This window comes from Pseudomonas sp. NS1(2017), assembly GCF_002269425.1.
GTDB lineage: Bacteria > Pseudomonadota > Gammaproteobacteria > Pseudomonadales > Pseudomonadaceae > Aquipseudomonas > Aquipseudomonas reactans.
Map to the genome: position 1 here is coordinate 6651751 of NZ_CP022960.1, position 50766 is coordinate 6702516.

At 61.1% G+C, this 50766-nt stretch carries 44 protein-coding genes and 1 pseudogene (1 of these 45 only partly in view); 26 read left to right on the forward strand and 19 right to left on the reverse strand.

All coding sequences use genetic code 11. The annotated features are described in order from the left end of the window. On the reverse strand, window positions 1-841 hold the 5' portion of the coding sequence (locus CI807_RS30990) for an iron-sulfur-binding ferredoxin reductase (RefSeq protein ID WP_095017457.1). It extends 92 nt beyond the left edge of the window; the window shows 841 of its 933 coding nt (coding positions 1-841); the start codon lies at window positions 839-841; the stop codon falls past the left edge of the window. Between the two features lie 311 nt (window positions 842-1152). Between CI807_RS30990 and CI807_RS31000 the strand changes: the two genes are divergently transcribed. From CI807_RS31000 to CI807_RS31020, 5 genes are all read left to right on the forward strand, one after another. Then, window positions 1153-2676: a fumarate hydratase gene (locus CI807_RS31000; RefSeq protein WP_016971118.1), complete on the forward strand. Its 1524-nt coding sequence runs from the start codon at window positions 1153-1155 to the stop codon at window positions 2674-2676. Between the two features lie 305 nt (window positions 2677-2981). Then, the gene (locus tag CI807_RS31005) at window positions 2982-4748 is read left to right on the forward strand and encodes an ATP-binding protein (RefSeq protein ID WP_095017645.1); all 1767 of its coding nucleotides are present in this window, start codon (window positions 2982-2984) and stop codon (window positions 4746-4748) included. Then, window positions 4742-6076: a sigma-54 dependent transcriptional regulator gene (locus CI807_RS31010; RefSeq protein ID WP_095017458.1), complete on the forward strand. Its 1335-nt coding sequence runs from the start codon at window positions 4742-4744 to the stop codon at window positions 6074-6076. Before CI807_RS31005 ends, CI807_RS31010 begins: the two co-directional genes overlap by 7 nt. 166 nt (window positions 6077-6242) lie before the next feature. After that, the gene (locus CI807_RS31015; RefSeq protein WP_095017459.1) at window positions 6243-7562 is read left to right on the forward strand and encodes an MFS transporter; all 1320 of its coding nucleotides are present in this window, start codon (window positions 6243-6245) and stop codon (window positions 7560-7562) included. A gap of 127 nt (window positions 7563-7689) precedes the next feature. Continuing rightward, a complete protein-coding gene (locus CI807_RS31020; RefSeq protein WP_095017460.1) occupies window positions 7690-8310 on the forward strand; it encodes a flavin reductase family protein in 621 nt (206 codons plus the stop codon). Window positions 8311-8409: 99 nt separating this feature from the next. On the opposite strand, the gene CI807_RS31025 is transcribed toward CI807_RS31020, so the two are convergent. Both CI807_RS31025 and CI807_RS31030 read right to left on the reverse strand, forming a co-directional pair. Next, entirely contained in the window at window positions 8410-8655 is a 246-nt protein-coding gene (locus CI807_RS31025; RefSeq protein ID WP_095017461.1) for a hypothetical protein, read from the reverse strand. A gap of 42 nt (window positions 8656-8697) precedes the next feature. Beyond that, on the reverse strand, window positions 8698-9039 hold the full coding sequence (locus CI807_RS31030; protein ID WP_016975490.1) for an antibiotic biosynthesis monooxygenase family protein: 342 nt from the start codon (window positions 9037-9039) through the stop codon (window positions 8698-8700). A gap of 328 nt (window positions 9040-9367) precedes the next feature. On the opposite strand from CI807_RS31030, the gene CI807_RS31035 reads away from it, so the two are divergent. After that, entirely contained in the window at window positions 9368-10297 is a 930-nt protein-coding gene (locus tag CI807_RS31035; RefSeq protein WP_095017462.1) for an AraC family transcriptional regulator, read from the forward strand. Here the strand turns inward: CI807_RS31035 and CI807_RS31040 are convergent. The 4 genes from CI807_RS31040 to edd form a co-directional block, all read right to left on the reverse strand. Continuing rightward, window positions 10294-11721, reverse strand: coding sequence for an ATP-binding protein (locus tag CI807_RS31040; protein ID WP_177409651.1), 1428 nt, complete (start codon window positions 11719-11721; stop codon window positions 10294-10296). The two genes, CI807_RS31035 and CI807_RS31040, sit on opposite strands and share 4 nt — an antisense overlap. Window positions 11722-11752: 31 nt before the next feature. After that, window positions 11753-12487, reverse strand: coding sequence for a response regulator (locus CI807_RS31045; RefSeq protein WP_058423302.1), 735 nt, complete (start codon window positions 12485-12487; stop codon window positions 11753-11755). A 123-nt stretch (window positions 12488-12610) separates the two neighbouring features. Beyond that, window positions 12611-13570: a glucokinase gene (locus CI807_RS31050; RefSeq protein WP_095017464.1), complete on the reverse strand. Its 960-nt coding sequence runs from the start codon at window positions 13568-13570 to the stop codon at window positions 12611-12613. Next, a complete protein-coding gene (gene edd / locus CI807_RS31055; protein WP_028617778.1) occupies window positions 13567-15393 on the reverse strand; it encodes a phosphogluconate dehydratase in 1827 nt (608 codons plus the stop codon). Before edd ends, CI807_RS31050 begins: the two co-directional genes overlap by 4 nt. 221 nt (window positions 15394-15614) lie before the next feature. Here edd and gap point away from each other — a divergent pair, with 221 nt between their 5' ends. From gap to CI807_RS32250, 8 genes and pseudogenes are all read left to right on the forward strand, one after another. Further along, a complete protein-coding gene (gene gap, locus CI807_RS31060; RefSeq protein WP_016975496.1) occupies window positions 15615-16616 on the forward strand; it encodes a type I glyceraldehyde-3-phosphate dehydrogenase in 1002 nt (333 codons plus the stop codon). 185 nt (window positions 16617-16801) lie between these two features. After that, the gene (locus CI807_RS31065) at window positions 16802-17320 is read left to right on the forward strand and encodes an RNA polymerase sigma factor (protein ID WP_016975497.1); all 519 of its coding nucleotides are present in this window, start codon (window positions 16802-16804) and stop codon (window positions 17318-17320) included. 74 nt (window positions 17321-17394) lie between these two features. After that, window positions 17395-18363 carry a FecR domain-containing protein gene (locus CI807_RS31070; protein WP_095017465.1) on the forward strand — a complete coding sequence of 323 codons (969 nt, stop codon included), beginning with the start codon at window positions 17395-17397 and terminating at the stop codon, window positions 18361-18363. Between the two features lie 115 nt (window positions 18364-18478). Further along, the gene (locus tag CI807_RS31075) at window positions 18479-21043 is read left to right on the forward strand and encodes a TonB-dependent receptor (RefSeq protein WP_095017466.1); all 2565 of its coding nucleotides are present in this window, start codon (window positions 18479-18481) and stop codon (window positions 21041-21043) included. Between the two features lie 150 nt (window positions 21044-21193). Beyond that, window positions 21194-21802, forward strand: coding sequence for a biliverdin-producing heme oxygenase (locus tag CI807_RS31080; RefSeq protein ID WP_028617783.1), 609 nt, complete (start codon window positions 21194-21196; stop codon window positions 21800-21802). A gap of 116 nt (window positions 21803-21918) precedes the next feature. Continuing rightward, window positions 21919-22320: a YbaN family protein gene (locus CI807_RS31085; RefSeq protein WP_095017467.1), complete on the forward strand. Its 402-nt coding sequence runs from the start codon at window positions 21919-21921 to the stop codon at window positions 22318-22320. 280 nt (window positions 22321-22600) lie between these two features. Then, window positions 22601-23740: pseudogene (locus CI807_RS32245) on the forward strand (HAMP domain-containing protein); the annotation flags it as partial. A 102-nt stretch (window positions 23741-23842) separates the two neighbouring features. Further along, the gene (locus tag CI807_RS32250) at window positions 23843-24598 is read left to right on the forward strand and encodes a methyl-accepting chemotaxis protein (RefSeq protein WP_371858027.1); all 756 of its coding nucleotides are present in this window, start codon (window positions 23843-23845) and stop codon (window positions 24596-24598) included. Here CI807_RS32250 and CI807_RS31095 read toward each other — a convergent pair. Further along, window positions 24595-25158, reverse strand: a complete 564-nt coding sequence (locus CI807_RS31095; RefSeq protein WP_095017469.1) for an NAD(P)H nitroreductase — start codon at window positions 25156-25158, stop codon at window positions 24595-24597. The genes CI807_RS32250 and CI807_RS31095 overlap by 4 nt on opposite strands. Window positions 25159-25298: 140 nt before the next feature. On the opposite strand from CI807_RS31095, the gene CI807_RS31100 reads away from it, so the two are divergent. The 5 genes from CI807_RS31100 (at window position 25299) to CI807_RS31120 (ending at window position 33199) form a co-directional block, all read left to right on the forward strand. Beyond that, entirely contained in the window at window positions 25299-26726 is a 1428-nt protein-coding gene (locus CI807_RS31100) for a di-heme oxidoredictase family protein (protein WP_095017470.1), read from the forward strand. A 31-nt stretch (window positions 26727-26757) separates the two neighbouring features. Then, a complete protein-coding gene (locus CI807_RS31105; RefSeq protein ID WP_016975505.1) occupies window positions 26758-27822 on the forward strand; it encodes an imelysin family protein in 1065 nt (354 codons plus the stop codon). 2 nt (window positions 27823-27824) lie between these two features. Next, window positions 27825-28922 (forward strand): DUF1513 domain-containing protein, encoded by a 1098-nt coding sequence (locus tag CI807_RS31110; RefSeq protein WP_095017646.1) that lies wholly within the window; start codon window positions 27825-27827, stop codon window positions 28920-28922. A 116-nt stretch (window positions 28923-29038) separates the two neighbouring features. Further along, complete coding sequence (locus tag CI807_RS31115) at window positions 29039-30169, forward strand: efflux RND transporter periplasmic adaptor subunit (protein ID WP_095017471.1); 1131 nt, start codon at window positions 29039-29041, stop codon at window positions 30167-30169. 3 nt (window positions 30170-30172) lie between these two features. Beyond that, the gene (locus tag CI807_RS31120) at window positions 30173-33199 is read left to right on the forward strand and encodes a multidrug efflux RND transporter permease subunit (protein ID WP_095017472.1); all 3027 of its coding nucleotides are present in this window, start codon (window positions 30173-30175) and stop codon (window positions 33197-33199) included. A 60-nt stretch (window positions 33200-33259) separates the two neighbouring features. On the opposite strand, the gene CI807_RS31125 is transcribed toward CI807_RS31120, so the two are convergent. The 5 genes from CI807_RS31125 to colR all read right to left on the reverse strand — a co-directional run bounded on the left by CI807_RS31125 (window position 33260) and on the right by colR (window position 37030). Next, the gene (locus CI807_RS31125; protein ID WP_028617789.1) at window positions 33260-33487 is read right to left on the reverse strand and encodes a hypothetical protein; all 228 of its coding nucleotides are present in this window, start codon (window positions 33485-33487) and stop codon (window positions 33260-33262) included. After that, window positions 33484-34203 carry a lipopolysaccharide kinase InaA family protein gene (locus CI807_RS31130; protein ID WP_095017473.1) on the reverse strand — a complete coding sequence of 240 codons (720 nt, stop codon included), beginning with the start codon at window positions 34201-34203 and terminating at the stop codon, window positions 33484-33486. Before CI807_RS31130 ends, CI807_RS31125 begins: the two co-directional genes overlap by 4 nt. Before the next feature lie 4 nt (window positions 34204-34207). Beyond that, window positions 34208-34888, reverse strand: coding sequence for a class I SAM-dependent methyltransferase (locus CI807_RS31135; protein ID WP_016975509.1), 681 nt, complete (start codon window positions 34886-34888; stop codon window positions 34208-34210). Between the two features lie 188 nt (window positions 34889-35076). Then, window positions 35077-36357: a HAMP domain-containing sensor histidine kinase gene (locus CI807_RS31140; protein WP_095017474.1), complete on the reverse strand. Its 1281-nt coding sequence runs from the start codon at window positions 36355-36357 to the stop codon at window positions 35077-35079. Continuing rightward, window positions 36347-37030 (reverse strand): two-component system response regulator ColR, encoded by a 684-nt coding sequence (colR, locus tag CI807_RS31145; RefSeq protein WP_016975511.1) that lies wholly within the window; start codon window positions 37028-37030, stop codon window positions 36347-36349. The genes CI807_RS31140 and colR overlap by 11 nt, the downstream gene beginning before the upstream one ends. A 252-nt stretch (window positions 37031-37282) precedes the next feature. Between colR and CI807_RS31150 the strand changes: the two genes are divergently transcribed. The 3 genes from CI807_RS31150 to CI807_RS31385 all read left to right on the forward strand — a co-directional run bounded on the left by CI807_RS31150 (window position 37283) and on the right by CI807_RS31385 (window position 39631). Further along, a complete protein-coding gene (locus CI807_RS31150) occupies window positions 37283-37981 on the forward strand; it encodes a response regulator transcription factor (RefSeq protein WP_095017475.1) in 699 nt (232 codons plus the stop codon). Continuing rightward, window positions 37971-39269: a sensor histidine kinase KdpD gene (locus CI807_RS31155; RefSeq protein ID WP_095017476.1), complete on the forward strand. Its 1299-nt coding sequence runs from the start codon at window positions 37971-37973 to the stop codon at window positions 39267-39269. Before CI807_RS31150 ends, CI807_RS31155 begins: the two co-directional genes overlap by 11 nt. A 119-nt stretch (window positions 39270-39388) precedes the next feature. Continuing rightward, window positions 39389-39631 carry a hypothetical protein gene (locus CI807_RS31385; RefSeq protein WP_157742090.1) on the forward strand — a complete coding sequence of 81 codons (243 nt, stop codon included), beginning with the start codon at window positions 39389-39391 and terminating at the stop codon, window positions 39629-39631. A gap of 75 nt (window positions 39632-39706) precedes the next feature. Here the strand turns inward: CI807_RS31385 and groL are convergent, their stop codons facing one another. The 5 genes from groL to CI807_RS31180 form a co-directional block, all read right to left on the reverse strand. Continuing rightward, entirely contained in the window at window positions 39707-41353 is a 1647-nt protein-coding gene (groL, locus tag CI807_RS31160; protein WP_016975515.1) for a chaperonin GroEL, read from the reverse strand. A gap of 50 nt (window positions 41354-41403) precedes the next feature. Next, a complete protein-coding gene (gene groES, locus CI807_RS31165; protein ID WP_095017477.1) occupies window positions 41404-41700 on the reverse strand; it encodes a co-chaperone GroES in 297 nt (98 codons plus the stop codon). A gap of 247 nt (window positions 41701-41947) precedes the next feature. Further along, a complete protein-coding gene (locus tag CI807_RS31170; RefSeq protein ID WP_016975517.1) occupies window positions 41948-42424 on the reverse strand; it encodes an FxsA family protein in 477 nt (158 codons plus the stop codon). A 66-nt stretch (window positions 42425-42490) separates the two neighbouring features. Next, window positions 42491-43222 carry a HugZ family protein gene (locus tag CI807_RS31175; RefSeq protein WP_095017478.1) on the reverse strand — a complete coding sequence of 244 codons (732 nt, stop codon included), beginning with the start codon at window positions 43220-43222 and terminating at the stop codon, window positions 42491-42493. A gap of 106 nt (window positions 43223-43328) precedes the next feature. Further along, window positions 43329-44336 carry a DUF481 domain-containing protein gene (locus tag CI807_RS31180; RefSeq protein ID WP_095017479.1) on the reverse strand — a complete coding sequence of 336 codons (1008 nt, stop codon included), beginning with the start codon at window positions 44334-44336 and terminating at the stop codon, window positions 43329-43331. A 145-nt stretch (window positions 44337-44481) separates the two neighbouring features. On the opposite strand from CI807_RS31180, the gene CI807_RS31185 reads away from it, so the two are divergent. From CI807_RS31185 to CI807_RS31200, 4 genes are all read left to right on the forward strand, one after another. Further along, window positions 44482-44844 carry an MGMT family protein gene (locus CI807_RS31185; RefSeq protein WP_095017480.1) on the forward strand — a complete coding sequence of 121 codons (363 nt, stop codon included), beginning with the start codon at window positions 44482-44484 and terminating at the stop codon, window positions 44842-44844. Window positions 44845-44887: 43 nt separating this feature from the next. Continuing rightward, entirely contained in the window at window positions 44888-46429 is a 1542-nt protein-coding gene (locus CI807_RS31190; RefSeq protein ID WP_095017481.1) for an AmpG family muropeptide MFS transporter, read from the forward strand. Window positions 46430-46605: 176 nt separating this feature from the next. After that, window positions 46606-48321: a proline--tRNA ligase gene (locus tag CI807_RS31195; protein ID WP_033898568.1), complete on the forward strand. Its 1716-nt coding sequence runs from the start codon at window positions 46606-46608 to the stop codon at window positions 48319-48321. A gap of 20 nt (window positions 48322-48341) precedes the next feature. After that, on the forward strand, window positions 48342-49295 hold the full coding sequence (locus tag CI807_RS31200; RefSeq protein WP_095017482.1) for a hypothetical protein: 954 nt from the start codon (window positions 48342-48344) through the stop codon (window positions 49293-49295). Window positions 49296-49394: 99 nt separating this feature from the next. On the opposite strand, the gene dinB is transcribed toward CI807_RS31200, so the two are convergent. Then, entirely contained in the window at window positions 49395-50459 is a 1065-nt protein-coding gene (dinB, locus tag CI807_RS31205; protein ID WP_095017483.1) for a DNA polymerase IV, read from the reverse strand. Window positions 50460-50766 lie beyond the last annotated feature (307 nt).

Consider the following 50766-nt stretch of genomic DNA (forward strand, 5'->3'; position numbering starts at 1 on the left):
GGTGCCCGCAGAGTAAAGCCAGAGTTTGCCGCGAAACAAGCCGCAGTTGCGCCAATGCCTGGGTCGCCTGCGCCGCCGTCCACAGCTCCACCGTCACGTTGGGATGCTGGGTAGCCAGCTGCGCCAGGGGTTCAGCCAGGTAATGCCCCTCAGCATCATGAGCCAGGTGAATCACGCGGATGTCGCCCTGATGATCCTGGCGCAAGGCCTCACGCAACACGCCCCAAAGAGGGCCAAGGCCGGTGCCGGACGCCAGCAGCCACAGCGGTCGGCTTTGCCAGTCAGGATCGTATTGCAGCGCGCCGCCGCGCAGTTCGCCCAGGCGCAAACGGTCGCCCGGCTGCAACTGGCGGGCAAGATCACTGAATTCGCCAGGCAGACGGCAATCGAGGTGAAACTCCAGGAACGGGTCATCCTGGGGCAAGCTCGCCAGGGAATAGGGCCGCGCCACTTGTCCCGCCCACAACACCAGATGCTGCCCAGCCCGGTAGCGCAGGCCACGCTCGGGTTGCAGGCGCAGGCGTAGCACACTCGGGCTCAACCAATCGATGCCCACCACCTGGGCTGACAACCCATCACGCGTAGGATCAAAGGTTTCGACGCGCAGGTCCCCGCTCACCTGGCACTGGCACGCCAAGCGCCAGCCCTCCTGGCGTTGCGCCGGGCTCAAGGCCTCGGGTTGCTTGTCCTCGACCTCCCCTTGGCATCGCACCAGGCACGCATGGCAACTGCCGGCGCGGCAACTGTAAGGCACGGGCACACCTGCCTGGTTCAAGGCATCCAGCAGGTTGCTGCCGGTCGTTACCGACCAATGGCGTTCGCCGACATACAGTTCAGGCATATAACTTTCACCTGTAGGAGCGAGCTTGCTCGCGAAGATCGCTAACGATAACGCGGGGTGCCTGACGAAACCCATCAAATTCAAGTTTTTCGCGAGCAAGCTCGCTCCTACAACCCAATCGAGCCAGGCATTCATGACCATAGTCGGGTGTATCGGCCACCGAGCCGGGTTATACTGCCGCGCCTTTTTAGCGTCGCGCCAACAATACTTGCTCTTCTTGGCGACGCGCCTTGGAAAGGTGGGCTCAGCCGACCGATGCACTTCACTGAGCCCACCTTTATTGAATGTTCCCTTATAGAGGAGCGCGACTCATGACCGTGATCAAGCAAGACGACCTGATTCAGAGCGTTGCCGACGCCCTGCAATTCATTTCCTACTACCACCCCGTGGATTTCATCCAGGCCATGCACGAAGCCTACCTGCGCGAAGAATCGCCAGCGGCCCGTGACTCCATCGCCCAGATCCTGATCAACTCGCGCATGTGCGCCACCGGCCATCGCCCGATCTGCCAGGACACCGGTATCGTTACCGTGTTCGTGCGCGTGGGCATGGACGTGCGTTGGGATGGCGCCACCATGGGCCTGGACGACATGATCAACGAAGGCGTGCGTCGCGCCTACAACCTGCCGGAAAACGTCCTGCGTGCATCCATCCTCGCCGACCCGGCGGGCGCACGTAAAAACACCAAGGACAACACCCCTGCAGTCATCCACTACTCCATCGTCCCGGGCAACACCGTGGAAGTGGACGTGGCGGCCAAGGGCGGCGGTTCCGAGAACAAGTCGAAAATGGCCATGCTCAACCCGTCCGACTCGATCGTTGACTGGGTATTGAAGACCGTTCCGACCATGGGCGCTGGCTGGTGCCCACCGGGCATGCTCGGCATCGGCATCGGCGGCACCGCCGAGAAAGCCGCGGTGATGGCCAAGGAAGTGTTGATGGAGTCCATCGACATCCACGAGCTGAAAAAGCGCGGCCCGCAGAACCGTATCGAAGAGATGCGCCTGGAGCTGTTCGAGAAGGTCAACCAACTGGGCATCGGCGCCCAGGGCCTGGGTGGCCTGACCACCGTGCTCGACGTGAAGATCATGGACTACCCGACCCACGCAGCGTCCCTGCCGGTGTGCATGATCCCCAACTGCGCCGCCACCCGTCACGCGCACTTCGTGCTCGACGGTTCGGGCCCGGCGTCGCTGGAAGCGCCACCGCTGGACGCCTACCCGGAAATCGTCTGGGAAGCTGGCCCATCGGCCCGTCGCGTCAACCTCGACACCCTGACCCCGGAAGAAGTGCAGAGCTGGCAGCCGGGCGAAACCGTGTTGCTCAACGGCAAGATGCTCACCGGTCGCGACGCCGCGCACAAGCGCATGGTCGAGATGCTGAACAAGGGCGAAACCCTGCCGGTGGACCTCAAGGGTCGCTTCATCTACTACGTCGGTCCGGTTGATCCAGTGCGCGAAGAAGTGGTTGGCCCGGCTGGCCCGACCACCGCGACGCGGATGGACAAGTTCACCCGTCAGATCCTCGAGCAAACCGGCCTGCTGGGCATGATCGGCAAATCCGAGCGCGGCCCGACTGCGATCGAAGCGATCAAGGACCACAAGGCTGTGTACCTGATGGCCGTGGGCGGCGCTGCTTACCTGGTGGCGCAAGCCATCAAGAAGTCCCGCGTTGTCGCGTTCGCCGAGCTGGGTATGGAAGCGATCTACGAGTTCGACGTGAAAGACATGCCGGTCACCGTTGCTGTCGACAGCAAAGGCGAATCCGTGCATATCACCGGTCCTGCCATCTGGCAGAAAAAGATCAGTGAAAGCCTGGCGGTAGAAGTGCAGTAAGCGCTTCTCTGCTGGGGTAAAGGCGACTGCGGCTCCACGGCCCGGTCGCCTTTTTTATGGCTGGTGATGGGCTGTGACGAGCGGGCTTTTTGTGGCGAGCGGGCTTGCCCCGCGTTGGGCCGCGTAGCGGCCCCATTCAGGATTACCGCGATACCGAATTGTAAGGTTTTAGGGCCGCTACGCAGCCCAACGCGGGGCAAGCCCGCTCGCCACAACAGCCCCGCCCGCCACAAAAGTCCCGCTCACCACAAAACCCGATGGCGCATGGTATGGTGCACTCCCTTACCGTGCCTGCCCATCACCGTATGATCGTGATCCCTCGCCCCCTGCGCCTGACCTTCTATTCCCTGCTGATCATCGCCGGCGCGCTGCTGGCCGCCGCCTTGGCCACGCGCCATGCCGAACGCCAGGCCTTGGTGGACGACGCCGCCCGCGCCAATCAGCAGCTTGCGCTGTACGCCAACTCCCTGCACACCCTGATCGAACGCTACCGCGCCCTGCCCGCCGTGCTGGCGTTGGACTCGGAAATGATCAATGCCTTGAAGGGCCCGCTGGATACCGCGACCCAGGATCTGCTCAACCGCAAACTGGAGCGCATCAATGGCGCGGCGCAGTCCTCCACCCTGGAATTGATGGACCGCACCGGCCTGGCCGTGGCCGCCAGCAACTGGAACCTGCCCAGCAGTTATGTAGGTCACAACTACGCGTTTCGCCCCTATTTCAGCCAGACCTTGAGCCAGGGCACCGGGCGCTTCTACGCGGTGGGCGTGACCACCGGCATACCCGGTTACTTCCTTTCCAGCGCGGTGGTCGATGAACACGAGCAGTTCCTCGGCGCGATGGTGGTCAAGCTGGAGTTCCCCGAACTTGAACGTGAGTGGGCCCAAGGCAATGACCTGCTGCTGGTCAGTGATGCACGCGGCATCGTGTTCATCGCCAACCAACCCGGCTGGCGTTATCGCAACCTGCGGCCGTTGACGGCCAGCGACCTTGCCGAACTCAAGGCCACCCGCCAATACGACAAAAAACACCTGCAAGCGCTGGAAACCAGCACCCTGCAACGCTTCGACGAAAACAGCCACCTGATGCGCGTCAACGGCCCGGATGGCAGTGCCAACTACATCTGGGAATCCCTGCCGCTGAAGGCCGAAGGTTGGACCTTGCACCTGCTGCGCAAACCGCAGTTCGCGTTTGAAGATCAACGTAACGCTGGCCTGGCTGCCGCCGGCTCCTGGCTGGCGCTGGTGTTCCTGGTGCTGTTCCTGACCCAGCGCTGGCGCTTGGCCCGCTTGCGTCAGCGCAGTCGCGAAGAGCTTGAACAACTGGTGGAAGAACGCACCCAGGCGCTGCGCACCGCACAGGATGGCTTGGTGCAATCGGCCAAGCTCGCGGCGCTGGGACAGATGTCCGCCGCCCTCGCCCACGAAATCAATCAGCCACTCACCGCCCAACGCATGCAATTGGCCACATTGCGCCTGCTGCTGGATCACGGTCGTGTCAACGACGCCTACCAGGCCCTCACTCCACTGGACGACATGCTCACGCGCATGGCCGCCCTCACCGGCCACCTCAAGACCTTCGCGCGCAAAAGCCCCAGTGGTTTGCGTGAACGCCTGGACCTGGCCACCGTGGTCGACCAGTCGCTGCACTTGCTCGATGCGCGCCTGCGCGATGAATCCATCGGCGTGGTGCTCGACCTGACCCGCCCCGCCTGGGTGCGCGGCGATGCGATCCGCCTGGAACAGGTGCTGATCAACTTGCTGCGCAACGCCCTCGATGCCATGGCCGACAAGCCGCGCAAACGCCTGGAAATCCGCCTGCATGCCGACCAACAGCTGTGGCAACTGACCGTCAGCGACAGCGGCGGCGGGATTGCCGACGAGCACCTGAACAGTGTGTTCGACCCGTTCTTCACCACCAAGCCTGTGGGCGATGGCCTCGGCTTGGGGCTGGCGGTGTCCTACGCTATCGTGCACGAATTGGGTGGGCGCCTGATCGCGAGCAATCGCGGCGACGGCGCGGTATTTACCCTGACCCTGCCTATCGCGCTGGAGACGCCCGACCTATGTTGAACGCGGTGATTGTGGTCGATGACGAAGCCAGCATCCGCACGGCTGTCGAGCAGTGGCTGAGCCTCTCGGGGTTTGAGGTGCAATTGTTCAGCCGCGCCGAGGAATGCCTGGCGCAATTGCCCAAGGATTTCCCCGGCGTGATCCTCAGCGATGTGCGCATGCCCGGACTCAGCGGTCTCGAACTGCTGGCCGAAATACAGCGCCGCGATGCCGATTTACCGGTCATCCTGCTCACCGGCCACGGCGATGTGCCGATGGCGGTTGAGGCCATGCGCGACGGTGCCTACGACTTCCTCGAAAAACCCTTCAGCCCCGATGCCCTGCTCAACGGCCTGCGCCGTGCCCTGGACAAACGCGGGCTGATCCTGGAAAACCGTCGCCTGCATCAACAGGCCGATCATCGCGCACAGTTGGAATCCACCCTGCTCGGCGTGTCCCGGGGTTTGCAGACCTTGCGCCGCCAGGTGCTGGACCTGGCGAGCCTGCCGGTCAACGTGCTGATCCGTGGCGAGACCGGCAGCGGCAAGGAAATGGTCGCCCGTTGCCTGCATGATTTTGGCCCACGGTCGAAGAAACCCTTTGTCGCGCTCAATTGCGCCGCCATCCCCGAGCAGTTGTTTGAAGCCGAATTGTTCGGCCACGAAAGCGGCGCGTTTACCGGCGCTCAGGGCAAGCGCATCGGCAAACTGGAATATGCCCACGGTGGCACGCTGTTCCTCGATGAAATCGAAAGCATGCCGCTGGCCCAGCAGGTGAAACTGCTGCGCGTGTTGCAGGAACAGAAGCTTGAACGATTGGGCTCCAACCAAAGTATCCATGTGGACCTGCGCATCATCGCCGCGACCAAGCCGGACCTGCTGGAAGAGGCCCGCGCCGGACGCTTTCGCGAGGACCTGGCCTACCGCCTCAACGTCGCGCAACTGCGCCTGCCGCCTTTGCGTGAGCGCCGCGAAGATATCCCGCTGCTGTTCGACCACTTTGCGCAGAGTGCCGCCGAACGCCTGGGCCGCAGCGTTGAGCCCCTGAGCGGTGCGCAACTGGGGCGCTTGCTCAGCCACGACTGGCCGGGCAATGTGCGCGAACTGGCCAACGTCGCCGAACGCCAGGTACTCGGCCTTGGCGAGCCTGAACCGGAAGGCATCGAGGCTGGGCAATCCCTGGCCGCGCAGCAGGAGGCCTTCGAAGCCCACTGCCTGAAAGCCGCGTTGACCCGGCACAAGGGCGACATCAAGGCGGTGCTGGCCGAACTGCAACTACCACGGCGTACCTTCAACGAAAAGATGCAGCGCCACGGGTTGGTGCGGGACATGTTCCTGAAGGACGAATGAGCGGATTTCCGCTCACCACCTGAAAATCATCAGCGGCTTTCCGCTCAAAAAAAACCTGCAACGCCTCTATTCCGGGCCTTCATCCACCTGGCACAGCTCCTGCTATAGCTCGAGCCAGGCTGCGCACGCGCCGCTCCATAAAAACAACTAGATGAAGGATCCTTCAATGGATAACTCCAACGCCCTGCCTCTGGGGTCGGCGGCCGCGCCGACGAAAGAGCGCACTACCTCCAGCCGCATCAAATCGATTTTCAGTGGTTCCGTCGGCAATATGGTCGAGTGGTACGACTGGTACGTCTACGCCGCCTTCTCGTTGTACTTCGCCAAGACCTTCTTCCCGAAAGGCGACACCACCGCCCAACTGCTCAACACCGCCGCGATCTTCGCCGTGGGCTTCCTGATGCGTCCGATCGGTGGCTGGCTGATGGGCCTTTATGCCGACAAAGTCGGGCGTAAAAAAGCCCTGATGGCCTCGGTCTACCTGATGTGCTTCGGCTCGCTGCTGATTGCCCTGAGCCCGGGTTATGAAATCATCGGTATCGGTGCGCCGATCCTGTTGGTGTTTGCCCGTTTGCTGCAGGGGTTGTCAGTCGGCGGCGAATACGGCACCTCCGCCACTTACCTCAGCGAGATGGCCACCAAGGAACGCCGCGGTTTCTACTCCAGCTTCCAGTACGTGACCCTGATTTCCGGCCAGCTCATCGCGCTGGGCGTGCTGATCGTGCTGCAACAACTGCTGACCACCGAGCAACTGTATGCGTGGGGCTGGCGTATCCCGTTCGCCATCGGCGCGCTGTGTGCAGTCGTCGCGCTGTACCTGCGTCGTGGCATGGAAGAAACCGAGTCATTCACCAAGAAGGAAAAAGCCAAGGAAAGCGCGATGCGCACCTTGATGCGCCATCCCAAGGAACTGCTGACCGTGGTCGGCCTGACCATGGGCGGCACCCTGGCCTTCTACACCTACACCACCTATATGCAGAAATACCTGGTGAACACGGTCGGCATGAGCATTTCCGACTCCACCACCATCTCGGCGGCGACGCTGTTCCTGTTCATGTGCCTGCAACCCATCGTCGGCGGGCTGTCGGATAAAGTCGGGCGTCGCCCGATCCTGATCGCCTTCGGCATCCTTGGCACGCTGTTCACCGTGCCGATCCTTACCACCCTGCACACCATCCAGAGCTGGTGGGGCGCGTTCTTCCTGATCATGGCGGCGCTGATCATCGTCAGCGGCTACACCTCGATCAACGCCGTGGTGAAGGCTGAGCTGTTCCCTACTGAAATCCGCGCCCTGGGCGTAGGCCTGCCGTACGCCCTGACCGTATCGATCTTCGGCGGCACCGCTGAATACATCGCGCTGTGGTTCAAGAGCATCGGCATGGAAACCGGTTACTACTGGTATGTGACCGCGTGTATCGCGGTGTCTCTGGTGGTCTATGTGACCATGAAGGACACGCGCAAGCACTCGCGCATTACCACGGACTAACGTTTCACCTGCAATGCAAAAGGGGCTGTGTCGACAGATGACACAGCCCCTTTTTTTGTTTTGAAAACCACCAACTGTGCAGTGCACTATGACCGCCTCCCAGAACTGCGCACCAGGAACCCCGGCCATGTCCGACGATATCCATTTCTACGAACCCGCCAACGGCCACGGCCTGCCCCATGACCCGTTCAATGCCATCGTCGGTCCACGGCCGATCGGCTGGATTTCGTCCCACGACAGCGAAGGCCGCCTGAACCTGGCGCCCTACAGCTTCTTCAACGCGTTCAACTACATTCCGCCGATCATCGGGTTTTCCAGTGTCGGGCGCAAAGACAGCCTGAACAACATCGAACAGACTGGCGAGTTTGTGTGGAACCTGGCGACCCGCTCGCTGGCCGAGCAGATGAACCAGAGTTGCGCCCCAGTTTCACCCGAGGTGAATGAGTTCGAATTGTCCGGCCTGACGCCGGTGGCTTCGAAAATCGTGGGCGTGCCACGGGTGGGCGAGAGCCCGGTGTCGTTCGAGTGCAAGGTGACGCAAATCATCCAGCTTCAGCGCGCCGACAAGGCATTGGTACCTAGCTGGCTGGTGCTGGGCGAGGTGGTCGCGGTGCACATTGCCAAGTGGTTGCTCAAGGACGGCATCTACGACACCGCCGCCGCCGAGCCGATACTGCGCGGTGGCGGCCCGGCGGATTACTTCCAGTTGGGCCCCGAGGCCCTGTTCAAGATGCATCGACCGAAATAAACCCTGTAGGAGCGAGCTTGCTCGCGAAGGGCGTCAACAATAACGCGGGCTATCAGGCAATACGCGGTTCGCTTGGATTTTTCGCGAGCAAGCTCGCTCCTACAGGACGGCGGGTGCCCAGTTCAGCACGCCTTCTTCGTCGACATCGACCAATCGCTCAAGCTGCAGGGTGGCCGCATCGTCGGCGTCGGAGGCGGTGATGAACGTTTGTCCATCAAGGATCTTATGAAACCGGGGTGCGCTCATGCCATCCAGTGCCTTGACGGCGACGGCGGCGCTGTAGCCACCCTCCCCCGGTACTACGGCGGAAACGGCTTCGTGGTGGGCAAATTGTTTACGTGCCATGTTGCAGGTCCTGGCCAATGGAAAGTCGGCCATTCTAGACCTTCAGCCGGCGAGTTGCAGGTACTCACCGTAGGCGTGTGCAGCGGATGCGTCAGTAAAGGTCTGGAAGTCCATGCTGCGGACCACCATGTCGTTCAACAGCTCGGTAAAGATCATCAGGGCCGGGGAGTTGAAGTAGGCGCTCATCGCCTGCTCGCTGCTCCAGAAGCCCGAGACCAGCCATACATCGGGATCGACCTGGGAGTGCTGCAACGAGAATTGCAGGCAACCCTGAGCCTGACGGCCCGGTTCGATCAAACTGCTCAAGCGTGCACCGAGTTCGGTGCTGCACCCGGTGCGGGCGCGGATAAAGGCCATATGGCTCGCGGGAATGGGGGTGGACATGTTCGACTCTCCCGTTGAGAAGTGATGCTCGGCAAGCACTGTGAGGGCGTGTTGCCACAGGATCAAAGATAACGGCGCGAATGCGAACGCGGTTAGTCAATTCCTGTCGGCTTATTGCACAATCCTGCGAGAAGCGTAGAGAGGACGTCTGGCGCCGCCGTTTTATTCCAGGGGGCAACGCCTTGTTTCAGGGAGATGACAGGCCCCGCGATTGCCTGATTCACGATGCGTCGCAGGATCAGGCAAGGATTGTGCAGAATCGACGTAACACTTTTTGAAAAGCCGCCGCTAAGCTGAGCCCATCGAAGTAGCCAGTAGAGGACGCTCCATGTCGTCGCCCGAACATAAAGCCATCCCCCTCGATGCCGAGATGGAAAAACAGCGCGCCGAACTGGCCAGCATCGTGCACCGGCATACCTGGGAGGACGGCTCCTACGGCACCGCCATCACGACCCTGTACCTGAACCGCCACAACACGCCGCGTGACTTCATGCCGGTACTGGTGGAGCCCGCCCTGTGCATCCTGGCCAGCGGCAGCAAGGAAGTGCGCCTGGCTGACGAGATCTTTGCCTACGACCCACTCAATTACCTAGTGTTCTCGGTGGCGATGCCGGTGGCCGGGCGGATCATCGAGGCCACCCCGGAAGACCCGAACCTGTCGGTGCGCATCAATATCGATCCGGCACAACTGACGGCCTTGATCGCAGAAGCAGGCCCGATGGGCGTGCCGTCGCGTCCGACCTCCCGTGGCATGTACGTCGACCGCATCGACGGCCAACTGCTCGACGCCGTGCTGCGCCTGGCGCGCCTGCTGGACTCGCCCAAAGACATCGCCATGCTGGCGCCGCTGATCAACCGCGAAATTCTTTATCGCCTGCTGCGGGGTCCACAGGGTTATCGCCTGTATGAAATCGCCGTGGCCAACAGTCAGAGCCATCGGGTCAGCCAGGCGATCAAATGGTTGAACGGCAACTACGAGCAACCGCTGCGCATCGACGACCTGGCCAAGGAAGTGAACCTAAGCGTCTCGACCTTGCACCACCGCTTCAAGGCGATCACCGCCATGAGCCCGTTGCAGTACCAGAAGCAACTGCGCTTGCAGGAAGCGCGGCGGTTGATGATCGCCGAAGGGTTGGAAGCGTCGGCGGCCGGGTATCGCGTGGGGTATGAAAGCCCGTCGCAGTTCAGCCGCGAATACAGCCGGTTGTTTGGGGCGCCACCCCTCAGAGATTTGGCCCGGCTGCGCCAGAGTATTTAGTCGAGAGTGCGCGGCAGTTGCAGGGTCACCCGCAACCCACCCTCACGCAAATTTTGCAAACTCACTTCCCCGCCATGGCTATGGGCAATGTTGCGCGCAATCCCCAGCCCCAGCCCGTAGCCCTGTTGCTGCCCGGCCAAGCGGAAGTGCGGTTCGAAGACTTGCTCCAGGCGTTGCTCGGGCACACCGGGGCCTTCGTCATCCACATGCAGGATAAATTCCACGCCATCGTCTTCGATGTGCAGATGGGCGTTCTGCCCGTACTTCAATGCGTTGTCGATCAGGTTGCCGATGCAACGCTTGAGCGCCAGCGGCTTGCCCGGATACGTCGTCAACGCCCGCCCATGCTGGGTCACGCGCCCATTACCGTTCGGCGCCAGGTAAGGCTCCACCAGGCAGTCGAGCACATGGTTCAGGTCGACCGGTTCGATGTTTTCGTGGATGTCCGTATCTTTCACGCATTGCAGCGCGCCCTTCACCAACAATTCCAGCTCATCCAGGTCGCGGCCGAACTTGGTTTGCAGGTTCTCGTCTTCCAGCAATTCCACGCGCAGGCGCAGGCGGGTGATCGGTGTGCGCAAGTCGTGGGAAATCGCGCTGAACAACTGGCTGCGCTCGGTCAGGTAACGGCTGATGCGCTCGCGCATGGCATTGAACGCACGGCCCACTTCCACCACTTCGCTGCCGCCACCTTCGGCCACCGGCTCTACGTCGGCGCCCAGGGACATGTCCCTTGCCGCCCGCGCCAGGCGCTTGAGCGGCCGGCTCTGCCAGTGCACCAGCAAACCGATGAACAGCAGCAGGAAGCCGCTGGTCAGCACGATAAACCACACCTGCTGGGAAGGCAGGCCTTGCTCTTCAAGACTGGTGTAGGGCTCGGGCAATAGCGAGGCGATGTACAGCCATTCGCCGGGCGCGAGCTGGATTTGAGTGACCAGCACCGGCGGGTTTACCGGTTCCAGGGTCAACGCGTAGTGGGCCCATGAACGCGGCAATTCATCGAGTTTCAGGCCGGCATTGAAGATGCGCAGGTCTTCGGCGCTGACGAACTCCACCGAGATATGCACATCGGCGCCGAGGGTTTGTTTCAGCACTTCATCGACCGCTTCGAGCACCGCTTGTTTGCGCGGGGTCTGCGGCAGGATAGCCATGTCCAGCGGACGATCATTGAGGGTCACGACGAAACGCGTGCCGCCCATGCTGCGCAATTGATCGAGGACCAATGGGCGATAGGCCACTGGCAACGAACGGAAATAACTCACGCTGGCGGTCATCGAATGCGCCAGGCTGCGGGCGCTGGTGACCAGGCCTTCGAGCTGTGTGGCACGCAACTGCGAGACCCAGATCACGCTGGACAGCGCCTGGGCAAACAACACCGCCAGCAACGTCAGCAGCAGCATGCGCCCCAACAACGAACGTGGCACCGGGAAGCGGCGACGGCGCTCAGTCAGATGTTCAGTGGACATTGCCGGCAACCACGCTGGCTGCCAGTTGATAACCGCTGCCGCGCACAGTGCGGATCAGCCTCGGGGGTTTTTCGGTATCGCGCAAGCGTTGGCGCAAGCGGCTGACGGCCATGTCGACGATACGGTCCAGCGGCATCAGGTCACGGCCACGGGTAGCGTTGCCGATGGTGTCACGGTCGAGGATCTGTTGCGGATGATCGAGGAACAATTTGAGCAGGGCGAAATCGGCCCCGGAGAGGATCACTTCTTCGCCGTCTACATGAAATAGGCGGTGGCTGATCATATCCAGGCGCCATTCATCGAACACCAACACGTCGCCACCACTGCTGCGTTCCTGGCCAAACTGGCAGCGACGCAACAGGGCTTTGATGCGCGCCTGCAATTCGCGGGGGCTGAACGGCTTGCCGATGTAGTCGTCGGCGCCCAGCTCCAGGCCGATCACGCGGTCGGCCTCGTCGGAGCTGGCAGTGAGCATGATGATCGGCACCTGCGCCTGGCGCGGGTGCTGGCGGATCCAGCGGCAAAGGCTGAAGCCGTCTTCGTCCGGCAACATCACATCGAGGATGACCAGGTCGCACGGCGCCTCGTTCATCGCCTGGCGGAACCCCGCGCCATCCGGCACGCCACGCACCTGGAAACCGGCGCGACTGAGATAGGTCTGCAGCAATTCGCGGATTTCCTGGTCGTCGTCGACGAGGAGAATCGATTTACTGATTACGCTCACGGGGTCCTCCTTGTTGTTATGGCCAATCTGTAGGAGCGAGCGTGCTCGCGAAAATCCTGAAGCTGCTGCGTATCACCTGATGCGCTGCGTTATCGTTAACGTTCTTCGCGAGCAAGCTCGCTCCTACATGGCAAAGGCCTGTTCGAGCGCGACGCCAGCCCCGGTCAACCCGGAATACGGCGCGGTCACCAACCACACCGGAATACCCTTGAAGTAGTCGCTCATGCAGCCTTTGTCGGCGAAACTCTTGGCAAAGCCGCTGTTGATAAAGAAGTCGGCAAACCTCGGTATCACCCCGCCCACGATGTACACGCCACCGCGTCCCCCGGTGGTCAGCACATTGTTGCCGGCAACGCGGCCCAGCCAGATGCTGAACTGGTCCAATACTTCCATCGCCACCGGGTCGCCGGCCAGGCCTGCGGCCGTGATGGCCTCGGGGGTTTCCAGTACCGGCGTGTGGCCGTCGACCGCGCAAATAGCACGGTACAGACGCGGCAAGCCGCCACCGCTCAAGGCGGTTTCAGCGCTGACGTGGCCGATCTCAGTGTAGATGTGCTGCCACAGCTGGGTTTCACGCGGGCTGCTGAGGGGCAGGTCGACATGCCCGCCCTCCCCCGGCAACGCCGCAAAACGGCCAGCGCCGAGGTCCAGCAGTGTCCCGACACCCAAGCCAGTGCCAGGGCCAATCACCACCGCCGGGCGCAATGGCTCCGGCGTACCCTCGCAGACCACGCGGAATTCGTCGGGTTTGAGGCGGGTCATCCCCAAGGCCATGGCCGAGAAGTCATTGACCAGCAGCAATTCATCGACCTGCAACGTCTTGCAAAACGCAGTCTTGCTCAGGCGCCAGTGATTGTTGGTGAATTTAAATTCATCACCGCTCACCGGCCCGGCCACCGACAGGCACACCGCGCCGATGTCGCCGATTTGCAGGCCTTCCTCTTTGAGGTAAACCTTGATCGCGTCTTCAGGGCTGGAGTGATCCGCCGTGGCATGCACGCGGATCGAATGCAGTTCCTGATCGCGCCACAACGCAAAACGGGCGTTGGTGCCCCCGATATCACCGACCAGCGCAAGCTTCACTTAAGCGTCTCCAAGGCAGAGGTAAAGGCGCTGGCGCCCTGCTCTGCGGAGCTTGCGGCCAAGCGCATAAATGCAAACAGCTCGCGACCGGCCCCCACGTTATTGCCCAACAGGCCCGTGGCAGGCGCGCGCGCTGCAAATTCGTCGGCGTCCACCTTAAGCTCCAAGGTGCCCTTCACGCCATCCACGCGAATGATATCGCCATCGCGCACCCGCGCCAGTGGCCCGCCGCTCTGGGCTTCGGGGTTGACGTGAATCGCGGCGGGGATCTTACCCGACGCGCCGGACATACGCCCGTCTGTTACCAGTGCGACCTTGAAGCCACGGTCCTGCAACACGCCGAGGAACGGCGTCATCTTGTGCAATTCGGGCATGCCATTGGAGCGCGGGCCCTGGAAGCGCATGACGGCCACGAAGTCTTTTTCCAACTGACCGGCCTTGAACGCGTCGGCCAGGTCTTGCTGGTCCTGGAACACCACCGCTGGCGCTTCAACAATTTGATGTTCCGGCGCTACAGCAGACACCTTCATCACGCCACGACCGAGGTTGCCTTCCATCACACGCAAGCCACCTTCCGGCGAGAACGCACGGGCCACAGGACGCAGGATGCTTTCGTCGAGGCTTTCGATCGGGCCGTCGCGCCAGATCAGCTCGCCGTCGACCAGGAACGGTTCCTGGGTGTAGCGGCTCAGGCCTTTGCCAGCCACGGTGTTGACGTCCTCGTGAAGCAGGCCGGCTTCGAGCAGCTCGCGGATCAGGAACGACATGCCGCCCGCCGCCTGGAAGTGGTTGATGTCGGCCTTGCCGTTTGGATACACGTGGGACAGGGTCGGCACCACCTCGGAGAGGTCGGCCATGTCGTCCCAGGTGAGAATAATGCCCGCCGACATGGCGATTGCCGGCATGTGCAGGGTGTGGTTGGTCGAACCACCGGTGGCGTTGAGGGCGATGATGGAGTTGACGATGGATTTCTCGTCGACGATCTCGCCGATCGGCATGAAGCTGCCGTTGGCCTTGGTCAGGCGCGTGACCTGGTGCGCGGCTTCACGGGTCAGCGCATCGCGCAGCGGCGTGTACGGGTTGACGAACGAGGCACCCGGCAAGTGCAGGCCCATCACTTCCATCAGCAACTGGTTGGTGTTAGCGGTGCCGTAGAAGGTGCAGGTGCCGGGGCTGTGGTAGGACTTCATCTCCGATTCCAGCAGCTCTTCACGGGTGGCCTTGCCTTCGGCGTAGCGCTGGCGCACGTCGGCTTTCTGCTTGTTGGAGATACCCGATGGCATTGGCCCGCCAGGAACGAAGATCATCGGCAGGTGGCCGTAGCGCAGCGCGCCCATCATCAGGCCGGGGACGATCTTGTCGCAAATGCCCAGCATCAGCGCGGCATCGAACATGTTGTGGGACAGCGCTACCGCCGTGGACATGGCAATGACTTCACGGCTGAGCAGGCTCAGCTCCATGCCAGGCTCGCCCTGGGTCACGCCGTCGCACATCGCAGGGGTGCCGCCAGCGAACTGGCCGACCGAGCCGACTTCGCGCAGGGCCTTCTTGATCTGTTCAGGGAAATGTTCGTACGGCTGGTGCGCCGAGAGCATGTCGTTATATGACGAAACAATTGCCACGTTGGCGGCATTCATCATGCGCAGACTATTTTTATCTTCAGTGCCGCAACCGGCCACGCCGTGGGCGAAGTTGGCGCATTGCAGCTTGCCGCGCATCGGACCGTCGGTGGCTGCACCGCGAATGAGCGCAAGGTAAGCCTCGCGGGTGGCGCGGCTGCGGGCGATAAGCCGTTCGGTGACCTCAAGAACGCGGGGATGCATGTGTAGAACTCCAGGCTAACGGATGTGGCGACCTGAGTGTCTATGCTGATCAAACGCCCGCAACGCATGGGATGGCAGGGAGTCGTTTGGATCATCGGACCAGTTGATTCAGGTCACTCGTTGTAGATTGAACAAAATATTGCCACTAAAAAGGCTTGTTTTCTATTTTTATGCGAATAATCTTGTAATTCTTACAACAAATCGACGACAGGCACTTTCCAATGACTCTTCGTATCGCAATCAATGGTTTTGGCCGTATCGGCCGTAATGTCCTGCGCGCACTGTATACCCAAGGCTACCGCCAGGATTTGCAGATCGTCGCCATCAACGATCTGGGCGACAGTTCGATCAATGCCCACCTGCTCAAATACGACACCGTGCATGGCACTTTCGAAGCAGAGGTCGCCCACGATCAGGAAAGCCTGACCGTCAACGGTGACCGGATTGCCGTCAGTGCCATTCGCAACCCAGCCGACCTGCCGTGGGCTGCGCACAAGATCGACGTGGTGTTTGAATGCACCGGCCTGTTCACTGACCGGGACAAGGCGGCTGCCCATATTACCGCTGGCGCGCGCAAGGTGATCATTTCCGCACCGGCCAAGGGCGCGGACGCGACCGTGGTCTACGGCGTGAACCATGACATTCTGCGCCAATCCCACCAGATCATCTCCAACGCCTCGTGCACCACCAACTGCCTGGCGCCTGTGGCTCAGGTGCTGCACCGCGAGTTGGGCATCGAAAGTGGCCTGATGACCACGATCCACGCCTACACCAACGACCAGAACCTGACCGACGTCTACCACACCGACCCGTACCGCGCGCGTTCGGCCACCCAGAACATGATCCCGAGCAAGACCGGCGCCGCTGAAGCCGTCGGCCTGGTGCTGCCGGAACTGGCGGGCAAGCTGACCGGCATGGCGGTGCGTGTACCGGTGATCAACGTGTCGCTGGTGGACCTCACCGTGCAGTTGAAGAAAGAAGCCACTGCCGAACAGGTCAACGCGCTGCTCAAGGATGCCAGCCAGCATTCGAAGATTCTGGGTTACAACACCTTGCCGTTGGTTTCCAGCGACTTCAACCACAACCCGTTGTCGTCGATCTTCGATGCCAATCACACCAAAGTCAGCGGCAAGTTGCTGAAAGTGCTGGCTTGGTATGACAACGAGTGGGGCTTCTCCAACCGTATGCTGGATAACTGCCTGGCGCTCTGCAACGCCGAATAATCCCCGACCTCCTGTAGGAGCGAGCTTGCTCGCGAAAAAACGCAAAGACACCGCGTTAACCCAGGACGTCAGCGTTATCGTTGACGACCTTCGCGAGAAAGCTCGCTCCTACAGTTAAAAGTGCCACTTGCCATTTGCGTTGATGATAAGCATTATCATTAACTGCAAACCGGTCTGGTATCACTGTGAGCCAATCTCGCTTCAACCACGTCTTTCTCACCCAACGGGTGATTCTGCTTCGCACCTTGCAGCGGATGGTGAATAACCACAGCACCGCCGAGGACCTGTTGCAGGAAACCTACCTGCGCGTCACTCGGGCCCTGAGCGAGCGGCCGATCGATCACCTTGAACCTTTCGTGTATCAGACGGCGCGCAACCTGGCGCTGGATCACCTGCGTGCGCGCAGGATCCAGGCCCGCACGCTGCAGGAAGATGTTCCGCTGGATGTCCTGCAAAGCGTCGCTGCCCCCATCAGCACACCCGAAGATGCCACCCAGGCCGAGCAAATGCTTGAAGCCTTGAGCGTCAGCCTGGGCCAGTTGAGCGCCCGCCAACAGCAGATCTTCATCCTCAGTCGCCTGCATGGTTGCAGTTACCAGGAGATCGCCGATCAGTTGGAAGTGTCCTTGAGCACCGTGCAAAAGGAACTCAAATTGATTATGGCCATCTGCGTAGGTGTGGCCGAACGGCTGGATCGGCCTTAAGCTTCACCCGAAAGAAGCGTCGACCCAGGCTGTAGGAAAGTTGAATAGAACGTGGCGAAGACCCGAGGAACACCGTGACGGACCCGAATAAACTGCGCCCCCATGAGCTGGCTCATGAGGTGTTGCAAGACACGGCTATGGACCAAGCCCTCGACTGGCTGATCGCCTTGCAGTGCCCGCAACCCGGGCAGCAAGCCGAATTCGAAGCCTGGCTGGCCAGCGATCCCGCCCACATTCATGCCTTTGCCAAGGCCCAGGCCGCCTGGGGGGGCGCGCCGGTGCACAGTGCCGCCGTCGCACTGGCCGTACCGCGCAAGCCCAGCGCCTGGCGTCGGATCAAACCGCATTGGAAACCGCTGGCTACCGCCGCCGTGCTGCTGATCGGCCTGTTCAGCTTCAGCAACCTGCCGGTACGCCTGCAGGCCGACCACCTCACCGTGGTGGGCGAACGCCAGCGCCTGCAACTGGATGACGGCTCCAAGGTATTGCTGAACACCAACTCAGCGTTTTCCAGCAGCATCAAGGACCACCAGCGCATCGCCCGCCTGTACCAGGGCGAGGCGTTTTTCGAAATCGTGCCCAGCCACGGCCTACCCCTGGAAATCGACGCCGGCCCCGTACGCGCCAGCGTGCACGACACCGCCTTCGCCGTGCGTTACCTGAATGGCGAAGCCCAGGTGCAGGTGCAGCGCGGTGATGTGGACCTGAGCAACACCTTCGATGATGCCCGCGTGCGCCTGCGCGCCGGGGAAAGTATCCGCATCGGGCCCAAGGGTTTTGGCCAGCCGGCCAAGTTGGACGCCAACAAGGACTTGGCCTGGGTGCAAGGCCGGCTGATCTTCGAAAACTGCCCGATGAGCGAAGTGCTCGCCGAGCTGCGTCGCTATTACCCTGGTTGGATCGTCAACACCAATGACCAACTGGCCAGTGTCGCCGTTACCGGCAATTACCGCCTCGACCAGCCCCTGGACGTGGTGCGCTCCCTGGCCCACATCACCTCGGCCAAGCTGTCGGAATATCCAGCGCTGGTGATCTTGAACTAAATGAGAATTATTTTTACTCGATAGCTGCAGGTGGTACGTCTCGTCTTAGCCAATGCAACTGATTCCTATTTGTTTCAGTTCGCAACTATAAGATTCGTACCCCGGAGCGCTCTCGATGTCCTCTCGTTTCAACCGCCGGTCCTCTTCGCCCGTCCTGTCCTTGCTGACGGCCGCCATTCTGCTGGCCGGTGCGCCAGTAATGACCGCCACCGCCGCCGAACCTGCTGCACGCAACCACGGCAACTACAACTTCAGCATCGAGCAGCAGTCGCTGGTCTCGGCCCTCAACGCCTTTACCGCGGTGACCGGCTGGCAAGTCGGCCTGCCCGCAGAATTGGCCCAGGGTGTGTCGTCCCCTGGCGTGCGCGGCCCGTTGCCGCCGGAAAAAGCCCTGGACCGGCTGTTGGTGGGGACCAACCTGAGCTATCGAAAACTGGGCAATAACAACATCGTCCTGGAAAAACGCGCGGCAAGTGGCACCCTCAACCTGCAGCAGGTGACCATCAGCGCGACCCGCAATGAGCAGGACGTGAGCAGCGTGCCGAGCACCGTCAGCGTGCATGAACGCGAAGCGCTGGACCGCCAGAACGTGAATACCATCCGTGAACTGGTGCGTTATGAGCCCAACGTCTCGGTAGGCGGTGCCGGTGGCCGCTCGAGCAATTCGGGCTACAACATTCGTGGCATCGACGGCGACCGCATCCTCACCCAGGTGGATGGCGTGGAAGTGCCGGACAACTTCTTCAACGGTCCTTACGCCAAGACCCGTCGCAACTACGTCGACCCGGAAATCGTCAAGCGCGTCGAGATTCTGCGCGGCCCAGCCTCGGCCCTGTACGGCAGCAGCGCCATCGGCGGTGCGGTGAGTTACTTCACCCTCGACCCGGACGACATCATCAAACCCGGCCAAGACGTCGGCGCCCGCCTCAAGACCGGCTACAGCTCCGCCGATGAAAGCTGGCTGACCTCCGGCACCTTCGCCGGACGCGTGCAAGACTTCGACGGCTTGCTGCACCTGAGCCAGCGCAACGGCCATGAGATGGAATCCTATGATGGCAACAACGCCACGGGCCTGGCGCGTACCGGTGCCAACCCCGAGGATGCGCGCACAACCAATGTGCTGGCCAAACTGGGTTGGAATTATGGCGATGACAACCGACTTGGCCTGACTTACGAGAAGTTCAAGGACGATCGCGACGTCAACCTCAAAAATGCCGTGGGCGGCCCATTCACCGGCGGGCGTGGCTTCAACTTCTACCGGGCGCGGTCGGGCAACGACACCATCACCCGCGAGCGTTTCGGTATCGAAAACCGCTTTGCCCTGGACTCGCCGATTGCCGATCAGATCAAGACCAGCCTCAACTACCAGATCGCCAAGACCGACCAGACCACCGCCGAGATCTACCAGCCGTCGCGCCGTGTCTTGCGCACCCGCGAAACCCTTTACGAAGAAAAACAGTGGGTGTTCGACGCCCAGTTGGACAAGGCCTTCAGCCTGGGTGAAACCGATCACCAACTGACCTATGGCACCACCCTCAAGCAACAGAAAGTCACCGGCTCCCGTGAAGGCGCAGCCAGTTGCCTGGCTGTTGGTGGCGGTTGCACGGCCATCGGCGCGCCCAGTCCGATTGCCAGCGACAGTGTAAAGAAGGCCAGTGACTTCCCGGACCCGACCATCAACACCTACTCGTTGTTTGCACAGGACCAGATCACTTGGGACAAATGGACCTTCCTGCCCGCCGTGCGTTACGACTACACCCAACTCAAACCCAAGTTGACTGAAGAGTTCCTCAACACTGTCGACCCGACGCGGATCTACGCCCACAGTGACAAGGAAAAAACCTGGCACCGTGTGACGCCCAAATTCGGCCTGACCTACGCGCTGACCGATCACTACACCTGGTTTGGTCAATACGCTGAAGGCTTCCGCACACCGTCTGCCAAAGCCTTGTACGGCCGCTTTGAAAACCTGCAGCAGGGCTACACCGTCGAGCCCAACCCCGACCTCAAGCCGGAAAGCAGCAAGGGCTTGGAAACCGGGATTCGCGGCAATTTCGATTCCGGTTCGTTTGATATCGCCGTGTTCTACAACAAATACCGCGACTTCATCGACGAGGACGCCTCCGTCGCCGGCAGTACCTCACAGCAATTCGAAGCCAACAACATCAAGCACGCCACCATCAAGGGGATCGAAGCCAAAGGGCGCCTGAACCTCGATGCATTCGGCGCACCGCAAGGCCTGTACACCCAGGGTTCGGTTGGCTACACCTATGGCCGCAACGATGATAATGGCGAGGCGCTCAACAGCGTCAACCCGCTCAAGGGCGTATTCGGCTTGGGCTACGACCAGGACAACTACGGCGGCCTTTTGAGCTGGACCCTGGTGAAAAAGCAGAACCGCGTCGACAGCACCACTTTTCACGCGCCTGACGGCAGCACCACTGGCCCCTTCAAGACCCCAGGCTTTGGCATCGTCGACCTGACCGGTTTCTACAAAGTCACCAACGACGTAACCATCAATGGCGGCCTCTACAACCTCACCGACAAGAAGTACTGGAACTGGGACGACGTACGCAGCTACGACGGCGTCGGCGAAGCCGGCGTGACCTCCCCGGCCAACCTCGACCGACTGACCCAGCCGGGTCGCAACTTTGCGATCAACGTGATCTGGGACATTTGATCGCGACGTTTAATTGAAGCCCCCCACTCACTTCGTCGAAATTTCATCGACGAGGTGAGGATTTTTTACTGTGCCGCGTCTTCTTGTTCGTCTAGTTGATAACAGCTCTCTTTAGGGCCCCCAGGCGCTCCTCTTCTCAAGGACTTTTTCATGACCGCTTCTCCAACCGCAGAACGCCCAAGCCTACGCTCCCAGCGCCTGAACCAGATCACCAACGAGCCACATACCAAACTCGACGCCCTGGTCAAAGCCCACGCCCCGTTTGAAACCCAGGCCAACTTCGCGCGTTTCGTAGTGGCGCAGTACCTGTTCCAGTCGGAGCTGGTAGCGCTGTACAACGATGCCGAACTGATCAAGATCGTGCCGGACCTGGCCGCACGTTGCCGCGCCGAAGCCGCCAAGCTGGACCTGGGCGACCTCGACACCGAGGTGCCTGCACCGGTCGCTGGCGCCGTGAAGAACCCGAGCAAGGCCGAAGCCTTGGGCTGGCTGTTCGTATCCGAAGGCTCCAAACTGGGCGCTGCGTTCCTGATCAAGCGCGCCGTGGGCCTGGGCCTGAGCGAGACCTTCGGTGCCCGTCACCTGGGTGAGCCGGCCGGTGGTCGGGCTGAAGGCTGGAAAAGCTTCACGCGTACGCTCGATGCCCTGGAATTCAACGCTGAAGAAGAGGCTGCGGTGGAAAAAGGCGCAATCGACGCGTTTGTACGTTTCACCGTCTTGCTGGAACAAGCGTACGCTAGCGCCCCTGAACTGGCCTAACCCTCACCTCCCCCCGTAGGAGCCCGGCTTGCCGGCGATGGCGTTCGTGAAATCGCCATCGCCGGCAAGCCGGGCTCCTACAGGGGGTGAACCCCTTTCTCGTGCAAATCGCTCCCATGACCGGCAAACCCCAATCCACCTCGAAAATCGCCCGAATCCTCTTCGGCCTGCTGGCCTACGTCAGCCTGGGCATCGGGCTGGTGGCGATTGTCGTGCCGGGGTTGCCCACCACCGAATTCATCCTGCTGGCCGCGTGGGCCGCCACCAAAAGCTCACCGCGCCTGAGCGCCTGGCTGGAAAACCACCGGCTGTTCGGGCCGATCCTGTTCAATTGGCGCAACGGCAAGATCATCGCCCGCCGGGCCAAAATCAGCGCCACCGTGAGCATGCTGCTGTGCGCCTTCCTGATGCTGGTGATGCTCGACCACGGCTGGCCGATCTACCTGGCCATTGCTGGGATGAGCCTGGGCAATCTGTGGATCTGGTCACGTCCGGAGCGGCTTGTAGCGCCCGTATAACGTAGCATGTAGGGTTTTTCCTACCGCTCATCGCCTCTCTCTCATGAATTGAATCATGACGCCGATGTTTCAGACATAGCGCTGAATGGACTTGGCCTGCACTGCGTGCTTTCCAACAAGTCCATTCGTGAGTGAACCTATGTTCGACACCCTCTCCATTCGCTTGAAAATCGTGCTGCTGTCAGGCCTTTGCCTGTTGGGTGTGATCGCGCTGATCATCAGCATCAACCTCTACGAAACCGACCAGAACGACCATCTGATCAGCGATTCAAGCTCGCGAATGCTCACCAACAGCGTGCAGAACCTGCTGCAATCCAAAGCCGCCGAACAGGCCGTGCAGTTGCAGAAAACCTTTGGCGAGAACCTGTTGGTGGTGACGGCCCTCGCCGACCAGGTCAAGGACTTGCGCGCCCTGGCGGCCAAGCGCTCCCTGGAACCTGGCGCACTGCGGGAAGAACTCAACCAGAGCCTCAAGACCACCTTTGAGCGCAACAGCAAAGTGCTGGGTATCTGGCTGTCATTCGAGCCCAATGGACTGGATGGCAAGGACAGCGAATTCGTCGACGACAAGGCCCGCGTGTCCAACGAAAAAGGCCGTTTCTCCAGCTACTGGAGCCGCGCCGGCGGCGAAGGGCTGAACACCATCATGGTGGAAGAAGACCTGACCAAGACCACTCCCAACCTCAGCGGCACGCCCTACAACATCTGGTACACCTGCCCACGGGACACGCGCAAGGTTTGCCTGCTGGATCCCTACGCCGATGAAGTGGCCGGCAAGCAGATGCTGATGACCACCATTGCCTTGCCGCTGATCGTGGACGGCAAAGTCATCGGCGTGGTCGGTATCGACATCGCCCTCAACACCCTGCAAGCAGTGACGGACGCGGCGCAAAAAGAACTCTTCGACGGCGCGGCGCATCTGGAGATCCTGTCCAGTACCGGCCTGATCGCGGCGTATAGCGGCCAGCCGGACAAGGTCGGCAAAAACCTGATCGACATTATCGGCGCCGAAGGCAAGGAAATCGTGCAACTACTGGCCAGCGAGTCACCCATGATCCGCGAGCAGGACGACACCATCCGCGCCGTCTTCCCGGTCAAGCCGATTGCCGACGCAAAATCCTGGGGCGTGGTGATCAAGCTGCCCAAGAACGTGATGCTGGCCGACACCTTGAAACTGCAGGACGTGCTCGACAAAGCCCAGGCCGCCGGTACGCTCAAGGCCTTGCTGGTCGGCGCCGCCGCCGCGCTGCTAGGTTTGCTGCTGATCTGGCTGACCGCCACCGGCGTAACCCGTCCAATCAACAGCGTGGCCGCCATGCTCAAAGACATCGCCAGCGGCGATGGTGACCTCACCCAGCGCCTGGCCTACACCAAGAAGGATGAGCTCGGAGAATTGGTCAACTGGTTCAACCGCTTCCTCGACAAGCTGCAACCGACCATTGCCCAGATCAAGCAAAGCATCACCGAAGCCCGTGGCACCGCCGATCAGTCATCGGCCATCGCGCGCCAGACCAGCGAAGGCATGCAGGTGCAGTTCCGCGAAATCGACCAGGTGGCTACCGCGTCCAACGAGATGAGTGCCACTGCCCACGACGTCGCCAACAGCGCCTCCAATGCCGCCAGCGCGGCGCGGGGGGCGGATCAGTCGGCGCGCGAAGGCATGTCGATCATCGAACAGAGTACCCGCGACATCACCACCCTGGCCGAAGAAGTCAGCAAGGCCGTGGGCGAAGTCGAAGCCTTGGCGGTCAACAGCGAGCAGATCGGTTCGGTGCTGGAAGTGATCCGCAGCATTGCCGAGCAGACCAACCTGCTGGCGCTGAACGCCGCCATCGAAGCCGCGCGCGCCGGGGAAAGCGGCCGTGGCTTTGCGGTGGTGGCCGACGAAGTGCGCAACCTGGCCAAGCGCACCCAGGACTCCGTGGAGGAAATCCGCTTGGTGATCGAACGCATCCAGAGCGGCACCCGTGGCGTGGTGGCCACCATGCATTCAAGCCAGAGCCAGGCCCAGAGCAATGCCGAGCAGATCCATCAAGCGGTGCAGGCCTTGGGCAAGATCAGCGATGCGGTGACCGTGATCAGCGACATGAACCTGCAAATCGCCAGCGCCGCCGAACAACAGAGCGCCGTGGCCGAAGAGGTCAACCGCAACGTCTCGGCGATCCGTACCGTGACCGAAACCCTCACCGGCCAGGCCACCGAGTCGGCGGCCATCAGCAGCCAACTCAATGCGCTGGCTACTCAGCAGATGAAGTTGATGGATCAGTTCAGGGTTTAAACGCCGGTCCAGGTGCTGACAAACGCCGCCACGTCTTCTTTCGGCGCGGTACGCGGCGGGTTCTGCGGCGTGCCCAGGTAAAGGAAGCCAATCACTTCCTCGTCCGCCGTCAGCCCCAGGCCTTTGGCGACGTGGGCCGAGTAGGACAGTTCACCGGTGCGCCACACGGCGCCAATCCCCTGGGCATACGCCGCCAGCAGGATGCCGTGGGCCGCACAGGCGGCGGCCAGCAATTGCTCGGATTTCGGCACCTTGAAGTGTTCCTGCAAACGGGCAATCACCACCACCACCAACGGCGCGCGCAATGGGCCGTTCTGGGCCTTGTCGATGGCGGCTTGCGGCGCATCGGCGTCTTGCAGGCGCGCAGCCTCGGCCAACAGCGTGCCCATTTGCTCACGGGCAGCACCTTCAACGGTGAGGAAGCGCCAAGGGCGCAATTGCCCGTGGTCGGGCGCGCGCATGGCGGCGGCGAACAGCACGTCGCGCTGCTCCTGGGTCGGCGCCGGTTCCAGCAGACGCGGCACGGAAACACGGTTGAGCAAAGCGTCGAGAGCCTGCATTGGCCACCTCCAGAGAAAAATGTGCGGCCATTCTAGCGGGAATGCATCGCCCTCCACCAAACGATAATTGCTCTTATTCATTCGGCCCTGCCCTGTTAGACTTTGCGACCTTATTTTCAGCCTTCGCGTCAGGAAACTCGATGTTCCGTCCGCTTCTTTGCCTGTCCGCCGCATTGATGGCCCTGAGCCTGACGGCCTGCGATGACGCGCCACGTTTCACCAAGGCCGAGCCGGGTGAATCACGGGCGGGCGGTGCTGCGACGGTGAACAAGCGTGACCAGAACGCGTTTTCCCTGCCCTCGGCCAACCTGTCGCCCACCCGTCGGCTGGATTTCAGCGTCGGCAACAGCTTCTTTCGCAGCCCTTGGGTGATCGCGCCGTCCACCACTACCGCGCGTGACGGCCTGGGCCCGCTGTTCAACACCAATGCCTGCCAGAATTGCCATATAAAAGATGGCCGTGGGCACCCGCCGTTACCCGACGCACCGAATGCGGTGTCGATGCTGGTGCGCCTGTCGATTCCGGATGCAGCGCCCTATGCCAAGCTCATCGAACAGGTCGGTGTGGTGCCCGAGCCGGTCTACGGCGGGCAACTGCAGGACATGGCCGTGCCGGGCGTGGCTCCGGAAGGCAAGGTGCGGGTCGACTACACACCGGTCAACGTGACGTTCAAGGACGGCACGGTGGTCGAGTTGCGCAAGCCGGACCTGCAGATCACCCAGCTAGGCTACGGCCCGATGCATCCGGATACGCGTTTTTCCGCACGCATCGCCCCGCCCATGATCGGCCTGGGCCTGCTCGAAGCCATCAGCGACGCCGATATCCTGCGCAACACCGACCCGAAGACCGCCGACAAAGAAGCCATCGTCGGCCGCGCCAATTGGGTCTGGGACGACGCCCAGCAAAAAACCGTGCTCGGGCGTTTTGGCTGGAAGGCCGGGCAACCCAACCTCAATCAACAAAATGTTCACGCGTTTTCTGGTGATATGGGCCTCACCACCTCGTTGAGACCCTTCGATGACTGCACCGATGCCCAAGTCGCCTGCAAACAGGCCCCCAACGGCAATGGCCCCGATGGCGAGCCGGAAGTCAGCGACAACATCCTGCGCCTGGTGTTGTTCTATACCCGTAACCTCGCCGTGCCGGCGCGCCGTGGCGTCAACACGCCGCAGGTGCTGGCCGGCAAAAACCTGTTCTACCAGGCCGGATGCCAGGGTTGCCACAAACCCACGTTCACCACGGCGGCCAATGCCGCTGAACCTGAGCTGGCCAACCAAGTGATTCGTCCGTACAGCGATCTGCTGTTGCACGACATGGGCGAAGGCCTGGCCGACAACCGTAGCGAATTCAAAGCCAGTGGCCGCGATTGGCGCACGCCGCCCTTGTGGGGCATTGGCCTGACACAAACCGTGAGTGGTCACACCCAGTTCTTGCATGACGGCCGCGCCCGCAACCTGCTGGAAGCCGTGCTGTGGCACGGCGGTGAAGCACACGCGGCGCAGCAGCATGTGTTGTCCTTTAATGCCGAGCAGCGCGCTGCGTTGCTGGCGTTCCTGAATTCTTTATAAGCTTCGCCCCACTTACAGAAGGGAGCTCGACATGTTTCGTCCCAAGTTGTTGTTCACCAGCCTGGCCGCCCTCGCCCTCGGCGCCTGCTCGCCGCAAGACCCACAAGCGGTAACCTCGGCGGCCATTGCCAAGCAAGTGATCCTGCCGACCTACAGCCGTTGGGTCGAAGCCGACCGCCAACTGGCCGTCAGCGCCCTGGCCTATTGCCAAGGCAAAGAGAGCCTGGACACTGCCCGTGCCGACTTCCTGCATGCGCAAAAGGCCTGGGCCGAGCTGCAACCGCTGTTGATCGGCCCGCTGGCCGAAGGCAACCGTTCGTGGCAGGTGCAGTTCTGGCCAGACAAGAAGAACCTGGTCGGCCGCCAGGTCGAACAGTTGGTCGCCAGCCAGCCGCAGATCGATGGCGCCGCCCTGGCCAAGTCCAGCGTGGTGGTGCAAGGCCTGTCGGCCTACGAATACATCCTCTACGACGCCAAGACCGACATTGCCGACGACGCGCAAAAGGCCCGTTACTGCCCGCTGCTGGTGGCCATCGGCGACCGTCAGAAGGCCCTGGCCGAAGAAATCCTGGCCAGTTGGAACAGCACCGATGGCATGCTGGCGCAGATGACCAAGTTTCCGAACCAGCGCTACGCCGATTCCCACGAAGCCATTGCCGATCTGCTGCGCGTCCAAGTGACCGCACTGGACACCCTGAAGAAAAAACTCGGCACGCCGATGGGCCGCCAGACCAAGGGCATCCCGCAGCCCTTCCAGGCCGATGCATGGCGCAGCCAGTCGTCCCTGCAAAGCCTCGAAGCCAGCCTCGCCGCCGCCCAGACCGTATGGGTCGGCGTCGACAACAAAGGCCTGCGTGGCCTGCTGCCGTCCGAACAGAAGCCGTTGGCCGACAAGATCGACGCCGCCTATGCCGCGTCCCTCAAACTGTTCGCCAGCAACCAGCGCACCCTCAATGAACTGCTGGCCGACGACGCCGGGCGCCAGCAGCTCAACGATATCTACGACAGCCTCAACGTCGTCCACCGCCTCCACGAAGGCGAGTTGGCCAAGGCGCTGGGCATTCAACTGGGCTTTAACGCCAACGACGGTGACTGATGATGCTCAGGCGACAGGCTTTGGCGGTTGGCAGCGTGCTGCTCAGTGCACTCACTTTGGGCGGCTGGACGCTGTTCAAAGGGAAGGATAAAGGCCCGCTGCTGCTGTCGGCGCGGGATGATGCAGACGGCAAGCACTACGCCGTGGGCTATCGCCTGGACGGCAAGCCAGTGTTTGCCACCCAGGTCGGCCAACGCTGCCACGACATCATCAACCACCCTACGCTGCCGATCGCGCTGTTTGTCGCCCGTCGCCCGGGCACCGAGAGCTACCTGATCGACCTGCGTGATGGTGCGCTGCTGCAAACCATCACCTCCAAGGCCAATCGCCACTTCTATGGCCACGCGGTCATCCACAAAAGCGGCGATTGGCTGTACGGCACCGAGAACGACACGACCGACCCCGGCCGTGGCTTGCTCGGCGTTTACAAGTTCGAAGGTGAGCGGCTGGTGCATACCGGCGAGCTCTCTACCCACGGCATCGGCCCGCATCAGGTGTCGTGGATGCCCGACGGCGAAACCCTGGTGGTGGCCAATGGTGGCATCCGCACTGAAGCCGAAAGCCGCGTGGAGATGAACCTCAATGCCATGGAGCCGAGCCTGGTGCTGATGCACCGTGACGGCAGCCTGATCAGCAAGGAAACCCTCGGCCAGCAGATGAACAGCGTGCGGCATATGGGGATTGCCAGCGATGGCACCATCCTCACCGGGCAGCAGTTCATGGGGGCGTCACAGGAGCATTCCGAGTTGCTGGCGATCAAGCGACCGGGCCAGCCGTTCGTGGCGTTCCCGGTGGCGGATGAGCAGTTGCAGGCGATGGGGCACTACACCGCCAGCGTCGCGGTGCACAGCGAGTTGCGCCTGGTGGCGTTGACCGCCCCACGGGGCAACCGCTTTTTTATCTGGGACATGGACAGTGGCGAGCTGCGCCTGGATGGGCCGCTGCCCGACTGTGCTGGCGTTGGGGCCGTCGAGGATGGGTTTGTCGTGACCTCGGGCCAAGGCCGTTGCCGGTTCTACGATTGCCGCCAGAAACCGTTGGTAGCAAAACCCTTGGAGTTGCCCGCAGGGCTCTGGGATAACCATCTGCATCTGATCTGACGCGCCCCTCTGAACAGGGCCAGTCCTGGCCCTGTTCCCGGTGATAAACACCGCCTGGAATACCCACTACACTCCTACAAAAAATCGTCTGCCAACGTTGTCCAGGGAACCGGAATATGCTGCGCCGTCGCATGCTGTTCATGTTGGGTGTCGTCCTGTTAATCGTCCTGCTGCTGGGGGGCTATAAAGCCTTTTCCATCTATCAGCAGATCCAGGTCTTTTCCCAGCCAAAACCGGCGGTCAGCGTGGCGGTCGCGACGGTGGTCGAACAACCCTGGCAACAGCGCCTTCCAGCCGTCGGCTCACTCAAAGCCCTGCAAGGTGTGAACCTGAGCCTGGAGGTGGCCGGTACGGTCAAGGACGTGCAGTTCGAGTCCGGGCAGAACGTCAAGGCTGGCCAACCCCTGGTGCAACTCGACAGCGCAGTGGAAAGCGCGCTGCTGGAAACCGCCCAGGCGGACCTCGGCCTGGCGCAGTTGGACTACGGTCGCGGCAGCCAACTGGTGGGCAGCCAGGCGATCTCCAAAGGCGAGTTCGACCGCCTGTCCGCGCAACTGCAAAAGAACAAGGCCACGGTCAATCAGCTCAAGGCTTCACTGGCGAAGAAGCACATTGTCGCGCCGTTCAGCGGCACCATCGGCATTCGCCAAGTCGACGTGGGCGACTACCTGGCCAGCGGCACGGTGATCGCCACCTTGCAGGACCTCAGCAGCCTCTATGTCGACTTCTATATCCCCGAACACTCCGTGCCCAGAGTCGCCCTCGGGCAGGCAGTGCAGGTGGAAGTCTCGGCTTATCCCGGCGAGCAATTTCCGGGCAGCATCAGCGCGATCAACCCGAAAGTCGAAAACAGCACGCGCAATGTGTTGGTGCGCGCCACCTTGGCCAATCCGGATGGCAAGCTGCTGCCGGGCATGTTCACCAGCCTGAACGTGCTGCTGCCCAACCCGGCCCCGCAGATTGTGGTGCCGGAAAGCGCAATCACCTACACCCTCTACGGTAACTCGGTGTACGCCGTGGCCGAGAAAAAAACCGACGCCGGCGAGGTGGAAAAGGATGCTGATGGCAAGTCGCTGCTGATCGCCGAGCGACGTTTCGTCGAGACCGGCGAGCGACGCGGTGGCCTGGTGCTGGTGAGCAAGGGCCTCAAAGCCGGTGAGCAAGTGGTGAGCGCCGGCCAGCTCAAGCTGGACAACGGCACGCCCATCGCCATCAGCCCGGACAAAAACCTGCCGGCAGGGCACTAGGCCATGAGGTTCACAGATGCGTTTATCCGCCGTCCGGTGCTGGCCATGGTGGTCAGCCTGCTGATCGTGCTGCTGGGTTTCCAGGCCTACAGCAAGTTGCCGCTGCGCCAATACCCGAGCATGGAAAACGCCCTGATCACGGTGACCACCGCCTACCCCGGCGCGAATGCCGAGACCATTCAGGGCTACATCACCCAGCCGTTGCAGCAAAGTCTGGCCAGCGCAGAAGGCATCGACTACATGACCTCGGTGAGCCGCCAGAACTTCTCGGTGATCTCGATCTACGCGCGCATCGGCGCCAACAGCGACCGCCTGTTTACCGAATTGCTGGCCAAGGCCAACGAGGTCAAGAACAAGCTGCCGCAAGACGCCGAAGACCCGGTGCTGAGCAAAGAGGCCGCCGATGCTTCGGCGCTGATGTACATCAGCTTCTCCAGCGGGCAACTGAGCAACCCACAGATCACCGATTACCTGTCACGGGTGATCCAACCCAAGCTCGCCACCCTGCCCGGCATGGCCGAAGCGGAGATCCTCGGCAACCAGGTGTTCGCCATGCGCCTCTGGCTCGACCCGGTGAAACTGGCCGGTTTCGGCCTCAGTGCCAGCGACATCACCGACGCCGTGCGCCGCTACAACTTCCTCTCCGCTGCCGGTGAGCTGAAAGGCGAATTCATCGTCACCAGCATCAACGCCAACACCGACCTCAAGTCCGCTGAAGCCTTTGGCGCCATCACTGTGAAAACCGACGGCGACAGCCGAGTGCTGCTGCGGGACGTGGCCCGGGTGGAAATGGGCGCGGAAAACTACAACGCCATCAGCTCGTTTGGCGGCACGCCGTCGGTGTATATCGGCATCAAGGCCACGCCCAGCGCCAACCCGCTGGACGTGATCAAGGAAGTGCGCAAGATCATGCCGGAGCTGGAGTCCCAGCTGCCGCCCAACCTCAAGGCGGAAATTGCCTACGACGCCACGCTGTTTATCCAGGCGTCCATCAACGAGGTGGTCAAAACCCTGTTTGAAGCCGTGCTGATCGTGATCGTGGTGGTGTTCCTGTTCCTCGGTGCCCTGCGTTCGGTGGTGATCCCGGTGATCACCATCCCGCTGTCGATGATCGGCGTGCTGTTTTTCATGCAGTTGATGGGTTACTCGATCAACCTGCTGACCTTGCTGGCGATGGTGTTGGCCATCGGCCTGGTGGTGGATGACGCCATCGTGGTGGTGGAAAACATCCACCGGCACATCGAGGAAGGCAAGACGCCGCTGGATGCAGCGCTGGAAGGCGCACGGGAGATTGCCCTGCCGGTGGTGTCGATGACCATCACCCTGGCCGCGGTGTATGCGCCGATCGGTTTTCTCGAAGGACTCACCGGCGCGTTGTTCAAGGAATTCGCCCTGACCCTGGCCGGGGCGGTGATCATTTCCGGCATTGTCGCCCTGACCCTGTCACCCATGATGTGCGCGCTGCTGTTGCGCCATGATGAAAACCCTTCTGGACTGGCTCACCGCCTCGACCGGATTTTCGACGGACTCAAGCGTCGCTACCAACGCATGCTGCACGGCACCCTGAATACGCGGCCGGTGGTGATCGTATTTGCATTGATGGTGCTGTGCCTGATCCCGGTGTTCCTCAAGTTCACCCAGTCGCAACTGGCCCCCGACGAAGACCAGGGCATCATCTTCATGATGGCCAGCGCGCCGCAGCCGACCAACCTGGACTACCTCAACACCTACACCGACGAGTTCATCAACATATTCAAGGAGTTCCCGGAGTACTACTCGTCGTTCCAGATCAACGGCTTCAACGGCGTGCAATCGGGCATCGGCGGTTTCCTGCTCAAGCCGTGGAACGAGCGCCAGCGTACCCAGATGCAAATCTTGCCCGAGGTGCAAAAGCGCCTGGAGCAGATTCCCGGCCTGCAGGTGTTCGGCTTCAACCTGCCCTCCTTGCCCGGCACGGGCGAAGGGTTGCCGTTCGGTTTTGTGATCAACACCGCCAACGATTATGAGTCGTTGCTGGAAGTGGCCAATCGCGTGAAGAAACGTGCGATGGAGTCAGGCAAATTCGCCTTTGTCGACATCGACCTGGCGTTCGACAAACCCGAAGTGGTGGTGGACATCGACCGCGCCAAGGCGGCGCAGATGGGCGTGTCGATGCAGGACCTCGGCGGCACCCTGGCAACCTTGCTGGCGGAGGCGGAAATCAACCGTTTCACCCTGGATGGGCGCAGCTACAAGGTGATCGCCCAAGTCGAGCGCACCTACCGCGACAATCCAGAGTGGCTGAACAACTACTACGTGAAGAACGCCCAGGGCGAATTGTTGCCACTCTCGACCTTGATCAGCGTGACGGACCGCGCTCGGCCCCGGCAGTTGAACCAGTTCCAGCAACTCAATTCGGCGCTGATCTCGGGCTTTCCCATCGTCAGCATGGGCGAGGCCATCGACACCGTGCGCCAGATTGCCATTGAGGAAACCCCGCCCGGCTATGCGTTCGACTACAGCGGTGCCTCCCGGCAATTCATCCAGGAGGGCACGGCGCTGTGGGTCACCTTTGGCCTGGCCCTGGCGATCATCTTCCTGGTGCTGGCGGCGCAGTTCGAGAGCTTCCGCGACCCACTGGTGATCCTGGTGACGGTGCCGCTGTCGATCTGCGGAGCGCTGATTCCGCTGTTCCTCGGTTGGTCGAGCATGAACATCTACACCCAGGTCGGCCTGGTGACGCTGATCGGCCTGATCAGCAAACACGGGATCCTGATCGTCGAGTTCGCCAACCAACTGCGCAAGGACAAGGGCCTGACGCCACGGCAGGCGGTGGAGGAAGCTGCAGCGATACGACTACGGCCGGTACTGATGACCACTGCCGCGATGGTGTTCGGCATGGTGCCGCTGATTTTCGCGACGGGTGCCGGTGCAGTGAGCCGGTTTGATATCGGCATGGTGATTGCGACGGGAATGTCGATCGGCACGCTGTTTACGTTGTTTGTGCTGCCGTGCGTGTACACCTTGCTCGCCAAGCCGGACAAGGCCTGACACCCAGGCAAAAAAAAGGGCCTCGCATCGCAAGGCCCTTTCCTGGGGGGTTGAATCGTTTCAACTCTGTGGCCTCATCCCTTGAGACATGCCAAACATGAACAGCAACAACTCATGATCAGGCTTGGCCGCGGTGCTCGCCTTGGCGACGCGCGGCAACAGGCATTGCGCGCCACCCTGCGTTGCACTGAGCACCTGTGTGCGAGGCTGTTCCCACGCCGCCAGCGCCAAGGCTGCAACGCCCAACGCCCCGACCAGGAACAAACCTCGTGCTATTTCTAGCTTCATCTGGTTAAACCCTTGATAGCGCTGCCAAACGCCGTCTCGTAAAAGTAGCTGAGTTTCTTCCAGTCCGTATCGTTCCACGACGAATGGCGGCGCAGTTGCAGCATGTCGTGGGAAGCGGCCCGATAGGCGGTCAAACGTTGGCGGCATTTCTCGAAATCCAGCAGTGCCACCTCGACGTTGGCCGAGTCGCCCTGGCCGGTCACCCTTACAAAAATGTGCTTGATGTACAGGCAGCCATGCTGCCAACGCCCACGGTGCATGCGCGCCAAGGTGCCGGCAAGCTCCTTGAGCACGCGCTCATGCACTAACTCGCCGTACTGCTCGCGACCACCGGCGGCGTACCAGTTTTCGATTTCGTCGAAGCCGTCGAGGGCTGCGGTCACCAGCAGAGCCTGCCAGTGGTGCTCGGGGTCCCTGCGTGCCTCGCAAAAGACCATTTCCGGCACACGTACGTCCAACAGGCGCAGGCCCTTGATCGCATCTCGCTCACGCAATACCGTGGGGCGGCCAAAAGGATGCAGCCAACTGCGGTAGATGTGCCCGGTCTGGCGCTTGCTGTAGAGCAGGCGTCCATTGGCGGTCATCACGCGTTGCACACCACTCTCACCCCCGCGCCGGCGATTGGGCTCTTCGACCCACTCGCCTTGCTGGCGCCAGAAATAATCGAATCGTTCTTCGGGCTTTACATGACTGCCTGCTACGCACTCAACTGCCATCCTGTTACCTCTTGCGCAATACATACACTCGCCACATGGCGTAGAGCGGTATGAAGTCCAGGGATTCCTGAACACGAAAACCGGCTTCTTCGAATTCTGCTTCAACAGTAGCAGCCGGTAACACAAACCTGTTTTGGTAACCTTCCTGCTCACCTTTCTTGCGACGCTGGCTTTCGAGACGCTTGCGTTTCCAGGCTTTGAAATTGCCATCGACCCACAGCGAAACAATGACGCTGTCACGGGTAACGCGCTGAAACTCCCGCAATATCGCCAGTCGGTGCGCCGGATCACCAATGTGGTGCAACAGGCGCATACAGAAAATACTGTCGACCGAGTTGTCCGGCAGATCGATATCAAAGGCAGATGTCTGCAAGGGTCGTACCCGTTTCACCACATCGGCGGGCTGGGCGACCGTTGCCACCTTCAACATCGACGCCGAATTGTCGGCACCGATAATGACGCGGTTGGGCTTTTCCGCCAGCAGCGGCCAGAAACGCCCTGCGCCGCACGGCAGGTCCAATACCAGGCCAGGCTCACCGGCCATCGCCAGCGCGCCACGGGCCAATTGCTCGTCGCGTTTGTGGGACAACCGGCGCGCCAGATTGTCCTGATGCTTGAGCAAATATTCGTGGGCGTGTTCGTCGTCGTACTTTTCGGAAAATTCGAGCTTGATCGGGGTAGACATCGACGGATCTCCAGTTGCTGATGCCTACAACCTTAAGCAGCGCACTGTGATCAACAGGTCAACCCGTTGTGAAAATCTTGTCCTGTCCAACCCCATACATTTCAAGACTTTACAGACACAAGCAATGGCATGGGGCCATCTTCGCCGAATGACGGGGATCTCTGGCAGGATAGCGGCAGAGGGTGGAGTCAGGCGTTGACCTGACTCAATTGCACGTGAAAGCGGCAGCCGTTGGGCTCCATGGTGCTGAGGCTCACGGTCCAGCCCTGGTTTTCGCAGATGCGCTGGACCAGTGACAACCCCAGGCCCAGGCCGTCACCACGTTTCTCGCTGCCGCGCACGAACGGCTCGAACATCGCTTCGCGCTTGTCTTCGGGAATACCCACACCACTGTCCTCCACCACAAAGCCTGCGGGCTCCAGGGTCAGGCGGATAAACCCGTGTTCGGTGTAGTGCAGGGCGTTACGCAGCAGGTTGCCCATGACGGCGTGCAGGAAGGTGGTGTTGTACCGCGTGTCCAGGGGGTTGCCAGGCTGGTAGATCAGCTCCAGGCCTTTACGCTCGATGGGGTCACGCCAGATACCGAGCAAGTCATCCGCCACCTGCGCCAGGGTCACCTGGGGAGACATCGCCGCGTCATTGTGCTCGGCACGGGCCAGCATCAGGAAGGTTTGCACCAGCTCGCGCATTTCTTCACAAGCGCGGGCAATGCGTTGCACTTGATTGCGCCCACGTTGATCAATGGCCGGGTTTTCCAGCAGCAGTTCACAGGAACTGGCCAGCACCATCAACGGCGTGCGTAATTCGTGGCTGACGTCACTGGTAAACAATTGCTCACGGGACAACGCCTGACGCAGGCGCCCCAGGGTGGCATCGAACGCCACCGCCAGCTCACCCACTTCGTCGGCCGCATAGTCCGGTGCCAGCGGCGGCGCCAAACCCAGCAATTGGTCGCGGTGACGCACCTGGCGGGCGAGGCGCACGACCGGCGCCATCACTTTGCGTGCCAGCACCCAACCGAGGAATACCGCCAGCGCCAGGCTGAGTACGAAACCCACCAGCACCACGGCAAACAGCACGCGCTCGCGCTCTTCGAAATCACTCTGATCCTGCAGCAACACGTAGCGCCGGCCGTCGACCACTTCGACCATGGCGTGGTACGACAACGCTTCGCGGAAGACTTCATGGAAGCCGGGTTCGAGGTGACGCAGATCCTTGGGCAACTCAAAATCGCCAGGGCCACCGCTGAAGTAAAACAACTGGTCCGGCTCGGGGCGGTGCCGCCAGTCTTCGACTGTGTCCATCAGCAACAGGCGCTGCAGGTCGCCGCCCAAGCCTGCCGAGATCAGCTTCTCTTCCACCAGGTGCACCGTCGCGACGATACCCATGGCGAAGGCCCCCGCCACCAACGCACTCATCAACGCAAAGGCGATGATGATCCGCTGGGCAAGGCTTTGCTTAAACTCCATCTCTACCCTCAGCCAGGCGATAACCGACGCCGTGCACCGTTTGCAGCAACGGCTTGGCGAACGGTTTATCGATCACTTGGCGCAATTGGTGAACGTGGCTGCGCAGGCTGTCGCTGTCCGGGCAGTCGTCGCCCCACAGGGCTTCTTCAAGAATTTCGCGGCGCAGCACGTGCGGGCTCTTCTGCATCAACACCGCCAGCAGCTTCAGGCCGACCGGGTTGAGCTTGAGCAGGCGGCCTTCGCGGGTCACTTCCAGGGTGTCGAGGTCGTAATGCAGGTCGGCGACTTGCAGGGCGCGCCGACCGCCACCCTGGGCACGGCGCAGCACGGCTTCGATACGCGCGGCCAGTTCCGACAGGGCAAACGGTTTAAGCAGGTAGTCATCGGCGCCGGACTTGAAGCCCTGCAGCCGGTCATCCAATTGGTCGCGGGCGGTGAGCATGATCACCGGCGTGTCACGGCGCGCATCTTCGCGCAGGCGTTTGCACAGGGTGTAGCCATCGATGCCGGGCAGCATGATGTCGAGCACGATCAGGTCGTAATGCTCGGTGGCGGCCAGGTGCAGGCCCGACAAACCGTCCTGCGCACAGTCCACGGTATAGCCTTTTAGCCCCAGGTAATCCGCCAGGTTGGCCAGAATATCGCGGTTGTCTTCAACCAATAAAATTCGCATGGGCAGTGTCTCCGTACGCGGTAACGGCCGTGTTGGCTCGCGCAGCTTAAGGCCAAGTGTGGCTCAGGGATAGACCTGGAGGGCGCGGCGATTACGCTTTTCAACTGATTGGATCAACCAACGAGTTTTTCACTATAGCTTCACACACCGACGACAGGCCCCAGGCAAAAATGGCCGCCAAACGAACGCCCCTTGCCTGCCCTCCTGAAGGGCGTAACACTTGCGCCCATCCTCTGGCGACGACGCCCTTTCATGCCCGACACCCTGCTGCTGATCGAAGATGACCTCCCTCTGGCCGCGCTGACTGCCGAGTTCCTGCGCGCTGAAGGGTTTACCGTGGCGGTGGAACACCGCGGCGATCGCGCAGCCCAGCGTATCCGTGACGAACAGCCGGCGCTGCTGATCCTGGATGTGATGTTGCCGGGCATTGACGGCTTCACGCTGTGCCGACAGATTCGCGACCAGTACCCCGGCTTGATCCTGATGATGACGGCGCTGGACGAGAACGCCGAGCAATTGACCGGGTTCGACGTCGGCGCGGACGACTATGTGGTCAAGCCCGTCGACCCGCTGCTGTTGCTGGCCCGGATCCGCTCGTTGCTGCGCCGCCATCCACAAGCCCCCCGCGCCTATTACCAGTGGGGCACCTTTCGATTGGACCTCAACAACCACTTCGCCTGGCTCGATGAGGTGCCCTTGCAGTTTTCGGTGGCCGAGTTCGAGTTGCTCACGATCTTCGCCCGCCATTGCGGGGTGTTGCTGACCCGGGAAAAACTCCTGCAAAGCCTGCGTGGCCTGGAATACGACGGGATCAATCGCTCCGTGGACATGCGCGTCTCACGCCTGCGCAAGAAGCTGATGAGCCTGGACTGCCCGGTGACCATCCAGACCATCACGGCCCAGGGCTATCTGTTTGTCGAAATCCCGCGAGGCGCTCGGCATGCTCTCTAAAGTGCGGCCCTGGATGGCGATCGTGGCGGGCACCAGTTGGGGCGCATTGACGCTTTATTTGTTGTGGCTGTGCGCCAACGCCTCGGTGTTCGTCGGCGAGTACAGTTTTTTGCGCTTGATGGCCGGGCCGGGCTACTTGGTGGCGGAGCAGCTCAAGCCCTTGCCGGCCGAGCAGCGTGAAGCGCGCATGGAAGCGCTGCGTGCACGCTTCCAGTACCCGATCAGCCTGGTCACCCTGGATGAGATCGAGTTACCGCCCGAGGCGCTGATCATGCTCAAACACCAGCAACCGGCGCAAAACAGCGATGAAGACATTAGCTATTTCCCGCTCGACGACAAGACGTTGATTCAGTTCGGGCCCATGTGGGGAACAGCCGAGGTCAAGGACCTGCTGAAATTCCCGGTCTATGGGATCACCGCTTGCGTGGCCGGCCTGCCTCTGGGGCTGTGGATGTGGCTGGGTCTGCGCGCACGCCGTCAGCGTACCGCCGAGGTGGAAGCACTCAATGCCTGCCTGGGCACCCTCGCTCGCACGCCCAATGCAATGTTGCCCGCCATGGGCAAGGAATGGACGCCGCTGCTGCAAACCGTGCAACAACATGCGCAGGACATTACGGCGATGAGCGAACGTCACCGGGAAGTTTCCCAAGCCGTCTCCCACGAACTGCGCACGCCTCTGGCACGGATGCGTTTCGCCTTGACCCTGCTGGGCAAAAGTGACGATTTACCCACCCGTACCCGCTTGCAGGAACGCCTGCAAACCGATGTGGAAGAACTCGAAGCCCTGGTCCGCGCCAGCCTCGCCTTTGCCCGGATGGCCGGTGCGCCCACCGACCTGCAACATGAACCCATCCCTATCCGCGACTGGCTGCATCAGGAGTTCGCCTTGCTCGACGGACACCATCGCCGCCTGAGCCTGGACACTGAGCCTGCGGATCTGCAACTGATCGGCGACCGCGCCTTACTGCATTTGATCGTGCGCAACCTGTTGAGCAACGCCATCACCTATGCCAGCGACCAGGTGTGCGTCAGCGCCGCTCGCCAGGATGACCAGCATCTTGTGCTGCATGTGGACGACGACGGCCCCGGCATCCTCGCTGAAAACCGCGAAAAGGTATTCGAACCTTTCGTACGGCTGGCCATGGGCGGCGATGAGTCCGGCGGCTTCGGCCTCGGCCTGGCGCTGGCCAAGCGCGCGACCCAATGGCACCGAGGTGAGTTGTCCGTTACGCGCAGCCCTTTGGGCGGTGCGCGCCTGACCCTGATCCTGCCCCTGCGCCCCCAATAACCAGCGTGTTACAGCCTGTGACAATGAACCACCGGCATTCTGCGTAACCTCGCCACCTGATCCAGGAGAGCCCCTGCACCCTGGGTCCCATCCTTTGGATCCGGTTGGAGAGCCCGTTCATGCGTCCCCCCAAGAAGCATTTGCCCACGTTGATGCTGTCGCTGTGTATTGCCGCCAGTTCACTGCTGGCCTGCCACTGGGGGCGGCCCATACCCAGCACAACCGCACATGTGCCTACCGAAGAGCCTCTCGACAGTACGACTGCACCGTGGTCCGCTGCACGTGTGCTCTTTATCGGCCAACCCACACTGGCCCGCGGGATGACATTCAAGAAGCTGTTGCGTCGACGCGCGATTGGTTGAGTAACAGTCGCCCACAAAAAAGCCCCGCCTGCATCACTGCAGGCGGGGCTTTTCAGTTAGCCGGGTAGGGCTGGCTTACATCATGCCGCCCATGCCACCCATGCCGCCCATGTCTGGCATACCGCCGCCAGCCGAGCCTTCAGCCTTCGGCTTGTCAGCGATGGCCACTTCGGTGGTCAGCAGCAGACCAGCGATCGAAGCAGCTGCCTGCAACGCGGAACGGGTCACTTTGGTTGGGTCCAGGATACCCATCTCAACCATGTCGCCGTATTCGCTGGTGGCAGCGTTGTAACCGTAGTTACCTTTGCCGTTCTTCACTTCGTTGACCACAACACTTGGCTCATCGCCGCTGTTGGAAGCGATCTGGCGCAGTGGGGATTCAACGGCGCGACGCAGAACTGCGATACCGACGTTCTGGTCAGCATTGTCGCCTTTGAGGTCAACCAGAGCTTCCAGAGCACGGATCAGCGCAACGCCACCGCCAGGTACCACGCCTTCTTCAACGGCTGCACGGGTAGCGTGCAGGGCGTCTTCAACGCGGGCTTTCTTCTCTTTCATTTCAACTTCGGAACCCGCGCCAACCTTGATCACTGCTACGCCGCCGGACAGTTTGGCCAGGCGCTCTTGCAGTTTTTCACGGTCGTAGTCGGACGAAGTCTCGGCAACCTGGGCGCGGATCTGGGTGATGCGAGCCTGGATGTCCTGCTCTACGCCAGCACCGTCAACGATGATGGTGTTTTCTTTGGAGATGGTCACGCGCTTGGCACTGCCCAGGTTTTCCAGGGTGGCGCTTTCCAGGCTCAGGCCGATCTCTTCGGAGATAACGGTACCGCCAGTCAGAACAGCGATGTCCTGCAGCATGGCCTTGCGACGGTCGCCGAAGCCTGGAGCCTTGACGGCTGCAACCTTCACGATGCCACGCATGTTGTTCACTACCAGCGTCGCCAGGGCTTCGCCTTCAACGTCTTCGGAAACGATCAGCAGTGGGCGGCCGGCTTTGGCAACGGCTTCCAGCACTGGCAGCATTTCGCGGATGTTGGAGATCTTTTTGTCGACCAGCAGGATCAGCGGGCTTTCCAGCTCGGCAACCATGGTTTCTGGCTTGTTGACGAAGTACGGGGACAGGTAGCCGCGGTCGAACTGCATGCCTTCTACAACCGACAGCTCGTTTTCCAGGCCAGTGCCTTCCTCAACGGTGATCACGCCTTCTTTGCCGACTTTTTCCATGGCTTCGGCAATGATGTCGCCGATGGAGCTGTCGGAGTTGGCGGAGATGGTGCCTACCTGAGCGATAGCCTTGGTGTCAGCGCATGGCTTGGACAGGTTTTTCAGCTCGGCAACAACAGCGATGGTCGCCTTGTCGATGCCGCGCTTCAGGTCCATCGGGTTCATGCCGGCAGCGACGGCTTTCAGGCCTTCGTTGACGATCGACTGAGCCAGAACGGTAGCGGTGGTGGTGCCGTCGCCTGCGTCATCGTTGGCACGGGAGGCAACGTCTTTGACCAGCTGCGCGCCCATGTTTTCGAAACGGTCTTCCAGTTCGATTTCTTTGGCTACGGAAACGCCGTCCTTGGTGATGGTCGGAGCGCCGAAGCTCTTCTCGATGATCACGTTACGGCCTTTCGGGCCCAGGGTCGCTTTTACTGCGTCAGCCAGGATGTTGACACCGGTGAGCATTTTCTTGCGGGCGGAATCGCCGAATTTAACTTCTTTAGCAGCCATGATCGATAATCCTTAAATACTTTGGAGTAACGGGAAAATGAGCGGGGGAATTACGCTTCCAGTACGGCGAGAATCTCGTTCTCAGCCATGACCAGCAGGTCTTCGCCGTCAACTTTCACAGTGTTGCTGCCGGAGTAAGGGCCGAATACAACCTTGTCACCGACTTTAACGGCCAGAGCACGCACTTCACCGTTGTCCAGGGTTTTGCCTGGACCCGCAGCGACGATCACACCGTGGTTGGCTTTTTCAGCAGCCGAACCTGGCAGAACGATACCGCCAGCGGTTTTCTTTTCTTCTTCGCTACGACGGATTACGACGCGGTCGTGCAGAGGACGAAGCTTGCTCATTGTCGATCTCTCCTAATTGTGTTTTTCATCGGCCGGTGTCAATACCGGCGGGTTGTATTCCGGCTGAGCCGGTCGCGCCTCGCCAAGCAAGACGCGGAAGTCTGTCTGGTGTCGCCACCAGAAACCTTGCGGTGACCGTTACATAAGGGCGCATAAGCTTATTACAAGGGGCCGCGGCGTAAATTTTTTGCGTGTGCCGACGGCTGAAAGCAACACGGCACCCTGAGGTGCCGTGCCAATGAAGCGGTTATTTGCTGTCGCGATGTTCGAACTCGCCTTCGATCACATCACCTTCACGCCCCAACGGCTGGCGCGGGGCCGGACCGCCACGGGGTTGCAGGTCGTCGGCGAACGCACGCTGACGAATCGCGGCCTCTTCGGCACGCTGGCGCATCTTGCCGGCCAGCAGTTTGCGGGTGAACGGCAGCAGCATGACCAGGCCGACCACGTCGCTGATAAAACCCGGCAGGATCAACAGGCCGCCGGCCAAGGCCATCATCAGGCCTTCGAGCATGGTCTGGGCGGGCAGTTCGCCACGGTTCAGGCTTTCACGGGCACGCAACGCCGTGGCCAGGCCGGCGACGCGCAGCACCAGGACGCCGAGCATCGAGCCGAGAATGATCAGCAACAGGGCCGGGAAAAAGCCGATCGCACTGCTGACTTGAACGAATACGAACAGCTCCAACACCGGGAACAGCAGAAAGAGCAACAAAAAAGGGCGCATCAAATGGTTCCTCAACGCAAGAATGCCTTGCCAGTCCACCTTAGATGACGTCGCCGTTTCGTGAATTCAAGCGTCAGCGGCTTCTTTTTTCGGCCAGATCTCGGCATGAGCCAATGAAACCAAGGCTTCGCGTACTTGTGTCGGCGTGTTGCAAGACTCCGCAAACGGCAACCAATATAAGGATTGGCCTATACGCAAGTGCATGCCTTCGCTGTCGATGCCGGCCAACTGGGCAGGCTCGGAGGTCGGCAAACCGGTGAGGTCGACGTAATGGGCAATGGCCTTGGTGTGATCGCTGTTCATGTGTTCGATCATGCTGCGCTCGGCCTTGCCCGCAAACGGGTTGGCCAAGGTCAACTGATCGACCCAGTGAATCGCGCCAAAACCGCCGATGTAACGGTGACGCACTGGCTTGAGCACCCAGAAGTCAAAATCGTGGGCCTTGTGGTAGTTGGCTGAATCGGGGAAGTAGCGGTAATAACGCTCAGCGGCCGCCTCGATGGCAGCGCCCTCCTCCAGTTTTTCGGCTTCAGCCAGGTAGGTCAGGCGACCGACGGCCTGCACGTCATCCGCCTCGCGCTCACCCACCAGCAGCGAGCACTTGGGGTCTTTCTGCAGGTTGTGGGTGTGCTGGGCAATGCGGCTGATCAGGATCAGCGGGCGACCCTGCTCGTCGAGGCAATAGGGCACGACCGAACCAAAAGGGAAGCCGGGCATGGCTTTGGACAGTGTGGAGAGAGCCCCACGGTATTCCTTGAGCAACAGCTCTCGGGCGTTCTTGGCAACCTGTGCGCTCAACGTATGACTCCTCGGATAATCAGCCGCCCATGGCCTATGGGAATGAATCTCAACGCAAGGTAATCATTATCGGCAAAGGTTGCCAAGCAGGTTTTGTTCGGCCGTGTTACCAGGCCACGCCGAAGCCTGCGGTGTAGCGGGTCTTGCTCAGGCTGCTGTCGGAGTCGCCGCTGATGATGTCGCGCTCGGCCTTGAGGTTGAGGGACGCCCATTCGGTGACTTTGTAGCGCAGGCCCATTTCTGCATCCAACGAATACTCCGCCGGCCCGCCGATAGGCTTGCCCACTTCGCCGTTGGTGAAGAATTCGACGGTCTTGCCCACCAGGTAGCGGTTGTAGTTCCACTTCATGGCCAGGGAATAGAAGTTGTCCTTGCCGCCGTCGGCGTATTCGTAGTCGGTGCGGTTGACCAGCGAGCCCAGGGAGAACGCGCCCAGCTCATCGTCCCAGAACTGATAGCCCGGGCCGGTACCGACGGTGCGCTGACGGGACAAGTCTTCAACCTTGTCGCGCTTGTAGGTCAAGCGGCCCTGCCAGAACCAATGTTCGGTCAGGAAGCGGTCGAGGTCGTATTCCAGGGCCCAGTTGTCGGTGGTGGTGACATCGTCCTGGAACTCGCGGTTGTACTCGCCCTGCCCGGTGTGACGCCATTGACCATGGCGGGCGGTGGTCTTGAAATCGATGTCGTAGTCGTTGGTGTCTTTGTCGGCGCGTTTATAGTCCAGCGCCATGTCCACGTTGCCTTTCCACACCAGGTCTTCGACCACCGGCTTGGGCTTGATGATCTGCTGGATGCTGGCCAATTCGACGGTCTTGGGCGCCTCGCCGTTGGCCAGCACCACCTTGCCGTCATCCGCCGCTTTCAGGGACTTGGCCTTCTCGCCGGTGTAGGCGTCCTGCTTGACCAGCAGCTCCTGGTCGCTCTCCAGGGTTTTCACCTGTTTCCAGTCCACCGGGATGGCGCCTGCGTAATCGGTCTGGATCAGCAGCTTGCCACCGTCGAAGACCTTGATCTTGCCCGTCAGGCGGTCACCGTTCTTCAACCAGACGGTATCGGCGAGCAAGGGCGTGGAGGCGCTGAAAACAGCGAGGCACAGCAGGGTTCTGGACAACATAAGCGGATCGGGAGCTCAAGGTTGGCGAAAAAGGGCGATTATCGTGTTAGATAGCTAGGACTGACTCAAGGATTTATGTTGAGTTCAATTCTCACCAACACACTTACAGACCTTTCCTACAATTGTGCCGTCGGTATCAATGGATATGCCCACCGTGAATCAGCCCGCCGAAACCCCACAAAGCCCCGCCGAAATGCGCCGCACCGCGCTCTACCTGACCCTGGCCCAAGTGCCCGCAGGCTGCGTGGTGAGCTACGGCGAGCTGGCTCACTTGGCGGGCCTCGGCCGTGCGGCGCGCTGGGTGGGACGTACCCTGAGCCAGCTTCCCGGAGACACCAAGCTGCCCTGGCACCGCGTGCTGGGTGCCGGTGGTCGGATAAGTCTGCCGGTGGGCAGTGCCTCGGGTGACGAACAACGCGCGCGTTTGCGCGATGAAGGCGTCACTGTCCGCAACAATCGCGTGGATATTCAGCGCCATGGCTGGCGCCCGGTAGAGCACAGCGGTTAGAGTGCGCGCTTTGTTTCCGCAAATCTGAGGCAGACTCCAGCCCATGCCCCGTAAAACCTGGCGCGCCGCGCTCGCCGCCTATGCCAGCCCCTCGACGTTAGTCCTGTTGTTGCTCGGCTTTGCCGCCGGCCTGCCTTACATGTTGGTGTTCTCGACGCTTTCAGTGTGGTTGCGTGAAGCCGGTGTGGCGCGCGAGACCATTGGCTATGCGAGCCTGATCGGTTTGGCATATGCCTTTAAATGGGTGTGGTCGCCGCTGCTCGACCAATGGCGCCTGCCGCTGCTCGGCAAACTCGGACGCCGTCGTTCCTGGCTGGTGCTGGCCCAGTCGCTGGTGATCCTCGGATTGATCGGCATGGGTTTTTGCGACCCGCAGAAACACTTGTCCTGGCTGATCGCTATCGCCGTGATCGTCGCCTTCGCGTCCGCAACCCAAGACATCGCGGTCGACGCCTATCGCTTGGAAATCGCCGACGACAGCCGCCAGGCTGCTCTGGCCGCCAGCTACATGTCCGGCTATCGCATTGCAGCCCTGCTCGCCACGGCGGGCGCACTGTTTTTTGCCGAAGGTTTCGGCTCCACCGGTTTCAACTATAAACACTCGGCCTGGACCGGCACCTATGTGCTGTTCGGCGTCCTGATGGTCCCGGCGCTGCTGACCACCTTCTTCATGCGCGAACCGAATGTGCCACTGCGCACTCAATTGCAAGCCGGGCGCTACAGCTTCGTGCACCAACTTGTCTCTGTATTTGTGCTGATCGTGTTGCTGGTATCGGTGCCGGCGATGTTCACCCAACTGTTCAACACCGATTTCGAAAGTGTGCTGTTCCATGGCATGAGCTTGTGGGACCTGCTGATGGAAGACCGCGCGTTCCTGCGCGCCATCCTCTATATCACCCTGACCTCCCTGTGCCTCTCGGCCATGGGCCGCCGTGGCCTGGCGCCGGTGCTGACACCGGTCAACGACTTTATCCTGCGCTACCGCTGGCAGGCGTTGCTGCTGCTGGGGCTGATCGCCACCTATCGCATGTCCGACACCGTGATGGGCGTGATGGCAAACGTGTTCTACATCGACCAGGGCTTTACCAAGGACCAGATCGCCGGGGTCAGCAAGATCTTCGGCCTGATCATGACCCTGGTCGGCGCCGGCATGGGCGGCTTGCTGATCGTGCGTTTCGGCATCCTGCCGATCCTGTTCATCGGCGGCGTGGCCTCGGCCGGCACCAACCTGCTGTTCGTGATGCTCGCCGACATGGGCCCGGACCTGCAGATGCTGATCTTCACCATTTCCCTGGATAACTTCAGCTCAGGGCTGGCGACCTCGGCGTTCGTGGCCTACCTTTCGAGCCTGACCAACCTGAAGTTCTCCGCCACCCAATATGCGTTGCTCAGCTCGATCATGCTGCTGTTGCCGCGCCTGATCGGTGGGTATTCGGGGGTGATGGTAGAGAAGTTCGGCTATCACAATTTCTTCCTGATCACCTGCATGCTGGGTGTGCCGACGCTGGTGCTCATTGCGTTGCATTGGTATCAGGAGAATCGGCGGGCTCGGTTGAATCCCTCCGAAGACACGGATCCCTTGTAGGAGCGAGCTTGCTCGCGAAGAACTCATAGACGCCGCGTTCTCCCCGGTTTCCCACGTCATCGTTGACGATCTTCGCGAGCAAGCTCGCTCCTACAGCGCTCATGCCTGTACGCGAGCGACAACCGCCCGTACAATCCAGAGTCATTTCAAGTCCAAGCAACCGACAACGGCCTACCATGCGTACCAGTCAATATTTGCTCGCCACACAGAAAGAAACGCCTTCCGACGCGGTCGTGATCAGCCATCAGCTGATGCTGCGCGCCGGTATGATCCGCAAGCTGGCCTCCGGCCTGTACACCTGGCTGCCCATGGGCTTGAAGGTGATGCGCAAGGTCGAAGCCATCGTTCGTGAAGAAATGAACGCTGCCGGCTCTCTGGAAGTGTTGATGCCGAGCACCCAACCGGCTGAACTGTGGCAGGAATCCGGGCGCTGGGAAGAGTACGGCCCTGAGTTGCTACGCTTCAAGGATCGTCATGGCCGCGATTTCTGCGCAGGCCCGACCCACGAAGAAGTGATCACCGACCTGATGCGCAACGAGCTGAGCAGCTACAAGCAGCTGCCGCTGAACCTGTATCAGATCCAGACCAAATTCCGTGACGAAATCCGCCCACGCTTCGGCTTGATGCGCGGCCGTGAATTCATCATGAAGGATGCGTACTCGTTCCACGCCGACCAGGCGTCGCTGCAGGTCACCTACGACCGCATGCACCAGGCCTACTGCAACGTGTTCACGCGCCTGGGCCTGAAGTTCCGCCCGGTTGAAGCGGACAACGGCTCCATCGGCGGTGCCGGCTCCCACGAATTCCACGTGCTGGCCGAGTCCGGCGAAGACGATATCGTGTTCAGCAACGGCTCCGACTACGCGGCGAACATCGAGAAAGCCGAAGCCGTGCCACGGGAAACCTCCCGTCCAGCACCGGCTGAAGAGCTGCGCCTGGTGGATACGCCAGAGACCAAGACCATCGCGGCCCTGGTGGAAAAATTCAATCTGCCGATTGAAAAGACCATCAAGACCCTGATCGTGCGCGCCGAAGAAGAAGGCAAGCTGATCGCCCTGGTCATCCGTGGCGACCACGAGCTCAACGAAATCAAAGCCGCCCAGCAACCTGGCGTGGCCAGCCCGCTGGTCATGGCTACCGACGCCGAACTGCGTGACGCCATTGGCGCCGGCGCCGGTTCGCTCGGCCCGCTGAACCTGCCGCTGCCGATCATCATCGACCGTTCGGTCGAGCTGATGAGCGACTTCGGCATCGGCGCAAACATCGACGACAAGCACTACTTCGGTGTGAACTGGGAGCGTGACCTGCCGGTTCCGACCGTGGCCGACCTGCGTAACGTGGTGGCCGGTGACCCGAGCCCGGATGGCAAGGGGACCCTGGAAATCAAGCGCGGCATCGAAGTCGGGCACATCTTCCAGCTGGGCAACAAGTACAGCCAGGCGATGAACTGCAAAGTGCTGGGCGAGAACGGCAAGCCGGTGATCCTGGAAATGGGTTGCTACGGCATTGGCGTTTCCCGCGTGGTGGCCGCTGCCATCGAGCAGAACAACGACGCGAACGGCATCATCTGGAGCGACACCCTGGCGCCGTTCCAGATCGCCCTGGTACCGCTGCGTTATGAAACCGAGCAAGTACGCGAAGCCACCGACAAACTGTATGCCGATCTGACGGCCGCCGGTTTTGAAGTGTTGCTGGATGACCGGGACAAGAAAACCAGCCCGGGCATCAAGTTCGCCGACATGGAATTGATTGGCATCCCGCACCGGATCGTGGTCAGTGACCGCGGCCTGGCCGATGGCAATCTGGAATACAAGAGCCGGACCGAAGCCGAAGCCCAACCGTTGCCGGTGGCTGACGTGCTGTCTTTCCTTCAGGCGCGTATTCGTCGCTGAAAACCAGATCAAGAGAAGTCATGTTCAAGCGAAACACCAGAGCCCTGGGGGGCGCCGCCTTGTGCGGCGCCCTGCTGGTCAGCGGCTGCGCCAACCAGATGTCGCAACGCAGTGAGCACGAGGAGCGGGTCGAACGTAAGTTGCTCGACCACAGCCTGCAGATCGATGTAGGCGAACCCAAAGTGCTGGAACTGCCGCAACGCCGGGTACGGATTCACGAGCAGAAGACCTTCGAGGTCACCGAGTTCGAAGTCACCCGTCGTTACGATCGCTACACGCCCTATCAGCCCTGGCGCAAACTCTATGAGATGCCGTTGGGTGCCGTAGCCCTGGTGGCCGGCGCGGGCGCCAATGTGGTGAACGTATTCGCCCTTGGCAACCTGCCGACCAGCGTGACGCGTGACTGGCTGACCTACGGCGTGGACGGCCTCAATCCGTTCATGAACGTGCAGTCCCACGGCCGTGCGCAACAGAACCTGGCAGGGATCGATGAAGTCCAGCGCGACAAGCGTGTGGAGTATTCGAGCCTGCCCTGGAGCGAACGCCCGGTGCAAGTCACCGCCGGCAAGCACGTCCACGAGTTGACCACCGACCGTAACGGCGTATTACGCCTGAACCTGTTGGACAGCCCGTTTGCCGAACAGGACCTGAACCGCGTCACGACCTTGAAGATCAGCGTGGAAGATGGCCAGGACGACGTGCATTCGGACTCCACGCTGGCGGTCAGCAGCACCTTGCGCAACAAGTTGCTGGAAGCCCACGGCCTGATCTACGACGACCTGGAAGACGACGAAGTCAGCCAGTGGGTGCACCGGGTCAAGCGCTTGTCTGAACTGGGCCTGGAAGAAGAAGCCAGTGAGCTGGAGCAAAGCCTGATCGAACTGACCCGCAATGATCCAGAGTTGCAGCAGGAATTCCTGCAAGCGCTGACCAAGGATGCGGGGCGGTTGGTGGCGGATCCTGGAGCGCGCTGAACCTTGTAGGAGCGAGCTTGCTCGCGAAAAACGTCAACGATAACGCGAGCGTCCTGAATGAACGCGTTGCCGATGCGCTCTTCGCGAGCAAGCTCGCTCCTACAAAGGGGTAAATAACTCCAGCTGTTCATTGCCACCACTCAGGTCCAGCAACCGCACCCCAATCCCCAGCAACCGCACCGGCTTCCCACCCCGATTGAACGCCTGCGTCAGCAGTTGTTGATAACTCTCCAGATCCCGCCCTGCCCCCGCCTGCTCCAAGGTGGTCTGGGTAAAGTCATGAAATTTCACCTTAACGAATGGCTTGCCCGCCCGGTAACTGCTGTCGATGCGCGCCATGCGCCCGGCCAGGGTTTCCATCAGTTCGGGGAGTTTGGCCAGGCAACTTGAGAGGTCCGGCAGGTCCACGTCGTAGGTATTTTCCACACTGATCGACTGCCGACGACTGTCGTTCTGCACCACGCGGTCATCGATCCCACGGGCCAGGCTCCACAGTCGCTCGCCAAAACTGCCGAATTCGCGCACCAACGCCAGCTTGTTCCACTCGCGCAACTGCAGGCAGTCTTCGATTCCCAGGCGCGCCAGTTTGTCCGCCGTGACCTTGCCCACACCGTGCAACTTGCTCACGCGCAATTGCGAGACGAAGTCTTCAACCTGGTCCGGGGTGATCACAAACAATCCGTTGGGTTTTTTCCAATCGCTGGCGATCTTGGCCAGGAACTTGTTCGGCGCCACGCCGGCGGACACGGTGATGTGCAACTGGTTGGAGACACGCCGGCGAATATCCTGGGCAATGCGCGTGGCACTGCCGCCGAAATGCGGGCTGTCGGACACATCCAGATAGGCTTCATCCAGTGACAACGGCTCAATCAGGTCGGTGTAGTCGCGAAAGATGGTCTGGATTGCCTTCGACGCTTCCTTATAGGCATCCATGCGCGGCTTGACGATGGTCAGGTCCGGGCACAGCTTCAAGGCATGGCGTGACGACATGGCCGAGCGCACGCCATAGGCCCGCGCCTCGTAGTTGCAGGTGGCGATCACCCCGCGCCGGTCGGCCGAGCCACCCACCGCCAGCGGTTTTTGCGCCAGGCTCGGGTCATCGCGCATCTCGATGGCGGCGTAGAAGCAATCACAGTCGACGTGGATGATTTTGCGCTGCGTCATATAAACGGGGGTGTGTACCTACGGGTGGCCAGTATCGCACTCACACCTGTATATAGCACCAGTAGTTTGATTCTTCCGCTTGAGCGGTAGGAAAAATCCCGGATGAATTTATTTTCTCAATCGAATTTGGCCTGCTGATAGAGCTGAAACCCTCGGCCAGACTGGGCTGGCGGGGTATCGAGAGGCCACCTTGGAGAGCTAACCGATTGAACCACAAGCGCTTTTCTTCGATTCATGGGTTGACACACCCGCGTTCCTCTGTAGAATGCCGACACACAGACGCGGGATGGAGCAGTCTGGTAGCTCG

Bases quoted from the DNA above. Each gene is read 5' to 3' on its own strand.
- CI807_RS31000 (WP_016971118.1), top strand. From the start codon at position 1,153: ATGACCGTGATCAAGCAAGACGACCTGATTCAGAGCGTTGCCGACGCC.
- CI807_RS31005 (WP_095017645.1), top strand. From the start codon at position 2,982: ATGATCGTGATCCCTCGCCCCCTGCGCCTGACCTTCTATTCCCTGCTG.
- CI807_RS31010 (WP_095017458.1), top strand. From the start codon at position 4,742: ATGTTGAACGCGGTGATTGTGGTCGATGACGAAGCCAGCATCCGCACG.
- CI807_RS31015 (WP_095017459.1), top strand. From the start codon at position 6,243: ATGGATAACTCCAACGCCCTGCCTCTGGGGTCGGCGGCCGCGCCGACG.
- CI807_RS31020 (WP_095017460.1), top strand. From the start codon at position 7,690: ATGTCCGACGATATCCATTTCTACGAACCCGCCAACGGCCACGGCCTG.
- CI807_RS31025 (WP_095017461.1), bottom strand. From the start codon at position 8,655: ATGGCACGTAAACAATTTGCCCACCACGAAGCCGTTTCCGCCGTAGTA.
- CI807_RS31030 (WP_016975490.1), bottom strand. From the start codon at position 9,039: ATGTCCACCCCCATTCCCGCGAGCCATATGGCCTTTATCCGCGCCCGC.
- CI807_RS31035 (WP_095017462.1), top strand. From the start codon at position 9,368: ATGTCGTCGCCCGAACATAAAGCCATCCCCCTCGATGCCGAGATGGAA.
- edd (WP_028617778.1), bottom strand. From the start codon at position 15,393: ATGCATCCCCGCGTTCTTGAGGTCACCGAACGGCTTATCGCCCGCAGC.
- gap (WP_016975496.1), top strand. From the start codon at position 15,615: ATGACTCTTCGTATCGCAATCAATGGTTTTGGCCGTATCGGCCGTAAT.
- CI807_RS31075 (WP_095017466.1), top strand. From the start codon at position 18,479: ATGTCCTCTCGTTTCAACCGCCGGTCCTCTTCGCCCGTCCTGTCCTTG.
- CI807_RS31080 (WP_028617783.1), top strand. From the start codon at position 21,194: ATGACCGCTTCTCCAACCGCAGAACGCCCAAGCCTACGCTCCCAGCGC.
- CI807_RS31085 (WP_095017467.1), top strand. From the start codon at position 21,919: ATGACCGGCAAACCCCAATCCACCTCGAAAATCGCCCGAATCCTCTTC.
- CI807_RS32250 (WP_371858027.1), top strand. From the start codon at position 23,843: ATGCAGGTGCAGTTCCGCGAAATCGACCAGGTGGCTACCGCGTCCAAC.
- CI807_RS31095 (WP_095017469.1), bottom strand. From the start codon at position 25,158: ATGCAGGCTCTCGACGCTTTGCTCAACCGTGTTTCCGTGCCGCGTCTG.
- CI807_RS31100 (WP_095017470.1), top strand. From the start codon at position 25,299: ATGTTCCGTCCGCTTCTTTGCCTGTCCGCCGCATTGATGGCCCTGAGC.
- CI807_RS31105 (WP_016975505.1), top strand. From the start codon at position 26,758: ATGTTTCGTCCCAAGTTGTTGTTCACCAGCCTGGCCGCCCTCGCCCTC.
- CI807_RS31110 (WP_095017646.1), top strand. From the start codon at position 27,825: ATGCTCAGGCGACAGGCTTTGGCGGTTGGCAGCGTGCTGCTCAGTGCA.
- CI807_RS31115 (WP_095017471.1), top strand. From the start codon at position 29,039: ATGCTGCGCCGTCGCATGCTGTTCATGTTGGGTGTCGTCCTGTTAATC.
- CI807_RS31120 (WP_095017472.1), top strand. From the start codon at position 30,173: ATGAGGTTCACAGATGCGTTTATCCGCCGTCCGGTGCTGGCCATGGTG.
- CI807_RS31125 (WP_028617789.1), bottom strand. From the start codon at position 33,487: ATGAAGCTAGAAATAGCACGAGGTTTGTTCCTGGTCGGGGCGTTGGGC.
- CI807_RS31130 (WP_095017473.1), bottom strand. From the start codon at position 34,203: ATGGCAGTTGAGTGCGTAGCAGGCAGTCATGTAAAGCCCGAAGAACGA.
- CI807_RS31135 (WP_016975509.1), bottom strand. From the start codon at position 34,888: ATGTCTACCCCGATCAAGCTCGAATTTTCCGAAAAGTACGACGACGAA.
- CI807_RS31140 (WP_095017474.1), bottom strand. From the start codon at position 36,357: ATGGAGTTTAAGCAAAGCCTTGCCCAGCGGATCATCATCGCCTTTGCG.
- colR (WP_016975511.1), bottom strand. From the start codon at position 37,030: ATGCGAATTTTATTGGTTGAAGACAACCGCGATATTCTGGCCAACCTG.
- CI807_RS31150 (WP_095017475.1), top strand. From the start codon at position 37,283: ATGCCCGACACCCTGCTGCTGATCGAAGATGACCTCCCTCTGGCCGCG.
- CI807_RS31155 (WP_095017476.1), top strand. From the start codon at position 37,971: ATGCTCTCTAAAGTGCGGCCCTGGATGGCGATCGTGGCGGGCACCAGT.
- CI807_RS31385 (WP_157742090.1), top strand. From the start codon at position 39,389: ATGCGTCCCCCCAAGAAGCATTTGCCCACGTTGATGCTGTCGCTGTGT.
- groL (WP_016975515.1), bottom strand. From the start codon at position 41,353: ATGGCTGCTAAAGAAGTTAAATTCGGCGATTCCGCCCGCAAGAAAATG.
- groES (WP_095017477.1), bottom strand. From the start codon at position 41,700: ATGAGCAAGCTTCGTCCTCTGCACGACCGCGTCGTAATCCGTCGTAGC.
- CI807_RS31170 (WP_016975517.1), bottom strand. From the start codon at position 42,424: ATGCGCCCTTTTTTGTTGCTCTTTCTGCTGTTCCCGGTGTTGGAGCTG.
- CI807_RS31180 (WP_095017479.1), bottom strand. From the start codon at position 44,336: ATGTTGTCCAGAACCCTGCTGTGCCTCGCTGTTTTCAGCGCCTCCACG.
- CI807_RS31185 (WP_095017480.1), top strand. From the start codon at position 44,482: ATGCCCACCGTGAATCAGCCCGCCGAAACCCCACAAAGCCCCGCCGAA.
- CI807_RS31190 (WP_095017481.1), top strand. From the start codon at position 44,888: ATGCCCCGTAAAACCTGGCGCGCCGCGCTCGCCGCCTATGCCAGCCCC.
- CI807_RS31195 (WP_033898568.1), top strand. From the start codon at position 46,606: ATGCGTACCAGTCAATATTTGCTCGCCACACAGAAAGAAACGCCTTCC.
- CI807_RS31200 (WP_095017482.1), top strand. From the start codon at position 48,342: ATGTTCAAGCGAAACACCAGAGCCCTGGGGGGCGCCGCCTTGTGCGGC.
- dinB (WP_095017483.1), bottom strand. From the start codon at position 50,459: ATGACGCAGCGCAAAATCATCCACGTCGACTGTGATTGCTTCTACGCC.